Source organism: Agromyces mediolanus (assembly GCF_023715325.1).
GTDB classification, from domain to species: domain Bacteria; phylum Actinomycetota; class Actinomycetes; order Actinomycetales; family Microbacteriaceae; genus Agromyces; species Agromyces mediolanus_A.
Window position 1 is genome coordinate 113,925 of sequence record NZ_JAMBNX010000008.1, and the last position, 53,159, is coordinate 167,083.

Genomic DNA, 53,159 nt, shown 5'->3' on the forward strand with positions numbered 1-53,159 from the left:
GTACACCCTTTCCCCACGCGCGAGCAGAAGATCGAGAACACCACTGAACGTATCGACGTCGAACGAATCGGCCGTGATCTCGTCAAACCGTGACTCCAGCGCCTCCCACGTCGATGGCTTGTTGAAGAAGCGGAAGAGCATGACCCGAAGCACAACGTCAGCTGCGTTCTGAGAGCCTTCGTAAGCTACGCGGATCAAGTCCTGTGAGACACGGTCAGCCGCGCGATACGCGTTCGTAAAGCGAAACCGCGAGATAACCGGATCATCGGTCCAAGGCCCCGGTTCTCCTCGTAACCTCGCGTGATAGACATGTTGCCGCTCAGCAGCAAAATACCAGTAGGAAGAGAGAACCTCGGACACCTGAACGCTGTGGCGACCGACTCGTACGCGGCGCATCCGCACTCCGTCCCGTGGGTCATTACTTTCTTTCAAGGTTGCCATGGACAGCCCTGCCGAGCTCGGAGGCGCGCCAAGCCCAGCAGCGGGGGCACACCCCATCGGATCGCACGCCTCTCGGCCCGCGACATGCCTCATCCTGCCGTCCCGAACGCCCGCTCGAGATGCTCAGCCGTGGCGGGGTTCACGGTCTCGCTGCGCTGGATGTAGTGCTGCATCGTGATCCGCGGGTCGGTGTGCCCGAGGAGCTCGGAGGCGAGGAGCGCGCCTTGCGCGTCGTTGACAACCGTGGCGACGGTGCGGCGGAAGCGGTGCGGGGTGACGTTCTCGATCCCGGCCGCGTCCATCACGTCGCGCAGGAGCCGACGGATGTTGTTCGTCGTGTGCGGGGTCCCGACCCGCGTGGTGAACAACAGCGCGCCTGGTTCGGTGTCGCTGCTACGCAGCAGGCGCGAGCGGATCGCCTGCATCGCGAACGACGGCAGCGCGACGCGGCGAACCGAGCGATCCGTCTTCGGATGATCCTGCCGGTGCGTCGGCTCACCCTTGCGGCTGATGATCGTCCCGGCGATCCGTACCGTCGGGATCGGGTCATCCACGTGAAGATCCTGGAGGCGGATGGCGAGGACTTCGCCGATGCGGGCGGAGGTGCCGAGCATGACCTCGACGATCTGCCCGAGTTGCCGATCCGGCCTCGGACCCGCCACTATCCGCCGGGACTCCCAGGCCTTGATCGCGGCACGGATCTCCTGCACCTCGCCGATCGTGAACGCGTCCGGGATCGTCTTCTTCCGGTGCAGCCGGGAGACGTGGTCCATCGGATTGCGGGGCAGGATCTCGTGTCGGACCGCGAGCGCGAGCGCGAGTCGGAGAACGACGCGGGCGTGCTTGGCGCGGCTGTAGCTGCGTCTGGCGAGTTGCTTGAGGAAGTAGTCGCAACGGGCGACCCCGATCTCCCGGAGCGTGAGGTCTTTGAATGCAGGGAAGACGAGGGCGCGCATGTCCCGCTCGTAGAGATTCCTCGTGGTTCGGGAGAGGCGGTCTTCGATCTCCATGTCTTCCAGCCAGTACGTGACGAGCTCTGGGAACGAGCTGTCGGCGCTCATCCCGTTGAATCCGGGCTGGTAGAGGGAGCGTTCGGCGAGCTTCTGCTTGAGCTTGCGCTCCGCGGCAGCGCGTGAGGGCCCTGTGGCTTGGACGAGTCGGTTGCTCCCGTCCCAGTCCCGGTACCGGGCGCGGGCCACGTGGTTGCCGTTCGGCCGGGCGCGGATGGCGATGACGCCGAAGGTACCGATCGGTGTGCGTGGCCTACCCACGCGCTCCCTCCCCCGCTCCAGGAAAGGTGGCAGCCCCGGAAGGGGCGGCGGGCTCGCGCATGGTGTCCATCCAGGCGCGGATGTCGGTGATACCGAACATGATGCGCTTGCCGAAGCGGTAGGCGCGCGGCCCTTTGCCGTTGGTACGCCAGTCGTAGATAGTGGAGACGGGCACGCCGAGGTAGCCCGCGAGTTCGTCGATGTTCAGGAGCGGTTCGAGACCGTGAGGGTTGGACCGTTGTTCTTCGTTCATCCCTACAGTCTCAAAGCCTATGACACGCAGCGATGCCGTCCGGGTGCTTCTCGAGACGAGGGACGCAACCGCTGTTGCGGTATGGACGGGTCACGCAGATCGGGCGATGCGTCCGACCCCACGCCCCCGGAAGGTCCGCCGTTTGCCATCTTCGCAGACAGCCCACCCGACGATACAGGTCGTCTCATGTCACCCCTGACACTTGAAGCGGGTTCCTGGCACCGACCGACACCTTCTCGGACCCAAAACCCTGTGAACGTAGTCACTTCGACGTCCATTTATGGAGTGGGAGAAGGACTAATGATGTTGACGACTACGGGCGCGGGAGTGTCATCCAGCGGAGCTGCCCACGATACGGCGTGAGCGACTGCGAGCAATACCAAGCCAAGCAACGCGATCAGGAACCCATCACGGAAGACCGTGACCATCGCGCGACGTGTCCTTGACGTCACGTACGTTGCCCAGACGTACTGACGAAGCTCCTCGCGCTGTCCGTCCTTGAGGTGGGCGAATTCTTTGACGTCCACGACGCCTAAAACCTTCTTCGATACCGCGACGCCCCCGCAGGGAGTCTCCGCGGGCACACAGCGGGTGCGCAGCATCCATCGCCTGCGCCATGGATTCGATGACGACTCTCCCGTCTGACATTGAGCTAGTGGCAAGCGCACTGGCCGATTACTGCACCAGATGGCCGATCTCTGCATGCTCTGCGCGCACTTGTACTTATTTAGAGACGGTCGGTCTAAATTCGCTGTCATGACCGACATCGCAACTCGACCTCGCCGAGGGCGCCCCCCGAAGATCCCTCGCGAGCACGGAGACACGCGCGAGGCGCTGTTGCGCTGCGGCATGGAAGTCCTCACAACGCAGGGCATGAGCGCGACCGGCATCGACGCGGTCCTGAAGCGTGTCGGCGTGCCGAAGGGCTCCTTCTACCACTACTTCGACAGCAAGGACGCGTTCGGATTCGAGGTGCTGCAACGGTATGCGGACTACTTCGCTCGCAAGCTCGACCGATGGCTGCTCGAAGAGGGGCCGTCGCCGCTGGAACGCCTGACGCGGTTCGTGGACGATGCCAAGGCCGGCATGGTACGGCATGACTTCGAACGAGGGTGCCTAGTCGGCAATCTCGGCCAAGAGGTCTCCACCCTCCCCGACGGCTACCGGGAAGCGCTCGAAGACGTGCTGCGCGACTGGGAACGTCGCGTCGCGGCGTGCCTGCAACTGGCCGCAGACGCAGACGAGATCCCGCCCGGCTCCGACTGCGACGAACTGGCGTCGTTCTTCTGGGTGGGTTGGGAAGGCGCGATCCTTCGCGCCCGCCTGACCCGCGACGTCCGGCCGATGGAAGTGTTCTTCGCCGGTTACCTCGCATCCGTCCGCATCCATCCCGGGAGAGCATGATGTTCAGCGCAATCTCCATCGACAAGACCGATGCCGGATACCAGGCAGCGCTGCGCGAACTCGATGAGAGTGAGCTACCTGACGGTGACGTCACGGTGCGCGTGTCGTACAGCGGCCTGAACTACAAAGATGCCCTCGCGATCACGGGAAAGGCTCCGGTCGTGCGTCGCTTCCCGATGGTGCCCGGGATCGACCTCGCCGGTGTCGTGGAACACAGCGACAGCCCCTCTTATGCGCCTGGCGACCGGGTGCTGGTGAACGGCTGGGGCATCGGCGAGACGCACTGGGGCGGTCTCAGCCAGCGGGCTCGCGTGAGTGCGGACTGGCTCGTGCCGGTTCCTGATGCGATCTCGGAGCGGCAGGCCATGTCGATCGGCACGGCCGGATACACGGCCATGCTCTCCCTCATGGCCCTCGAGTCGCACGGCCTCACCACTGATTCGGGTGACGTCCTTGTCACGGGCGCGAACGGTGGGGTCGGCGGGTTCGCGATCGCGCTGCTGGCACGCGGCGGCTACTCGGTCGTTGCGTCGACCGGCCGTCCCGTTGAAGCCGATTACCTGCGCCGCCTTGGCGCCACGACGATCGTCGACCGGACAGAGCTGTCGGGGCCGGGCCGGCCGCTCGGCAAGGAACGCTGGGCGGCTGCGATCGACTCCGTCGGTAGCCATACCCTTGCGAATGCCTGTGCCGGGACGAAGGCGGGCGGCGCCGTCGCCGCATGCGGGAACGCACAGGGCATGGATCTGCCCGCCACTGTCGCACCGTTCATCCTGCGCGGGGTGAGCTTGCTCGGCATCAACAGCGTCACCCAGCCCCGCGACAAGCGCGTCGCAGCGTGGAACCGCCTGGCCGACGAGCTCGACCTGGACTTGCTGCCCGCGATGAGCCGCGAGGTCGGCCTGAGCGAGGCCCTCTCCGTTGCCGATGACCTTCTGGACGGCCGCATCCGCGGCCGGATCGTCGTCGACGTGAACCGCTGACCATCCCCCAAGACCACACAAACGAAAGAGGAAGACCATGACGAAGATCACCGTGCTCGGAGCGGGCGGACGTATCGCAAGACACGCCATCGCCGCGCTTCTCGAGGAGCCTGCCAACGAGCTGACCCTCTACCTGCGTCGCCCCCAGAGCCTGCCGGATGCTCCCAGCGACCGCGTCCAGATCGTCGAGGGCGACGTGCTCGACAACGAACTCCTCACACGCACCGCCACGGGACAGGACATCGTCTACGCGAACCTCGGCGGAGGCGACATCGAAGCTCAGGCCCGCGCCGTCGTCGCAGCGCTGACCGCCGCGGGAACACGACGGTTGATCTGGATCTCCACCCTCGGCATCTACGACGAGGTGCCCGGTGAGTACGGCAAGTGGAACCACCGGATGCTCGACGGCGGATACCTGCAGACGTACAGCGCCGCCGCGAAATTGATCGAGGAGTCCAACCTCGACTACACGATCATCCGTCCCGCGTGGCTGTCGGACGCCGACGAGGTCGACTACGAGCTGACCCAGAAGGGCGAGCCCTTCCAGGGCACCGAGGTGTCCCGCAAGAGCGTCGGCGCGCTCGTCGCCGAACTCGTCAAGAACCCGGCCGACAGCATCGGCGCCTCGCTCGGCGTGAACAAGCCCGGCACCGACGGCGACAAGCCATCCTGGTACTGAACGGAGCATGCCATGACCGCTTTGGACACGCTCACCGAGAACGGCTTGTCCCTCGGGATCGAGCTGCCCCTGGACAACGATCTCGCCCGACGAGACGTCTCCGGTCAGGGACTCTTCCCTGACCTGACCCGGCATCAGGAGCGTGCGCAGCTCGCCGACCGGCTCGGGTTCCGGGCGCTCTGGCTGCGGGACGTGCCGATGTGGCGACCGCGTGACTTCGGCGACGCCGGACAGGTCTTCGACCCCATCCCCTACCTCGGCTACCTCGCCGCATCGACCGAGCACATCCTGCTCGGAACAGCGGGGATCGTGCTCCCCTTGCGGCATCCAGTCGCGCTCGCGAAGGAAGCTGCAACCGTGGATGTCCTCTCCGGTGGGCGGCTGCTGCTCGGCCTCGCCTCGGGCGACAGGCCGGGTGAGTACCCGTTCTTCGGAGTCGATTTCGATCGTCGGGGAGAGACCTATCGCGACGGTGTGCGCGTGCTGCGTGAGATCTGGTCGCAGGCGGCGCTGGGCCGGATCGATCAGGACTCGTTCCTGCCCGCCCCTGCGGACGGGACGATTCCACTGATCGGGATCGGTGGCGCGCAGCAGTCTCCTGCGTGGGCGGCAGAGCACCTCGACGCGCACATGACGTACCACCGTGCAGGTCCGCAGATGCGCGCCGTCGCTGCGCAGTGGCGGGCGATATCGCTCAAGCCGTTCATGACGAACCTCTACCTCGACCTCGCGGAGAACCCGGACGCTCCCTTCGAGCCGATCCGCCTCGGTGCACGGGTCGGCACCACCGGTCTCACCGATTACCTCACCGGACTGGCAGCGGCAGGGGTCGTGCACGTCAACCTCGTGCTGCGGCCGGGACGACGAGACGTTGAAGACGTCATGGAGGAGATCGGACAAGACGTCATCCCCGCCCTCCGAGCCCGAACCGCATCAGAGCCAGCCGGCGCAGACATCCGATCGTGACCGAATCCACCGAAACAAGAAACAAACGAGCAGGGAGAACGATTGATATGAGCAGCACAGACACCATCGCCACGACTGCGAGCGACCCGACAGCGGTTGTCGCGACCGCGCAGTTCCTTACCCCCGTCGTACTCGGCCTTCAGGGGCTGACCATCAACGCCAAGCAGGCGCACTGGCACGTGCGTGGCTCGAACTTCGTCGGCGTCCACGAGTTGCTGGACACCATCGCAGGCAACGCCGGCGAGTTCGCCGACGCGGCAGCGGAACGCATCGTCGCCCTCGGCCTCCCGCTCGACGCCCGCGTCAGCGCGGTCGCCGAGAAGAGCTCCGGGACAAGCGTCCCGGCCGGCTTCGCGAACTCAGACGACCTCGTGCACGCGGTGATCGCAGACATCGACAGGCTCCTCGCCGACGTCCGCGCAGCGGTCGATGGCCTCGACGGCATCGACCTGACCAGTCAGGACGTCGCGATCGAGATCCAGCGAGGTCTCGACAAGGACCGCTGGTTCCTCGTGTCTCACATCGCAGCCTGACCGACCTGCCAAAGCGGCGCCTCTCACCGGTCCGGTGAGAGGCGCCGCGCGCACTACGTGGTGCAGTCGGACAACACGGGCTAATCGAGGATCGCGGTGACTTCGAGCTCAACGAGAACGTCCGGCTCGAAGAGGTAGTCGACCCCGATCAGGGACGCGGGCGGCAGGGGCTGAGGCAGCTTCAGCTCCTCAGCGACCCGAGCGATCCCGTCCATGAAAGGTGCGATCTTCTCGGGCTCCCATTCGGTGACGTAGAAGGTCAACCGAAGCGCATCGTCGAAGGATGCACCCGCGCCTGCGAGCGCACGAGCTGTGTTGCGGAGAACCTCCGCGACCTGACCCGCGAGATCGTTGATCGCGATGGGCTTTCCTTCCGCACTACGGGCGACCTGGCCGCTGATATGCACGTGACGCGTGCCGGTGCCAATGGCGACGTGATCATACGGCGTTCCTGGCTGGAGACCGGCAGGACTGAAGCGTGTGACTGGCATAGAAGGTCCTCTTCGTTGGTGGTTTACTATTGATACTTGGTAGTTGAAGGACACTTCAAGGAGACCTGGTTTCATGGCCGATACCGACGCCGTATGCGAAAGCGAGCTGCGTATCGCGACGCCGCATCGCGAGCTGCTCGACCAGGTGCTCGACAAGTGGTCACTCAGCGTGCTCAACGAACTGTGCGAGCGACCCTGTCGGTTCAACGAGTTACGGCGTGCGATTCCGGGAGTGACGCAGAAGTCCCTCACGGCGACGTTGCGTCGGCTGGAGCGAAACGGAGTCGTGCAACGCCGAGTCATCAGCACGCGGCCGGTGGCCGTCGAGTACGGGATCACCGCCTTGGGCAAAACGTTGCGCGGGCCGATTGACGCGCTCGTCGCCTGGGCAGATGAGCAACTGCCGAACATTGAACGCGCACGCATCGCCTTCGACGAAGACGAACAGTAGACGTCGGGACATCTTTCCCCTCGCGACCAAGCAAGAGCGCGGCTCAGCTCTCTGTGTCGGATGTTCAGGCTTTGCGCCTTCTCTGTCTCCCATGACGGCGTCCACCATGCCCATCGTCGCGTCGAACTGCGTCATGACCAGCGCCGCTGTGCTCGCGAAGCCGCACGCGAGAAGGATGAGCAGCGAGGGGACGAACTCAGTCGGATCGGGCACCCAGCCTCCCAATGTCCATGGCAGGACCATGGCGATGACGATGCCGGCGCTCGAGAGCCATTCGTTCACGAATAGAGCGCGTGAGGAGCCGGACCCGCCCCTCGCGAGGATACGACGTCCTGTTTCCACTGTCATCGCTACCAGGAGGATGCCGAGGACGATGAAGCTCAGCGCGCCCCAGAGCGGATCAAGCGACGCGAGCACGAGCGGAACAAGGAGCGGAATGGAGTAGGCGGTGAAGACCCAGCGGACCGACGAACGGAGATACCGGTCCGCAGCCTCCGACGCTGCGAGTCGGCGGTGCATCTCCGAGTCGATGTAGAAGAACACGCCCACGATGAACGTGCCGAGCATCGTTCCCGATACTCCGGCGAGCCCCAAGAGGAAGTCATCATCCGTACCTGACATCGTCTGCGTCCCTTCTTCCCTGGGCACCTGTGAAGCGGGCAATCCATGCGGTCGCAGGATTTCGTGCCAGATCGGCGAGGCTTCCTCGCTGCGTGATGCGCCCTGCCTCAAGGACGATCACCTCGTCAGCGAGCACCTCGACGTCTTCACGGTCATGTGTGACGAGGATCGTCGGACCGGCGAACTGGCGGAGACGCAGACCGAGGTCGGCACGCACTTCATCCCGGAACTCCACGTCCAGCGCCGCGAGCGGCTCGTCGAGGAGCAGTGCCTTCGGCTCGGATGCGAGGGCACGGGCTAGCGCTACACGCTGAGCTTGCCCGCCGGAGAGTGCACTGGGGTATCTCTCTGCCAGGTCCGCCATTCCGAAGCGAGACAGCCAGGGGTCTGCGCTGCGCCGGGCGGCGGACCAACGCCCACCGCGGACTTTGGCTGAGAAGGCGACGTTCTCGCGCACCGTGAGGTGAGGGAAGAGGAGCAGGTCTTGGAACATGACGCCGATCCTTCGCTGGTCAGCAGGAAGACCGGCCAGATCCTTGTCCCCCAGTCGAATCGTGCCGTGGGACTCGGTGAAGCCTGCGATCGCCGCGATGGCGCTGGACTTTCCGGCACCGTTCGGTCCGACGACGGCGAGCACACTTCCGGGATCCGCTTTCAGCTCCACGACTACGTCGAAGGCGGGGCGTGGGATACGTGCGGAGACGGTGAGCTCGAAGGTCATGCGGTGCCTGGCAGCCATCGGTCGCGGAGTGCGAGGAGCACACCCAGTGATACCGCGAGCAGGACGAGTGCGAGGGCGATCGCGGTGTCGGGGTCCGAGTTCATCGCGAGGTACGACGCGATCGGGAGTGTGCGCGTCACGCCGGGGAAGGAGCCGGCGAACGTGATAGTCGCGCCGAACTCGCCGAGCGCGCGGGCGAAGCACAGCACGGCGCCCGCGGCGATTCCAGGCGCGGTCAGCGGAACCGTCACGAGGCGGAAGATCTGCCACGGGCTGGCGCCCAGGGAGGCGGCGGCTAGTTCGCTGCGGCGGTCCGCTGATCGCAGCGCGCCTTCGACGGCGAAGACGAGGAAGGGCATCGCGACGAAGGTTTGCGCGAGCACAACGGCACCGGTGGTGAAAGGAATAGTGATGCCGACCTGCGTGAGCCATTGCCCGAGGATGCCTCGCCGTCCCAGCAGGAGAAGCAACGCAATGCCGCCGACAACGGGAGGCAGTACCAGCGGGATAGTGATCGCCGCCCGCAAGAGGCGGCGCGGCAGGACCTTCCAGTGAACGGAATGGCTCAGCAGGACGGCTAGCGGGATACCGAGGATGAGACTCAGGCCGGTAGATAACGTCGCTGTGAGTAACGAGAGCCCGAGCGCCTGCAGTACCTCTTGCCGAACGAAGAGTTCGCCCAGCTGGCCCCATGGTGCACGCAGGATGAGTCCGAGCAGCGGGAGAACGAGCAGCGCGAGACCGATCACCCCGAGGGCGAGGATGACCGGCTGCCGGCGTTCACGGGGCCGCGAAGCCTGCATGCTCGAAGACCTGACGTGCCTCATCGGAGCGGAGGTAGTCGATGAACGCCTGTCCTGCGTCGGGGTTCGGTGCCTCGGCAAGAAGGGCGACCGGATAGTTGTTGATCACCTGCTGCGCCTCAGGCACATCGATGCCTTCCACCGCGCTCCCTGCTGCGACGACGTCGGTCACGTAGACCAGTGCGGCGTCGGCCTCACCCAGAGAGACTTTCGTCAGTGCGGCACGCACGTCCTCCTCAAGTGTGTCCGGTTGGGCCTGAACACCAGCAAGGTCGAGCAGGGACTGCGCTGCGGCTCCACACGGCACCGCGGTGTCGCACAATGCGATTGTCAGCTCAGGCCGTGCGAAGTCGGCGAGACCGGTGATCCCTGCAGGGTTCCCGGCGGGAACCGCGATCTGCAGCGTGTTCGTGACGAGCACTTCCGGATCGGCGGCCAGGCCTGCGTCGACAACAGACTGCATCGTCGCCTCATTCGCTGAGAAGAACACGTCCACCGGGGCACCGGAGACGATCTGCTCGGCGAGCGCCGACGATCCGCCATAGCTGGCGACCACGTCGACATCTGCGTTCGCGTCCTCGAACCTCTCGGCGAGGACGTCGATCACGTCGGTCAAGGAGGCTGCGGCCAACACTGTCACCGTTCCGGAGGTCATGTCGTCCTTGCTTGCCCCGACATCCGATTCGTCGCTTCCCGTGCCGGGCGATGAGCATCCAGCGAGCAGAAGGAGCGCTGCGGCTGCCGCAAGGAGGGAGGGGGCACGCACGACAGGAACTCCTCTGAAAGACGGTCGGTCAGGCGAACGAAGTTGCCGACCTGTCTCAAGCCTCCCGTAGCCGAGGTCGTGAGAATGGCCTGCGACTGCTGGGCTTTGTCTGCTCTCTGCTGTCTCGCCGCTTCCGACCTCACCCGCTGGGACCGGCTCCCTAGCCTGAAGGCATGCCGGTCAATCCGCTCTCTCCGACCTTTCAGAGGCAGCGCGTCCTCACGGGCTTCGGCGTTCCCGCTCAGGAGCGTCTTTCGAGAGCGCATGTGCTCGTGATCGGCGCGGGTGGGCTGGCCAGCACCCTGTTGCCGGTCCTTGCTGCCGCAGGCGTCGGCAGCCTCACGATCGTCGATGACGACACTGTCGCCGAATCGAACCTGCACCGGCAGACGATGCACACGCCCGGCGACATCGGTCGCAGCAAAGCGGTCTCAGCCACCATAAGGCTCGCGTCGCTCGCTCCTGATGCTGAGCTCCGCGCCGTCGAGGGGCGTTTCGACGCCGTGACAGCCGAGGGTCTGCTGCACGGTGTGGACGTGCTCGTCGATGCCAGCGACAACCCGGCAACAGTGATGCTGGCAGACCGTGTTGCTGCCGAACGCGGCATTCCGCTCGTGTGGGGGTCAGCACTGGGGTACGCCGGCCAAGCAGGCGTGGCATGGGATGCCAGAGGCACCGACTACCGCGACTTGTTCCCGCATGGTCCGGACTCCAGTGCGGACACCTGCGACATGATCGGCGTGCTGCCGAGCGTATGCGCCGTCATCGGGGCGTTCATGGCGACCGAGGCACTCAAGCTCCTCACCGGCATCGGAGAGCCGTTGATCGGCCGGGTCGCCGCGTACGACGCACGCACCGGCCGCACCCGCGAGATCGCCTACCGGCGCGACGAGTCCGCCCGTGCCGCAGCGCAGAACATCGAGACCACTCCGCTGTCATCCGACGATCAGAACGCCGTCTCGCCCGAGGAACTGCGCGACCTGCTCACAGCTTCCTTCCCGCCGCTGCTGATCGACGTACGCGAACCGTGGGAGGCCGACATCGCAGCGATCCCGGGAAACGTGCTGATCCCCTTGACCGAACTCCCTCGCCGGGCACCAGAACTCGACACCGGTCACCCCATCGTGCTGTACTGCCACCGCGGCACACGCTCACGCCAAGCGCTCGATCAGCTCCTCCAACTCGGATTCTCCGATGTGCGGCACCTCACCGGAGGCATCGATGCCTGGGCTGTCCGCATCGACCCCACGGCGAGCAGGTACTGACATGCCCCGCACATCGGTCGCTGAGCACACGGCCCGAGTCCGCACCCTCCTGAACGCCGTGAGCCAGCGCCCCGTCGAGCAGGTCGCCCTGTCTGACGCGCTAGATCGGGTGCTTGCCCACCCCATACGGACTCCGATAGATCTGCCCCCGTTCCGGAACTCACAGATGGACGGCTTCGCCGTCCGTACGGTTGACCTCGCGCGGACGCCAAGCAGTCTGCCGCTGCGCGGTGCGATCCCCGCTGCTCCTGGCACACCTGGGCCGCTTCGCCCTGGCCATACCGTCCGGGTCATGACCGGTGCGCCGATCCCCGACGACGCCGATGCGGTCGTCCCTGTCGAACACGCCACCGTCCAGGGAACGACAGTGACGTTCACGCGGAAGCCGGACGTCGGAGAGTTCGTGCGTGAAGCCGGCTCTGACCTCGCGGTCGGTGAGCCTCTGTTGTCTGATGGATTCCGGCTCGCTCCTCGCCACCTGGCGGCGCTCGCAGCTGCGGGAGTGGCGTCCGTCCCCGTTCGCTCACAGGTACGTGTCGCAGTGATCTCGACCGGAAGCGAGCTGGCCGCTCCCGGTGAGCTTCTGGCTCCCGGCCAGATCTACGACGCCAACGGCCCCGCACTCGCCGCAGCGGTACGAACCGCCGACGCCCTCTTGGTCGATGAGCATCGTGTCGTCGATGACACGGCCGCGTTCGCGCGCGCTCTCGACGCGTCGTGTGCGGCGGGAGCCGAGATCTTGCTCACCAGCGGGGGCATCTCGGCAGGCAACTACGAAGTCGTGAGGGAGCTTCTGGAGCCGCTCGGGGCGCACGTCGATACTCTCGCGATGCAGCCGGGCGGCCCCCAAGCCACTGCCATCTACAAAGGCGTTCCCATGGTGTGCTTCCCAGGCAATCCCGTGTCCGCCCAGCTGTCGTTCATGCTCTTCATCGAGCCGGTCCTCCGTGAGGCAGCAGGACTGCACGCGCGACAGCCCGAGCCGCGGACCCTGGCCGAGCCCCTCACCTCTGTCGCCGGGAAACGGCAGTTCCGCCGTGGTGTGGGGTTGCCTGGAGGCCGGGTGGCACCGGTTGGCGGCCCTTCCTCGCACCTTGTCGCCGCCATGGCGGCATCCGACATGCTCATCGATGTCCCGATCGATGCCGTCACCCTCGACATCGGGACACGCGTGGAGACCTGGAATCTATGAACGAACTGCCGCACCTCGACGATCACGGCCGATCGCGGATGATCGACATCGGCGGGAAGGCGATCACTCGGCGCACGGCGATCGCGACCGGCCGCCTCGACACGACACCGGCGGTGCTGGAACTGCTCGCCGCCAACCAGCTGCGCAAAGCAGACGCGCTCCCGACAGCGCGGGTCGCGGGCATCCAGGGCGCCAAGCGCACCAGCGAACTTGTACCCCTCGCGCACACATTGCCCCTGGAGTCCGTCACCGTGGACTTCGAGCTCAGCACCTCATCGGTGGAGATCCGGGCCACGGTCGCAGCGACGGCGAAGACTGGGGCCGAGATGGAAGCCCTCACCGCCGTCGCCATCGCCGGTCTCGCTCTGCACGACATGATCAAGTCCGTCGATCCGGCCGCCGTGCTCGGAGACATCCACCTCATCGAGAAGACCGGAGGAAAGCGCGGGCACTGGGTTGCAGGCGCATCCGTGCCCGCAGACCACGGACAGGCGGTCGTGATCGTCTCCTCAACGAGCACCGCGGCCGGTACGCGCGAGGATCTCACCGGTCCGGCAATCGCAGGCTGGCTTCGCGACCACGGGTATCAGCCAGACGAGCCCGTCGTTGTCGCTGACGCGGATATCTATCAGGCGCTCACGGATGCTCTCACCAGCGAGCCGGTATTGATCGTCACGACCGGCGGCACCGGGGTGCATCCCGAGGACCGCACCCCCGAGGCGACGAGCGCTGTGATCGAGAGAGCACTTCCCGGCATCGCCGAGGCCATCCGTGCAGCGGGCCGCGCGGCGACGCCGACAGCCTCGCTCAGCAGGGCGCTTGCAGGGATCGCCGGACGCACGATCGTCATCAACCTGCCTGGATCGCCACGCGGCGTGGAAGACGGCCTCATCGCACTGGAGCCGCTCTTGCCACACCTGCACGACCAGCTGGCCGGCGGCGGACATGCCTGACCCGATCGGTTTCGTCACCGCTGCTCCGCTGGACAAGACGCAGCTGGAAACACGGATACGCAGTAGGAAGAACGGGGCGGTGGTCACCTTCGAAGGCATCGTGCGCGACCATGATCACGGAGAGGACGTCGGCTCTCTCGACTACGAGGCGCACCCCGACGCGGAACGAATCCTCATCGACGTGTGCACGAGGATCGCTCAAACCACGGACTGCGATGTCGTCGCCGCTCACCGCATCGGTCACCTCGAGATCGGCGACGTCGCACTGGTCACGGTCGTCGCCGCCCCGCACCGGGCAGAGGCGTTCGCCGTCTGCGGGAACCTCGTCGACGCGATCAAGGCAGAGGTTCCGATCTGGAAGCACCAGCACTTCACCGACGGCAGATCGGAGTGGGTGGGGTTGTAGATACACCGCACGACCTAGCGAACCCGCCGGGTGAACGATGGTGCAATCACCGAGGAAAGAGGCGCCAGATGACTGGCATTGAGACTGAAGCACACAACTTTCATGGCAACCGACTTCCCCCGTCAGAAGCCGCCCGCGTCGCACCCACCGATGCGGCCGCTCGGACCGTTCTTGCGAGCCTCTGATGTCGTTGCTGCGTGGTGGTGATGCGTTCCCCGCCCTCGAGCTGGTCGAGGTGGGAGGCACACGCCGAACGATCCCGGCCGTATTCGCCGGGCAGTACGGCGTGGTTCTCTTCTCTCGCGGGGCAGGCTGCCGGCCTTGCGTGGAGCAGCTGCGTGCGTTCCAGCGCGGCCTACGACGCTTGTCCGCCGCGGGTATCGCTGTCGTCGCGGTGACTGCGGACGAGGAGCCGATAACCGCGGAGCTCGTGGCGCGCTATGGGCTGACTTTTCCGATCGGACACAGCACCGATGTGGGGCAGATCGCGGCCGCGACCGGAGCGTTCGTCACCGTGGACCCGCCGCAGTTGCAGACGACCGGATTCGTGCTGGATCCCGATGGGACGGTCGTGATCAGCGTGTACTCCTGCGGAACGTTGGGACAACTCGTTCCCGACGATGTCCTCGAACTCATCCGGGAGTTGCCTCAGCATGCGGATGCGAATCGGAAGCGGGCAGACCGATGAAAACCATCGATGCCATCTCGAGAGCGCGGATGCAGACCGCTGCGAGAGCAGTCGGCAAGGATGTGCGCAACCAGAACAGGATGCAGACACATCCTCTCTTGATCGTTCCGCCGGAGAAGCGACGTTGACCTCGTCTCCGAACGCCTCAGGTGCCACTGGGACAGCCGTCTGGGAGGAGCTCGCTCAGGAGGTCCTCAGCAGAAACCCACGCGGCCGGATACTCGTCGCCATCGACGGCGTGGACGCTGCAGCCCGCATGCACTTCGCCGACGCCCTGGCGGCAGCGCTGCGTGCAGTGGGACGTCACGCGACTCGTCTCAGCGCGGCCCCGTTCACGGACGATGACGCCGTCCGAACCATACTGCGCATGTTCCGCCACAACGGACCTGAGAGCGAGCTCGCTGCCGCGCCTGAGGACAGGATGCTGATTGTCGACGGTTGGTCACTGCTGCGCTCTAGCCTGCGCTCGGCGTGGCACTTCACCGTCTTCCTCGACGGCGGTGAGCCGGCGCACCCAGACACCCATGAACGGCATCTCCGCTACATGCGCGAGGACATTCCACGCGAATCATCCGATGCCGTGTACGAGGTGAGCGACAGCATGCATCCCCAACGCTTGTACTTCGATTCCTGCTGAGACAAGGATCTGGGCAGCACCGCGGTCGTCTCACGTAAGAGGATGGCAGCGCAGGAGACGAATGCAGTTCACGACACGTGGACCCCCGCGGTGGATCGGACCTCAGCCGCTTGTGGTTTGGCTCAGCCGCCGGAGAACGGGGGCAGCACGTCCACCTGCGCGGAGACCGGTCGCGCGGGATCGCGTGAGGCGATGCCGTCGACGAGGAATGTCCCCTTTGCGATCACCGGCTCGAGTGCCGGGTGAGCTGTGAGGAGCGCGTCCTTCGCCTCTCCGAGGGTCGTCGCCTCGACGTGCTCTTCTTCGCAGCCAGCCGCTTCAGCGGCGGCTGCGAAGTATCGGACGAGTATGCGTGACATCGTCAGCCTCCGATCGCTCCCATGGAACGGGCCGGTCGACGAAAGCTCTTCTCTTCCATCCCGTGCCCAGCCTGTTTGTCCCACATCGTCGCCCGCCAGGCGTCGGCGATAGCGGCATCGTCTGCTCCACTTCGCAGCATCGTGCGCAGGTCTGTCTCGTCGTCTCCGAACAGACAGGAACGTACCGAGCCTTCGGCTGTCAGCCTGGTTCGGTCGCACGCGTCGCAGAAGCTGCGTGTGACGGACCCGATGATGCCGACGGTGGCCGGGCCTCCGTCGACGAGCCACTCCTCTGCGGGAGCGGACGGGTCTTCACGCCCGGCCGGGGTCAGCCGGTATCGGCGTCCGAGCACAGACAGAAGTTCTTCGGCGGAGACGAGGTGGTCTCTGCGCCATGTCTGATCTGCATCCAGCGGCATCTGTTCGATGAACCGCAACCGCACGCCGTTGGCAAGCGCCCACGCCAGCAGGTCGGGCGCATCCGCGAGGGTCTCGCGCAGCGCCACCGCGTTGATCTTGATCGGGCTGAGCCCTGCGTGCTGTGCCGCCTCGATCCCCCTGAGCACGGCAGGCAGGCGATCGCGTCGGGTGACAGCGGCGAAATGCTCGCGGTCGATCGTGTCCAGCGACACGTTGATCCGCGTCAGTCCAGCCTCCACAAGCTGCGGCGCCTTGCGGTCGAGGCCGATCCCATTGGTCGTCATCGACACCGGCAGGCCGGGCACGGCTGTCGTCGTCTGGCGCACGATCTCGACCAGATCAGGTCGCGTAAGCGGCTCGCCGCCGGTAAAGCGCACCTCACGGACTCCGAGATCGTGGACGGCTATGGTGACCAGACGCGCGATCTCTTCCGGAGTCAGCAACTCCCCGCGAGGGACGATGGGCAGGCCTTCCGCCGGCATGCAGTATGTGCAACGCAGTGAGCAGGCGCTTGTGATCGATACGCGCAGGTCTCGCGCGATGCGCCCGAACCTGTCCACGAGAAACGGTGTCTCGGGTCGGCCGACCGTCGAGCGCGCGCGATGGCGAACGGTCGGCATGCCGAGCGCAACAGGGCACATGGTCACAGACTTCTTCTCGATGCTTGCGGGGGGGGCGAGGTCGCCCGGTGGGGCGTCCTGTTCCACAGTGTGGTCGGCACAGTGGCCCGTTTTCACGCCGGGGACTCATCACCTGCAGTCATGGGCAAGTTCCGCGCAGGACCAGGCGATCAGCGAGAGAGCTCCCGCAATATCGTCGGTGGTGTACAGCCAGAGAAGACGGAAGGGGCGATGTATGTCGTTCACTACTCGCGGATTCGCGGGACGCCGGCGTGGACCCGATGATCAGCTCCCTCCGGGACAGACGCTGTTCGACAACTGGCCGGTGCTCACCGCCGGTCCCACCCCCTATGTCGATACCGAGACGTGGGATTTCGCCATCCTCGATGAAACCGGTACCGAGCATCACTGGAACTGGGAGCAGTTCCTGGCGCTCGGTGCCGAGGACATCACGGTCGACATCCACTGCGTCACGCACTGGTCCAAGCTCGACATGGCCTGGCGCGGGGTGAGCCTGGACAAGCTGTTCGAGAACGTCGAGACATCCCATGACTACGTCATGGCGCACTCCTACGGCGGCTACACCACGAATGTGCCGCTTGAGGATCTCCTGGATGGCAAGGCCTGGATCGCGACCGAGGCCGAAGGCGCACCGCTCGACGCAGAACACGGCGGGCCGGCACGTCTCCTGATCCCGCATCTGTACTTCTGGAAGAGCGCGAAGTGGGTCCGGGCATTGACGATGATGCCGACGAACGACCCTGGGTTCTGGGAGCAGAGCGGCTATCACATCTACGGTGATCCGTGGAAGGAAGAACGCTACTGGTGATGGAGCAGACCCGGCTCGCTCCGCTTCGCCCCCGCGTGAGGCCGTCGTGGTTCGTCGCCACGGTTTCGGAGGTGCGTCCAGAGACGCCGACTGCGGTTCGGCTGGTGCTCGATGTCCCGGGGTGGCCGGGGAGCGAGGCGGGCAGCCATCTCGATCTGCGACTGACCGCTCCGGACGGCTACCAGGCGACACGTTCGTATTCGATCGCATCCTCCGAGACGGGCGGAACGATCGTCCTTGCGGTCGATGAGCTGCCCGATGGCGAGGTGTCTCCGTTCCTCGTCCGTGAACTGCGCGTCGGTGACCAGCTCGAGGTCCACGGACCGCTGGGATCGTTCTTCCTCTGGCGCCCGGGACAGAGCCAGCGCCCCGTGCAGCTCATCGCCGGCGGGTCAGGTGTCGTGCCCCTCTACGCGATGGCGGCGTCTCATGCGGCCGCATCCGATCCCGTTCCGTTCCGGCTGCTGTACTCGGTGCGCACCCCGGAGGACGTCTACTTCCACCAGGAGTTCCTCGAGCTGTCGGACGGGTCGTTCGCGATCGACCTCGTGTACACGCGACGAGCGCCAGCTGGGTGGCAAGATCCGGTCGGACGGCTCACAGAGTCGACTATCGCGGCGCGGACGCTCCCTCCGGAAGACCGCCCACGCATTTTCGTGTGCGGTTCGACAGGCTTCGTCGAAGCCGTCGCGCCGTGGCTCGTGAAGCTCGGCCATGCGCCGCAAGACATCCTCACCGAACGATTCGGAGGCCTATGATGACCAGCCACCTCGACGGGAACATCCTCGCCGGGACTCTCGCGGATTTTCTCGTGCCCGATGCAACGATGATCGAAGGACGGTGCGGAGGCTGCGGGCGCGTCGCGCCCCTTGGCGAGGCAATCGTGTATCCGGACGCCCCGGGGCTGGTCGTACGCTGCAAGACGTGCAGCCACGTGCTGGCGACGATCATCGACGCCGGTGAACGCCTCTTCCTCAGCTTCGCGGGGATGACCGCGTTCGCGATGAGGCGGGATCAGGCTGAGGAGTCGGTCTCAGTCGCGTAGGCCCTGAGCTGTGCGATAGCCATGTCGAGAGCGGCACGCATCGGATAAACATCTCGACTCGCCTTCGCCAGAAGATAACCTCCCTGCAGTGCCGATAGCAGCCCAATGGCAAGCGCTCGCGAGTCCGCATCGCTGCGCAACACGCTGCGTGTCTTCAGCCTCTCCACGGCATCGATCAGCATCTCCAGCCAATCATCGAAGTGGGCAGCGATCGCCCGGCGGGCATCCTCATTGTGGTCTGCGATCTCGTTCGCCAGAGACCCGAGCGGGCACCCGTACGCGCCGTCGCGTAGCGCGTTGCGTTCGACGAGTTCATCCCGCCACAGCTCGAACCCGCGTAGGGATTCCACGCGTCGAAGGCGCCGGCGCTGCTGCGTCAGGACGTCCTCCGCCCGGGTCTCGATGACTTCCTTCACGAGTGCGTCCTTGTCGGCGAAGTGCTGATAAACCTGAGACTTCGATGTCGCGCTGGCGGCTCGGACGTCGGCGAGGGTCGTCGCCGCAACGCCTCGCTCATACATCAACTGGTTCGCTGCGTCGACGATACGCGCCCTCGTTGCCGCCCCTTTCGGCGTCAACCGGCGCGCACTCGTTCCGTCGGCAGTCACGCCTCCAGGGTAGTCTCCTCCGTCCGCAGGACTCGAAGTCGTCCGTCACGCGATGCCGGCCCGGCCGGCCCAGTGAAGTCCAGCGGAGCGGGACGCTCGCATCTCACACCTTCACAATAATGGACCTCGGAGTCCTTATCCAAGTCGATCCGAAACACCTATGGCGATCCAAGCGTCCTGCTTTTCAGACCTGCGACACCTCTCGTCAATCGACGTCCCGCTCATACTTTGGTCTGGCGAGTCCTTTTCTGTCGTCGTAGGCTAGTGGTCATGATGTGCGGGAAGCCACGCGGCTCACGGATCTTCCGTGTGCGCGAGAAAGTCCGAGCCGAGGGCTCGGTGCGGCTGCCCACGCGCGCCCGTCGAGAACGTTGCGCGCTCCGCAGGAGAGGGGCGTTCGGTGGACCTGCCGGTCAAGCTCGGTGACGCGCAAGAGTTTCTGATGCTCGTTCCCTCGCCTCTTGCGGAGCGGGTGGCTGAGGACGAGCGCCTGGTCGTGGCGGCCTATCGGTTTCGTAGGGGCCTGGGCATCCGGGCTCGACGGGCGTTGGCCTCGCGTATCGAGCATGAGGTGACCGCCGCGCTGCACATCGTTCGGCCCGGAACGGTGGTGGTGGCGTTCGACGGTGCCGGCACGATGTCTCGGGCCCGAGTACACAGGTTGGCGACGGGCGTAGTCGGTGAGGTGAGCAGGAGCGCCACCAATCTCGTCGGCGCGGACACGACCGTGATTGGAGTCGTGGTGATGTCGCCGACCGAGCGAGATCTCGCCGCCGCGTGCGTGCGGCATGTCGCGGAGCAGCCACCGCACCGGGGCGACGGGCTCGTCTTTCACGCCAGCGACCTCCGCCGGGCGAACATCTATGAGCTGATCGAGGAAGCAGCCCTGTGACGACGGTCAGCTCTCCCCGTGGTCGCAGCGAGGACTACCTGTTAGTCATCTACCAGCGTCGGAACGCCTCGGTCCTGTCGCTGCAGGGGCGGGACACCGAGCTGACCCCCGGGAGCATCGTCGTTGTCCCCCGCTCGACGGTGGAGAGCGCGATGCCCACCGAGGATGCCGATCGCATGATTGTCGAGGTGCCGTTGGGTGTGGTGGGGTTGACGGCGGATCAGGTCGCTGAGGTCTCGGGTGTGGACCTGCAGGAGCGGACCTCGCTGGCGGCGCTGCTGCGGTCCGTGCTCGGGGGCGTGATGGACTCCAAACTCAGCCTTCGCGACGAGGTGGACGTGTTCGCGCCCGTCGCCGACCTGCTGAAAGTCACCCTGCTCAGCGCCCTCACTCCCGACCGCGCCACGACCCGGTATCCGCTGGCCGAGCAGATCGTCACCTACGTGCTCGACAACCTCACCGACCCCGGTCTCGGAGCCGCCCGGATCGCGAAGGACCTGCACGTGTCCGAGCGTCTGCTCTACGCAGAGATGTCCCGCGCGGACATCAGGCTCGCGCAGCTGATCCAGTCCCAGCGCCTGCGTCGCGTCCGCGACGCCCTGACCGCACCGGCCACCATCGACGTCCCCATCGGCATCCTCGCCCAACAGCACGGATTCGTCTCCGCCAGCCACTTCAGCCGCATCTTCCGCGAAGAATTCGGCACCACACCCCGCCAATGGCGCAACAACACCACACCACCGGGACCGTGAGGTCACCGCTCGCGCGTCAAGCCTTCGTTGCGACCTTCCCGCGCGATCAGGTCACGGGACGCGCTGTCGTCGGCACGGACCTGATGGGCGGTCTCAAGCACTTCGTCGATGTCGCTGTCGGGGATGACGACGGCTCCCGATGAGTCGCAGAAGATGTACTGGCCCGGATAGATGCCCACTCCTTCGATGACGACGGGAATATTTGCCTGAAACGGCGTGACCACTGCTCCACCCCAGGCGACGGCCTCTCCCGAGCACCATGCGGCGAACGGTTCCGCGGCCAGTTCGTCGAAGTCGCGAAGGCGTCCGTCAGTTAGGACGCCGGCGAGGCCGACGTTGGTCGCACGGGAGAGCTTCGTTCCACCGGCGAGAGACGTCGAGCTGTGGCCGTTGCTGGCCATCACGAGGACCGTGTTGCCGGGATTGGCTGGTGATCCGTCGACGGCCTGGTGGAACAGCCGTCCGAAGGTGTATTCCTCCGGGTCAAGTATGGCGTGGCAGGTCGGGAAGAAGGAGATCGTCGCGACGCGCCCGAACAGGATGCGTTCGGGTGCCGGGCTGACGAGCCCGGTGATATGGGCGCGGTGACGGTGCTTCCGGCCGAGCGCATCGGTCAGGTCTGCGCATGTGAGGACTGCGGCTGACGCTGCGCGACGTCGCTCCACCGCGTTGTCTTCATCTTCGTTCACGGTCGTTCCGCATCATTCCTCCGTCACTGATGACGCGGGGGCGTGCCACCGGCTCAGCGGTGGCACGCCCCCACGTGGACATGGTCAGACGGAAGCCTCGGTCGCCTGGATGCGGCGGGGCAGGACCCAGCCGGCACGAGGGTAGTGGCAGTTGTAGCCGTTCGGATACCGCTGGAGGTAGTCCTGGTGCTCAGGCTCGGCCTCCCAGAACGGGCCGGCGGGCTCGATCGTGGTGACAGCCGATCCTGGCCACAGACCGGAGGCATCGACGTCGGCGATCGTCTCCTTGGCGACCTGCTCCTGCTCGGGGGTGAGCGGGAAGATCGCCGACCGGTAGCTGGTGCCGATGTCGTTGCCCTGACGGTTCAGGGTCGACGGGTCGTGGATCTGGAAGAAGAACGCCAGGATGTCCCGGTACGTCGTCTTCGATGGGTCGAAGACGATCTCCACGGCCTCGGCGTGGCCGGGGTGGTTGCGGTAGGTGGCGTGATCGTTCTGCCCGCCGGTGTATCCGGCGCGGGTGCTGATCACGCCCGGCTGCTTGCGGATGAGCTCGTCCACGCCCCAGAAGCAGCCGCCGGCCAGGACGGCCGTCTCGGTGCCGGGTGTGCGGGTGACCTCTCCGGTGTCGTGAATTCCACTGGTCATGATGCGTGCTCCTTCGTGGTCGTGGTGGTGGTCTCGAACAGTGAGCGGAACTCTCCATACCCCTCGGCCTCCAGGTCGGAGACGGGGATGAACCGCAGCGCGGCGGAGTTCATGCAGTAGCGCAGGCCGCCGGCGTTCGCGGGGCCGTCGTCGAAGACGTGCCCGAGGTGGCTGTCCGCCCCGGTAGAGCGGACCTCGGTGCGGGGCATCCAGAGGGATCGGTCCGTCTTCGTGTGAACGGCGTCAGCGACGACCGGCTTGGTGAAGCTGGGCCATCCGGTTCCGCTGTCGTACTTGTCGGTGGATGAGAACAGCGGCTGTCCGGAGACGACGTCCACGTACAGGCCGTCCTCGTGGTTGTCCCAGTACTCGTTGCGGAAGGCCGGCTCGGTGCCGTCCTTCTGGGTGACGCGGTACTGCTGGTCGTTGAGGCGGCTCAGGGCCTCAGAAGTCTTGCTGTAGTCGTGCGACACGATGTCCTCCTTGTTCGGCGCCGCTGGCTGCGGCGTCACTGTTGATAACGCCGGGGTGACGCGGTTTGGTCCCGTGAGCCTGGGAGTGGGCTGTGACTTCAAGAATCCTCCTGTTGTTGTTCCGGGCTATGAGGTATGGCCTTCGGTGAAGCCCCATGTCGTACCTGACTGGCTGTCGTTGAGCACGATCCCGGCGGCGTCGAGTTCGTCACGGATACGGTCTGCAGTGCGGAAGTCTCCGGCCGCACGTGCCTGGGCTCGCTGGTCGAGCGCCTGTGCGATCAGGGCCTCCAGTGCGCGCTCGGCGCGCGGGGGTGTGGCCGTTGATTCGTCCCACGGGCTGTCGCGCGGGTTGATGCCGAGGACGTCAGTCATGGCGAGCACCGCATCCAGCGTGTCGGCACCGGTCCGCGCGTCGTGCTGGGCGAGGGCGGTGTTGCCCCGCCTGACTTCGTCATGGAGGACCGCGAGTGCCATGGGGATGTTGAGGTCGTCATCCAAGGCGTTTCGGAATGCGACCGGCAGCATGTCCGCGTCCGCCGCGCGCCTCGAGTGGTTGGCGCTCCGGGTGATGAAGTCTTCGATCCTGCGCATCGCCGCCGCGGCGGATCGCAGGGCGGAGTCGGTCAGTTCCAGGTTCGACCGATAGTGGGCCGATCCGAGGTAGTAGCGCAGGTCGAGAGGACGCATGTGCTGCAGTAGCTCGTCGAGGGGTGTCGCGTTGCCGAGGGATTTGCTGATCTTGTCGCCGCCGGACGTGACCCAGCCGTTGTGCATCCAGTAGCGCGCGAATCCGTATCCGGCGGCACGGGACTGCGCCTGTTCGTTCTCATGATGAGGAAAGCGCAGGTCGAGCCCGCCACCGTGGATGTCGAAGCTCTCTCCCAGGTAGCGGAGAATCATTGTCGAACAGCTCAGATGCCATCCGGGGCGTCCCGGCCCGTAAGGCGAAGCCCATGCCGCAGGAGCAACGATCTCCTCGCTGGCCCCCGCGTCCGGGGGAGCCGACTTCCAGAGCGCGAAGTCGCGAGGGTCACGTTTCTCTGTTGCCTGATCGGTATGTTCGTCTCCGCGGAGAGTGCCGTGCTCCTGTGAGGTCAAAGACCCGTAGCCGGGCCATGATGAGACGTCGAAGTAGACGTCCCCCGCTTCCCCTCCCGCTCGGTACGCGTGGCCCCGGGCGATCAGCCGGTCGATGAAGGTAAGCATCTCGGCGGTGTGCCCTGTCGCGCGCGGCTCGATCGTCGGCGGCAAGATACCGATCTTGCGATAAGCGTCGGCGAACGCCCTCTCATGACGAGCCGCCCACGCCCACCATGGAACGCCCGCCGTCTGGCTCGCGGCAAGAATCTTGTCGTCCAGGTCGGTGATGTTTCGCACCAGGGTCACGTCGAGCTCGTGGCCGATCTGGAGCCATCGTCGCAGCTGGTCGAAGACCACTGCGGATCGGAGATGACCGACGTGCGGCGGAGCCTGAACAGTCGGACCGCACAGATAGATGCCGACGTGGCCCGGTCGCAGGGGCGCGAACGTGCGTAGCGATGACGTTCCACTATCGAAGAGCCGTAACGTCATCGATCAGCCCATCTCACGGGTGCGCTGCTCTCGGAGCGCACGGAGGTGGACGGCGGCCCAGGAGCGGAAGGGGCGCCAGCGTTCCGCGACCTCCTCGAGCACCGAGTCGGGCCCGTACTGGTAGGAGATCTCGGCGTAGAGGCGGCGTTCCGCGCGCGGAAGGATGTCCTGGGCGTTGGCGCCGCGGATAAGGATGAGGTCCGTGGCGAACGGGCCGATGCCTGTCACCGTGAGCAGGTCGCGGCGAGCCGATTCTTCGGGCATCGTTCGGAGCCGAGGACCGTTGAGCAGCCCGGTGAGTGCGGCCTCTGCGACAGCTCGGAGATACTCTGGCTTCCGACCGGGTAGGTCTAGTTCTTCGGCGTCGATGGCGCGGATGAGCGCATCGGGCGCGGGAAACACCCCGTCGTTGCCGTGCGCGACGATAAGGTCGCGGCGGAGTCGGGCAGCGACCGGGACGCGGGTGCGCTGCGACAAGACGCACCAGGCTGCGGCTTCGTACGGGGAATGGAAGCCGCACGGGCGATATCCGGGGAGCGCCCTTTGGGCGGTGGCGACGATCGGGTCGCGATCGCCGACGGCCGGCCATTCCCGCGCGTCCACATCGAGAGAGAGGAAGCGCCGCACCTGCTCGGCGGCTGCGGTCAGATCGCCCGGGCCGGACAGACCGATCTGGGCGCTCTCCCCGCTCTGGGTGACGTGGGCGGATACGGACGTCCAGTCGTGCTCGCTCACAAAGCGTGCGGAGAGGACGTCCGGGTCGCCGCCGGACTCGATCGCGGTAGGGGTGAACTCTTCCCAGAACCGCTTGCTGGTGCGCAACGACCACGGCCCGAGCACTGGGACCGAGAGGGTGTGCTGCGCCATGGTGGTGTTAGGCGCGGGCGTGGATGGTGACGACGTAGCCGTCGGGGTCTCGGAACGAGAACTGCAGGCCGAACGGCCCCTCGACCGGTTCCTGCACGATCGCCACTCCCGCGTCGACGAGTCGTGCGTGCACGCGTTCCGCGTCATCGTTGTGGAACCAGACGCCGATGCCGGCGCCGAGCTGAGGGATCGCGTCGAGATCCACGCCCGGGAACGGGTCGCGGACGGCGAACGCGGTTCCTTCTGCGGAGAAGACGGTCGCTGCCGGGTTCGAGTCTGGGAGCCGTGTGAGTCCGACGAGCTTGTCGTAGAACTCCGCGGAGACGGCGCGGTCCCGCACCTGGAAAGAGATGAAGTCCGGGCCGGTGGTTGTTGCTGCCATGAGCAAGCTCCTGTTCTGTTCAATAACGCCAGTGTCAATATCCTGACACTCAGTGGAGTGTGTGTCAAACTATTGACATGGATGCATTGGACCGGAGCCCGGAGTCGTTGGGGGTGTTGATCAAGGAGACGCAGTCGCTCCTGAACCAGCGAATGGACGATCGGCTTCGCCCGCTCGCGCTGAGTGTGCCGCAGTACGCGTGCTTGACCGCCTTGCAGGACACGCCAGGTATCACGAGCTCCGAGCTCGCCCGACGCGCGTTCGTGTCCCGTCAGTCGATGAACGTGCTGCTCCAGGGACTGGAGAAGCGGGGGCTGGTGACCCGCTCGAGTGATCCTGGACCCCGGCGAGAACGGAGCGTGGTGCTGAACGACGCCGCAGAGCTCCTCCTCGAACGCGCGCATGAGGAAGTGTCCTCGGTTGTTCAACGCATGACGATGGAGGTCGAGCTGGTGGAGCGCGCCCGTCTTTACGAGCTTCTGGCCCGTTGCCGAGACGCCCTGCTCATTCCTTGACAGCATTGTCAGGCCCGGGGAGCTGGTACCGGCCGACGGCTGTGTAGGAGCCGCGGCGGAAGCGCAGACCAGTGATCCGCTCATCTTCGACGAGCCAGCGCAGTTCGTAGCACGCTCGGTAGTCCGGCGGCCAGAAGGAGCAGAACTGCCCCTCTGCATCCACGTACCACTCCCCCAACGTGGGTCTTCCGTTCTCGACATACACGGTCTTGCCGTTCTCGGCGAATGCCTGCGTCGCCCCGTCCTCGTACAGGATCGATGCGGCCGTCAGCGCGCGAGGGATATCCGATGCTCGAACTTCCTCCGCGTCAACGACGGCGAGATCAGACAGCGGCTCGTTCATCCGTACGTCTCCTCTGGTCTGATCTGCTGCGGGAGATCCAGTCGACTCTCGTCCTGGATCTCATCGGGGCGAGGTGTGGTGTTGTTGCGCCATTGGCGGGGTGTGGTGCCGAATTCTTCGCGGAAGATGCGGCTGAAGTGGCTGGCGGAGACGAACCCGTGCTGTTGGGCGAGGATGCCGATGGGGACGTCGATGGTGGCCGGTGCGGTCAGGGCGTCGCGGACGCGACGCAGGCGCTGGGACTGGATCAGCTGCGCGAGCCTGATGTCCGCGCGGGACATCTCTGCGTAGAGCAGACGCTCGGACACGTGCAGGTCCTTCGCGATCCGGGCGGCTCCGAGACCGGGGTCGGTGAGGTTGTCGAGCACGTAGGTGACGATCTGCTCGGCCAGCGGATACCGGGTCGTGGCGCGGTCGGGAGTGAGGGCGCTGAGCAGGGTGACTTTCAGCAGGTCGGCGACGGGCGCGAACACGTCCACCTCGTCGCGAAGGCTGAGTTCGGAGTCCATCACGCCCCCGAGCACGGACCGCAGCAGCGCCGCCAGCGAGGTCCGCTCCTGCAGGTCCACACCCGAGACCTCAGCGACCTGATCCGCCGTCAACCCCACCACACCCAACGGCAGTCGGAAGAAGTCCCCGATGACTCCTTCGTCGAAGGCGTGGACGTAGGGGCTCGTGCTCGGGTAAACGACGATGCTGCCCGGGGTCATCACGGTCTGGTCATCGCCACGGCGCAGCATCGACCGGTTGCCGCGCTGGAAGACCACGAACAATGACTCGTCGTCGTCCGACATGATCATCCGCTGGGGACGCATAGCGAGGGCAGCCAGCGAGGGCACCGTCTTGACGGACAACGCTCTCAGCTGCCCGATGTCTTGGTAGGACACGTTCACATGCGCCTCGCGGCCCTGCGGGTCGAGAGTCAGGTCCGTCTGGACGAGGTTCTCGCAGAGCATCGTGCGGATCGTCTCCACGCGGTCACGTGGATCGATGCTGCGCGAGTCCCATGTCTGCTGCATCATTACAGCCTCCGCCGGTCTTCCGGGCTTCCCCGGTCTGATTCCAGACTATTGCCGGTCATAGTCGCCCTCGTCGATGACGACATGGATAGCCGCTTCTTCGGCGGAGGCGGCACCGTTGTCGATGCCGATGTCGGAGGCCCAGAAGTCGGAGGATGGGTCTGGGTTGCCGGGTTCGGTCCAGATCAGCCGTCCAGCGCGTACCGATCCGACCTGGTCGTCAAGGATCTCGCCGTCCGTGCCGATGATGTCGCCGATCCCGTCGCCCATCGGCTCTTCGGGTTCGTACTCCGGCACCTCACGCGCCAAGCGAGCCGCCAGCGGCTCCCGGGCACGTGCTTCGCGTGCAGTGAATCCCCACGACAGTTCGGATGACCGCCGCTCCGGTGGAGAGTATCCCGGGCCGTCGTCATCGGAGTCTTCGCCGAGAAGATCCGAGTCCAGGCTCTCATCCGGCGGAAGCAGATCGAACTCGATGTCCTGCCCACTGAACGATCCGTCAGTCATGATGGGTTCCCTTTCTTTCCCCTGACGCCTGGTCTCTCGGCGTCGCGAGCAGACTCTTCACCACCGGGCGATACCACCGGCACGGAGCCTTGTGCGAGCTTCAGCCTCGTCCACACGTTCATGTTGATGACGACGGCTGCGATCTCCGCGATCTCACGCTCATCGAAGAACACCGTCAGCCCTTGATGCATCTCATCGAAGTGCTCGTGCTCGTAACGTGTCAGCGCTTCGCAGTACGCCAGTGCGAGTGCTTCGGAACCGGAGAACATCGTGCTCTGCCGCCAACTCGCCAGGTGCGCCACCATCGCCGCGCCGATTCCTACTTCCACGGCGATACGCGTGTGCAGGATCAGGCAGTACGAGCACGGATTGATCTGAGCAACCCGCAATCGGAGAAGGGCAGCGAGGCGATCACCGATCGACAACTTCGCCGTGTACCCGAACCCCGCAGCCATCTGCTTCGCAAGTTCGTGGAAGTCAGAGAGATCCGGGTCAAAGCGCACATTCTCGAAATCGATCTGCTCTGATATCACGATCTCTCCTCACCGTAGGGCACGGTTCGCTGGCTTGCCGGAGTTCCGACGCCTCCTCCGACGGTAGATCCGCTTCTCTGCCCTGTGTGGCCTGCCCCTGCAGAGAGCTGTCTTCTCCCTGCAACCGCCCGCTCCGCTTCCGAACGCCGCAGGTCGCGGACATTACGCTGCACAGCCAGGCCACCTGGACAGCACCCGGCTCCGTATCGTGACCCGAAGGGGCGTGCTGCCCGCCGTGAAGAGAGAGAAGACGATGCCGACCTCGAGAGTGATCCTCGCCAGCGGCTGCTTCTGGGGAGCCCAGGAGCTCTTCCGCTCACTCCCGGGCGTCGTGAGCACCCGCGTCGGATACTCCGGCGACGACGACACCCCCAACGCAACCTACCGGGATCACGGGGATCACGCAGAAGCCCTCGAAGTGATCTATGACCCCTCGATCATCCGATTCCAGATACTGCTGGAGTTCTTCTTTCAGATTCACGATCCCACCACTCGGAACCGTCAGGGAAACGACATCGGGCGCAGTTACCGATCAGCGATCTTCACGACGACCGAGGGACAGAGGAAGGTCGCCTTCCACGTGATCGAAGCGATCAACGCTTCCGGCCGCTGGCCAGGAAAAGTCGTGACAGAGGTGGGCGAAGCCGGCCCGTTCTGGGAGGCCGAACCCGAACACCAGGACTACCTGCAGAAGCACCCCAATGGATACTCGTGCCATTTCATCCGACCCGACTGGGTACTACCGGGCCGCTGACCGAGATCTCGCGATAGGAGACACATGAAACATCCCGACGGAATGATCGGCTTGACCGCGACCGACGCCGACACTGACCTCCCGGCTGCATCCTCGGACGCAGTCGAAGACTTCGTCATCACTGAGAACGTCGAGTCCGAGCTGTACGAAGCGACCGTGAACGGCAAGCTCGCCGCCGGCCTGCTCTACAGCAGAACCGGCGACCGGGTGCTTCTGCTCGCGACGTCCGTGTTCCCCGAGTTCCGCGGAAAGGGAGTCGCGGCGCGACTCCTTGGAGGCGTCCTCAACAGTCTCCGCGAGGACAAGAAGACCGCGACGGTCTCGTGCCCCTTCGCCGCCGCGTACATCCGCGCTCATCCGGAGTATGCGGATGTCGTCGACACGCGGTTCCCTGGCAACCCCCACGGACACCACCACTGATCGTCATACGCACAAGAGGAGAACCCACATGGCAACCGTCGAACTGACCGAGGACAACTTCGAGGTCACGATCAATCAGAACGACATCGTTCTCGTCGACTTCTGGGCGGACTGGTGCGCACCATGCCATCAGTTTGCGCCGGTCTTCGAGAAGTCGTCGCAAGACAATCCCGACATCGTCCACGCGAAGCTCGACACGGAGTCGGAGCAGCGCATCACTGCGGCGGCCCAAATCACCGCGATTCCCACTCTGCTCGCCTTCCGCCAGGGGTTGCTCGTCTTCAGCCAGGCCGGCGCCCTACCGCCCACTGCCCTAGCCGAAGTGGTAGAGAACGTCAGAGGACTCGACATGGACGAGGTCAGGAAGGACCTCGACTCCGATGGCGGCTCGGCCAAGGATGATCGCTGATGTCCACCTTGCATGGAGCACGCCCCTACATGGACAAGGCCGTCCCAGAAGCATGGGAAGCCGCGTCTGCGTTCGCGACCGCTGTGTCTGAAGCCGCATCGCAACGCGGACTCACTCCCGCCGAGAGCGAGTTGATCAAGGTTCGGGCGTCGCAGTTGAACGGATGCGTCTTCTGCCTCGATCTGCATTCGCGGCAGGCAAGGCGCGCAGGCGTCAATCAGCAACTACTCGACATCTTGGCCGCCTGGCGCGAGTCGCCACTGTTCAGCGATCGAGAGCGCGCCTTGCTCGCGATCGCTGAAGCAGCCACCCGGCTCCCCCTCGACGCCGCCGTGAATGTCGAGCTCGCGCAGGCCCGAAGCACCCTCTCCGAGGCGGAGTTCGCGGCCGCGGAGTGGGTCGCCGCGGCCATCAACATGTTCAATCGGATCTCGATCCTCAGCGAACATCGCGTGCGACCACGCGACTCGGAAGGCAAGCTGAGCTGACGGTGTGCCGTGCGCAGCGTGGCCGCTACGCCAGAGGACGCGTTCGAGGCCGCGCACGACTTGCCGGCCACTCAACCGATCAGGTTCACGCCCCCCTACGCAGCGGTTCAAGCGCCAGGAGATATCGCGGCCATAGAGATGGTGCGTACGGTCCCGTCAAGCCGTACCGTGTTCCGGCACGCGAAGATACTCAACGTCGTTGAGGGCTCCTGCGCCCTAGAGACTGCTGAGAGCATGCACGTCCTGCGTCCTGGCATGTCTCTTGCCCTCGGCACCGGCAAATGGTGCCGCGTGCGCCCATCCCCGTCCGTACGCATCTGGGCCATCTACGCCGACGAGCAGTTCTGGCGCACCCAGATGGCATGGTTCCTCCCTGACGCAGAACGAGTGATCGCAGGAGTACACCCCCTCGAGTGGGACGGCCGCGCAATCGTCCTTGCGCCAGGTATCGCTGTGCTGCGGCATGTCGAGCCGATATGGCGACAGATGAGCGTACTGCGCAGCGGGACCCACTCGCCCGAAGTCGTCGCGACTCACACTCTCGAGCTTCTCGCACGATGGATGAGGCTGATACTGCCGACTTTTCTGGACGAAGCGCCGGACACCCTCACGACACCGTGGACACCCATCAATGGACGACTGACCGACACCGGATCTATTGGCTACGTCGGTCAGGCAATCCGGTTGCTTCGCGGGCGCATCGCAGAGCCGTGGACCGTTGGAGCGCTCTCACGCGAACTCTCCCTCTCACGGACCCACCTCACCCGCATGTTCGTACAGTACGCCGGCGCCGCACCAATGCGTCTACTCACTGAACTCCGGCTCACCGAATTCGCGCGGCTCATCGAAGAAACCGACATTTCCGTAATGCGTGCCGCAAGCGAAGTCGGGTGGAGCGATCCGCGCGTAGCATCCCACTGGTTTCTCCGTCGCTACGGCATCACGCCGACACAGTACCGGCGCACACCACATACGGTTCCTGAGGATCGACAAAGCCACGCTATCGCTGTCAACGACACCAGCCGGTAACCTCTGCGGACTCGTCGTATGAACCGCTCCACTCGACGCGTGTCCCACGTTTCGCCGGCGACGTCGACAGGTCTTGGACTGCCGTGTAGAACACGTCAAATACGTCGGGTTCATCGCGGAGCCTGACGGCCACAGGCCCAGTCCGTTGTCCGTCTCTCTTCTTCCTGATCCGCCCGGCGCACCTCATGGTCGCAAGGGTCAACGGCTTGTGCCGTTGGCCTCGCCGGGAGGAGGTCATTGATGGCGACGGACGAGGAGGCGCGAGCAGCGCGGGATGCGCGGCTCCAACAGCTCCATGAGCGGCTAACGGCTGCAGTCGATCAGCTCGTCTCGGGTGAGGACTGGAAGCGTGCGCTGGAGTTCGCGGCCCGGTTCCGGGCGAAGTCGTTCAACAACACGCTGCTGATCTGGGCTCAACATCTCGATCTCTACGAGGCAGGTCGCACAAGCGCGCCAGAGCCGACCTTCGTGGCCGGTTACAAGCAATGGAAGGCGCTGGGTCGCTCTCCGCTGGCAGGCGGGTCGATGCAGATCTTCGCCCCGCTGATGGCGCGGTTCGCGTCCTCGACACCGCAGAACCCCGGATCATGGCGCCGCCTGGACAGGTACGAGAAGCCGAAGCCCGGAGAAACGGTCCGGTCGAAGATGGTCCGCGCGATTCCGGTGCGTGTCTGGGACGTCTCGATGACCGACGGCCCGCCGATCCCTGAACGCCCGGCGCCGACGCTGATGGAAGGCCAGGCACCGGACGGCTTATGGGAAGGGCTATCGGCACTGGTGGCGGCCGAGGGCTTCGCGGTGCTGCGGGTCGAGCACGAGGGGATGATCCACGGCGCGAACGGCCTGACCGACTTCCAGGCGCGCACGGTCGCGGTGCGGACGAACATGGACGACGCCGCGCAGGTGAAGACCCTCGCGCACGAGCTCGCGCATGTGATGCTGCACGGCCCCGACAGCCCGGATGCGACCGGGCATCGAGGCGTCGGCGAGGTCGAGGCCGAGTCCGTGGCGCTGATGATCGGCGCCGCGCATGGCATGGACACCACCGCCTACACGATCCCGTATGTTTCGGGCTGGGCGGGCACGGTCAAGGACAAGGACCCGGCCGAGGTTGTGCAGGCCACCGGCGAGCGTGTCCGCAAGGTCGCCGTGACGATTCTCGACGCGCTACCCACCGTTCAGGTCGGCACGGGCGACCCGCCCGGCCTGTCCCGTGAGTCGACTGGGACTTCGCGTGTGGCTGGCTCTAAGCGGATCGCACCCCAGTCGGTGCCGGGCGAGTCGGCGCGTTCGTCGCGTCCTGCGGACGTCGCGGTGAGGAGCCTGTGATGAGCGTCGCCAGCGTCCTCTCCTCGGTGTCGACCCTTCCATTGCCACAGGCCGCCGCGCTGCTCGCGGCTGCTGGGGTGCCTGTGTTGCCGTGCGTGCCGGGCGCGAAGAACCCGCTGTTGAAGCCCGATGAGGAGAACCCGGAAGCGCAGCCCGGCGGGTTCCACGCGGCAACCATCGATGCCCGTCAGGTGGCGGCGTGGTGGCGGCGGTGGCCGTCCGCGAACATTGGCATCCCGACCGGCGCTGTCTCCGGGGTCGTGGTCGTCGATGTGGATCGCAAGCCCGGCGGTGACGGGTTCGCGGCGTTCGAGCGCTCCCGCCGTGCCGGCCTGGTGCCGGGATGGCTGGCCGCGGTCAGGTCGGCGTCGGGCGGGGCGCACTTCTACTTCCCATCCGACCCGGACCGGCCGCAGCGGTCGTGGCAGGCGGCGAAGGCGCATGTGGACTTCCGCGGCGACGGCGGCTACATCATCGTCCCGCCCTCGGCCGTGACAGGCGCCGGCTCCTACGAGTTCGTCGCCGGTGCCGACCGTGCGCCCGCACCGGTCGATGCGGCTCGGCTGCGGGACTTCCTCGACCCGCGCCCGGAGCCTGCCCCGCACCAGGTACGCGGCCCGATCCGGTCGGAAGATGCCACACGGCTGGCCGCGTGGGTCGGGATGCGCGCCGAGGGCGAGCGCAACCGCGGCCTGTTCTGGGCATCGTGCCGTCTCGCGGAGGCAGGCATGTCGCTGCCGGAGATGGTCGACGCGCTTGCCCCGGCCGGCGAACGAGTCGGCCTTGCGCCGCGAGAGGTCGAGACCACGATCCGTTCTGCGTACCGCGTCGCGCACGCCCGGCCCGCATCCGTCGTCGGGCAGGGCGATGCGCCGCAACGGCCGGTGCGGCTCACGGGGCAGGTGCTCTTATGAGTACCGCGGTACGGACGCGGGGCGGCGGGGTCGCGGTCGTGACGGCCTTGGCCGGGACGGTGTTCATCGCGGCCGGCGCGTTCTGGCTCTCGTTCACCGCCCTCGCGGACCTCGCTCGCCGCTCGGGCGTGGATGCCGGGCAGGCCTGGGCGTGGCCGCTCATCGTCGACGGGATCATCGTCGTCGCGACGGTCGCTGTCGTCGCCCTCGCGAGCCAGCGGTCGGCTTGGTACCCGTGGCTGCTGCTCGCGGCCGGTGCGCTGGTGTCGGTGACGGCGAACGCGATCCACGCCGTCGTCGCGGCCGACGCCGACGTGCCCAGCGTGCTCGCCGCGTGTGTGGCGGCGGTACCGCCGATGGTGCTGCTGGCGATCACGCACCTCACCGTGATCCTCACCCGCCCCCTTCCCGCGAGCATCGAGCCCGCCGAGGAGCCTGCGCCTGATGAGCGCGTGCCTGATGCTGCGCCAGCGCCGCTGGCGGTCGGACCGGTGCGCCAGGCGAGCCGGGAGCTCGCAGCGCGCCTGCGCGAGGAGGAGGGCTGGTCGAACAAGGCCATCGCCCGGCGCCTGGGCGTGCACCCCTCCACCGTGGGTCGCTGGTTCACGGCCCCGCCCGCACTGACGAGGCCTGAGGAGAAGGAGACGCCATGAACGACGACCAGCACACGACCGCCCTGCACGAGCGCGTCGAACGCGCCCCGGACTGGCCGGAGCGCGACGAGACGCCGCGGGAGGGCGAGACCTCGGCGCTCGCCCGGCACCGCGACCCGTCGCTGACCAAAGACACCACGGAGGCGGCGAAGAAGCAACGGCCGGGCGTGGAGTGGGTGCGCCCGACCGACCTGATGGTCTCCCGCTCGGCCAGGGTTGCGGGACGGGGTATCGACTTCCAGGCTGAGCTCGCCCGCCGCTCCCGCCGGGTTCCCGGCCAGGCGTACCGGGCAGCGCGCACCGGGGCGCGCACTGGTGTTCGGTTCGTGAGCGAGCGTGCCCGGAAGCTGCCGCCCGTGACGGCGTTCGGCCGCGGGTCCGGGGAGCACTACTCCTGGGTGTCTCGCTCCGGGATCGGGCTCGGGTAACCATGTTCGCCCCCGGCGCGACGGCGCGAAACCAAGCCGCTGGGGGCCGTGTGCGCACCTGCCTGTCAGGAGGTGCCGTCATGGAGACTGCCACGGCCCGCAAACGGCGGGAACGATTCGACGATTCGGAAGCGCTGCGCGCCCTGCTCACCCGCCTCCACGAGGCGGGGCGCGGAGCGTGGCGCCATGACCCCGAGGCCGCTGCGCTCATGGAGCACGCGGCGAGCAAGTACGCGGCGCTGGCCCGCAAACACGGACTGGACCCGTGGGAGGCGGCGTCCGCGGCATTCGAGGCGATGCGCGGTGCCGCGACCCGCCGGGCGGAGGACCCGTGGGCGGTGATCACGCGGGCGGTGCAGGTGACGTGCACCGCGGAGGAGCGCGGCAACGGGCTGCTGTGCTCCGTTCACCAGGCCCGCCGTCCCCGCTACTCGGTGTTCCACGATGCGGAGCGGTTCAGCGATCGGGAGAACCCGCTGCCCGACTACCACCCCGCGTTCCGGTTCGACCCATTCACCGACGACGAGCCCGACGACGAGGACCCGGCGCCCGAGCGAGCGGTGAACGTGACCGCCGCCATCGAGGACACCATCGCGTTCCTCACCCGGGTCGGGTGGGAGCCAGAGACCGCGCGGGCCGCGGTCGAGTACGTCACTGCCCGGCTCACGGAGGCGTCCTCGCGGGCGTCGGCGTTCGAGGTGCTGCGCCGAGACCGGCAAGCCCGCGCCCTCCTCGACCTCCCCGGCGCATCCTGGACGGCGCTGCTGCGGGCCGTGCTCGGCGTTCCCGACCCGGCACTCGCGCACACGAACGCCGGCCGCGGAATGCTCCGCCGCCTGCTGATCGGCCAGCCGCTGCGCGCACTCCTCACAGACGACGATCTCGTGATCACCGCCGGGCTCGCCGCACCCAGATTCGATGCCGGGAGCGGCGGGCGATGAGCACGCCGCTGGAAGGCCGAATCGAGCTGGAGCGCGCCGTCGATTCGATCGTCGTCGGCGCGCGGCACAGGCACGACCACGGCGACCTGATCCCGCTGGTCGAGTCGATACGCCGCCACGGGCTGCTGCAGCCGATCACGGTCACCCTCGACGGGCACCTGATCTGCGGAGCCCGACGGCTCGCGGCGATCAAGCTGCTCGGCATCAAAACCGTCAACGTGTGGGTACGCTCCGGCGTCTCCGACCGGCTCGGGCAGCTCCTCGCGGAGCAGGACGACAACCAGCTCCACAAGCCCCTCACCCAGCTCGAAGCCGCCGCCCTCTACCGCGAGCTGAAGGCCCTGCTGGCCGAGGACGCCGCGCGCCGACAGGAGGCCACCCGGTTCCAGGCGTCCGCCGACGACGCAGAAGACGGTGGTGCCAATTTGGCACCACCGCAGATCGAGCAGGGCAAGACCCGTGCGCAGGCTGCTCGGATGGTCACTGGCCGCGCCTCCTACACGACGTTGGAGCGCATCGGCCGGCTGGAAGACCTCGCCGCGGACGAGTCCCAGCCCGAGGCGGTGCGGGCGCGCGCCGCGCAGGAGGTCGAGCAGATCAAGACCGGCGGCAGCGTCTATCCCTCGCATCTGCGCGTGAACGCGGAGCTGTCGCTGGCGGAGCTCGACCAGCTCGCCGCCGACCCTGCCCAGCCCGCCGAGCTGCGCGAGCAGGCCCGCACCGAAGCGGATGCGGTGCGGGCGGCGGAGCGGGAGGCGAAGGCTGCGGAGCTGGAGCAGTTGGCGCAGGCCGCGCTCGCCCGCGTCAAGGCCGCCAAGACCGGCAGGAAGGCGAAGCGGCCCGCGCTGACGGCGGTGGAGCCGGGTGTCCCGGTGCCGTTCCCGCTGAGCGTGTTCACCGCGACGTGGGACGACATGGCCTCGTGGTGGGAGCACTACGACCCCGCCGATGTCGGCCCGGCACTCACCACCGAGCAATGGGCCCGGTTCGAGGAGACGATCGCCGGCACCGTCACGTTCGCCGATGCCGCCCGTGCCGCCCGGGAGGACCGGGCCGAGCAGACCGCCTGAACAGGGCGGGGGGCGGTGGTGCGCACCTTCCTGGCAACCACGCATCCCTGTTGCCGTCCGGGAAGGACCCCTGTTCATGGACCCCGCCGCCCCCGATGACCGTCGCCGTCGTCGCCTGCTGATCGCCGCCACCGCCGCAGGCCTCGCCCTGCTGATCCTCGTCGGCGTCGGCATCTACGGACTCGTCCACGGCCCCGCCGCGGCCGACCCGGCGTCGAGCGAACGCCCGTCTACCACGGCTGCGCCTGTGACGCCCGGCCCGATGCCGGGCGGTGAGCTGGAGTCGCTCCGGCAGAACCTCGGCCCGGAAGCGTTCGCCCGCGCGGTCGCGACCGCCCTGTTCACCTGGGACACCACGACCGGGCACACGCCCTCGGACTATGCGCAGGTGCTCGCGGATGCCGCCCACGGTTCCGAGGCGGATGCGTTCGTGGGCGACGTGCGCGCCTACCTGCCTTCTGTGGAGGCGTGGGCGCAGCTGCGACAGTATGCGACGCGCCAGTGGCTCACCATCGACGAGGTGTTCATCCCGGAGGCGTGGGAGACCGCCGTCGACCAGGCCGCGCCCGGCCAGATCCCGGCCGGGGCGATCGCCTACACCTTCGAGGGCACGAGGCACCGCGACGGCACCTGGGGCACGACGCCGGTGGAGGCGTCCCGCCCGGTCGCGTTCACCGTGTTCCTCGTCTGCAACCCGCCCACGCCCGGCCACGGCGCGGCATCAGGTTCGTGCGAGGTGCTGCGGCTGTCCGAGCTCGACAACCCGCTGCACTAGCCGGGAGCGTCGTGATGAAGAAGCTCGCCGTCCTCGCCCTCACCCTGCTGCTCATCGGGCCCTCCACGGCCCTGCTGGGCGTCGCCGCGCTCGGCGGCACCTCCGCGACCGCCGCCGTCTGCACGCCCGGCTCACTCGCGGTCGGCCCGATCCCGGACTCGCTGACCACGACGACCCGAAACGGGGAGACGGTCACGCTGAACCGGCAACAGCTCACGCACGCGGCGACGATCATCACGGTCGGCGGGCAGACCGCCGGCGTCGGCCGCGACGGTGTGCTCATCGCGCTCATGGCCGCCCTCACCGAATCCACCCTGCGGATGCTCGCCAACACCAGCGCCTACCCCGAGTCGGCGAACTATCCGAACGACGGCAACGGTTCTGATCATGACTCGCTCGGCCTGTTCCAGATGCGCCCCGCCAGCGGCTGGGGCACGGTCGCCGAGCTCATGGACTCGGCTTACCAGGCCAGGGCGTTCTACGGCGGCGAGTCCGGCCCGAACTACCCGTCCCCGCGGGGGCTGCTCGACATCCCCGGCTGGCAGCAGCTCGACCCCGGCGAGGCCGCCCAGGCCGTCGAGGTCAGCGCCTACCCGGACAGGTATCAGAACTACCAGCCAGTCGCGCAGGCGATCCTCGACGCCCTCACCCGCCCCGCGCCCTCCGGCAACGGCGGCGGGGATGAGACACCGGTCGTGCCCGAGACGACCAGGATCGTGTTCCCGCTTCCCGAGGGAACCTGGGTGCGGACGAGCCCGTTCGGGTGGCGCAACGACCCGATCACCGGGGAACGACGCTTCCACGCAGGCTCGGACTTCGCCGCCCCCGACGGCACCCCGATCTACGCCGTCGCCGATGGCGTCGTGGTGCGCGCGAACTACACCGACGCAGGCGGCGGGATCATCGTCATCGAGCACACCGTCGGCGGGCAGCGGGTCGCGTCGATGTATGTGCACATGTGGCAGCACGGCATCCACGTCGCCGACGGCGACACCGTGACCGCGGGCCAGCACATCGGAGACGTCGGCTCCTCCGGCCACTCGACCGGCCCGCACCTCCACCTGCAGATCCACCCCGGCGGCGCCGGAGCGGACCCGGTGGACTCCGACGCCTGGCTCACCGAACACGGTGCCGGAGGGATTGCGGGCGGCGATGCCGCCCCCGCCCTGTGCACTGCCGGGGGCGCGTGATGGACGTGTTCCCCGACTTCGGCGGCGTGGGCGGCGCCGCAGACCTGCGCTCCATCGTCGGCGCGCTGCTGATGTTCGTGCTCGTCACCGCGGTGCTCATGCTCATCGTCTGCGCCATCATCTGGGCGATCAGCGGAGCCTCCGGCAACTACCAGGCAGCGACCAAGGCCCGCACCGGCCTGCTTGTCGCGGTCGGCGCCGCCGCGCTATCCGGTGCCGGCGTTGCCTGGCTCAACTTCCTGCTGGACGTCGGCACCCGGCTCTGACCGTCCTTGCCTGTGCGGCTGGGAGCGAGTGCGCACCTGACCGTCGAGAACCCCGTCTCGACCAGTCAAGGGAGCACAACCGTGATCGACATCGACCCCAACAGCTCGGGCCTTCCGGGCATCGAGCAGCTGCGCATCATCGTCGGCGCCGTCATGACGGTGGGCCTGATCCTCTCCGTCCTCGCCCTGATCGTCTCCGCGATCGTCTGGGGTCTCGGATCGAACAGCAGCAACCCCCACCTCGCCAGCCGCGGCAAGGTCGGCGTCCTCGTGAGCTGCGGGGCGGCGATCATCTGCGGCGCGGCGGTGACGCTGGTGAACTTCTTCTGGGGCGTCGGGCAGGCCGTCTAATGACGACCCGACATGACTTCCGACGGCGGGGGTGGGCGCGGTGAGCGTCTGCGACGTCCCGGTCATCTCCTCCGTCTGTGACGCCGTGGGCGAGGGCACCGCCTCCCTGATCGCGGCCCCGTTCGACTGGCTGGCTCAGGCGATGGCGGGGGCGGCGGCGTGGCTGTTCGAGGCCGTGTGGTGGGTGTTCGACACCACGACCCTCGTCGACGTCACGAGCGCCGAGTACGTCGGCGTCTACAACGTCCTCTTCGGCGTCGCCGTGTTCGTGATGCTGATCTTCTTCTGCCTCCAGCTCATCACCGGCCTGGTCCACCGCGACCCGACCGCCTTGTCCCGTGCCGCGCTCGGCCTCGCCAAGTCCGTCCTCGGCTCGTTTCTCGTCATCACGCTGACGGCGCTGCTGTTGGAGGTGACCGATCAGCTCGCGGTCGGGATCGTGCAGGCCACCGGGAACACGATGGAAGGGATGGGGACCCAGATCGGGCTCCTCGCCGTCGCCCTCGGCGCCATCAACATCGGCGGCCCTGGCGTCGGGGCGATCCTCACGATCTTCTTCGCCGGCCTAGCCATATCGGCGGCGGCGATTGTGTGGTTCTCCCTGCTGATCCGCAAGGCGCTGCTGCTGGTGGCGGTCGTGTTCGGCCCGGTCGCCCTGGCCGGGGCGACGTGGGATGCGACGAAGGGCTGGTTCGCCAAGTGGGCGGCGTTCGTGATCGCCCTGATCTTCTCCAAGCTCGTCCTCGTCGTGATCTTCCTCGTCGCGATCGGGCAGGTCTCGGCCCCGATCGAGGCCGACCTGGCCTCCATCTCCGACCCGATCGCGGGCGTCGTGCTGATGTTCATCGCCGCGTTCGCCCCGTACATCACCTACAAGTTCCTGTCGTTCGTGGGCTTCGACATGTACCACGCGATGTCGTCCGAGCAGGAGGCGAAGTCCGCGCTGAACCGGCCCGTGCCGGTGCCGTCCGCCCCGCAGGCCGACACGGCCAAGAAGGTCCTCGACGGCGGCACCGACCCGGGCAGCAAGCCGCCGAGTGGTGGAGGCGGCGCGGGCGGAGGCTCGACACCGCCCCCACCTCCTCCCGGTGCGTCGGCTGCGGCCCCGGCCAGCGCGGGAGCCGGCACGGCGGGCACCGGCGCCGCCGCATCAGCCGGAGCAGGAGCAGGGGCTGGAGCTGGAGCTGGAGCTGGAGCGGGCGCCGGAGCTGCCGGCGCTGGCGCGGCTGGTGCCGGTGCGGCCGCGGGGCCGGTCGGTGCCGCGGTGGTCGTCGGAGCCGCCGTGGTCAAGGCCGCAGCGACCGCCGGTCCGAAGGCAGGCAGAGCGGCGGGCGGCGCGGCGGACAGTCAGGCCGGCGCGGCGGCCGAGCAGGCATCCCCGCCGCCGTCGCAGGGCGCCCCGCCGCGTCCCGCACCGTCGACACCGCCTCCGGCCACGCCGCCCTCTCCCGGGCCTGGAGAGTCTTCGCCCGCGCGCCAGCGCCGGCAGGACCCGCCGCCTCCGCCGTCGTCCGCACCGGCCGGGAAGGAGTAACCGATGGTCACGAACTCGCCTAGCGACTACCCGCTGGCGCCGGTGCAGTTCTCGCGGCTCGCCAGGCGCGGCATCATGCTCGGTCTGTCCCTGCCGCAGCTCATCGTCCTCGGTATCGCGGTGCTCACGGTCGTCTTCTCCCTCTACACCGCCGACGGGATGGGCTTGGCCTGGACCGCACCCGTCTGGGGGACCTGCGCCCTGCTCGCGGTGATCCCTGCCGGGGGCCGGAAGGTGATCGAGTGGGTGCCGATCCTCGCCCGCTGGGCCGCCCGGACCTATCTCGGGCAGCTCATCTACCGGCGCCGCGTCATCAAGCCCCGCCCCGCCGGGACCCTCGCCCTGCCCGGGGATGCGGCACCGCTGCGGGAGTGGGAAGACCCCGAGACCGGCGCGGCGATGGTCCACGACCCGCACGCGCAGACCCTCACCGCGATCCTCGGCGTCTCCCACCCCGCGTTCGTGCTCCTTGATCCGGGTGAGCAGCAGCGTCGCGTCTCCGGCTGGGGCCGCGTACTGGCCGCCGCCTGCAGGTCCGGGCGGATCGCCCGCATCCAGGTGTCCGAGCGCACTCTGCCGGATTCCGGGACGGGGCTGGCGGAGTGGTGGCGCACGCACGGCACCGACGACGGCTCCTGGGCCGCGACCACGTACGCCGAGCTCATCGAGCGTGCCGGCCCCGCCGGAGAGCGCCACGCGACGACCATCTCGCTCGCGCTCGACATGAAGGCCGCCGCCCGGCAGATCAGAACGAGCGGTGGCGGGATACGCGGCGCGGCTGCGGTGCTGCGGCAGGAGATGAGCACGCTGACGACGGCGTTGCGCGCCGCGGAGCTCAGTAGCACCGGGTGGCTGACGCCGGGCGAGGTCGCCGTCGTCCTGCGCTCGGCTTACGACCCCGCCGCCGCCCCGGCGCTGGAGCGCCACGGGGACCTGGGCCGTGACCTGGCGACCGCAGGTCCGGTCGCGGTTACCGAGACCTGGGACCGGCTGCGGTCGGACTCCGCGCACCATGCGGTGCTGTGGATCACCGAGTGGCCTCGCTCGCAGGTGTATCCCGGCTTCCTCGCGCCGCTCGTGCTGTCCAACGGCATCCTGCGCACCCTCGCCCTGCACTACACCCCGGTGCGCGCCGACCAGGCCGCGCGGGACCTGCGGAAGAAGAAGACCGAGCTCATCTCCGATGCCGCCCAGCGGCGCAAGATCGGGCAGATCGACGACGCGGCCAGCAGCGCCGAGCTGGACGACGTGCTCCAGCAGGAGGCGGACCTGACTGCCGGGCACGGCGTCCTGCGCGTCTCCGGCCTCGTCTCCGTCTCTGCGCCGACCGTGGACGAGCTCGACGCGGCGGTGGCCGCGGTCGAGCAGGCGGCGATCCAAGCGTCCTGCGAGACCAGGCGGCTCGTCGGTCAGCAGGCGCAGGCATTCACCGCTGCCGCGCTGCCGTTGTGCCGGCCGGTCTGACCCGGCGCACCTGCTCACCAACCGTCACGCCTTCCTGTGAGGAGCCCCGATCATGCCGACCTTCGATGACCCGCTCGCGGACGCCGCTGAGGCGTCCGCCGCGCTGCGGGGCCTGGCCCACGCGACCCGCACGTTCGAGAGCCCCGCCGACACCCACCCGGTGATCGGAGATCTGCTCGCCGGCGTCAGGTCGCTGCGGCAAGTGCTCGACCAGCTCGCAGCCGCCCACATCAGCGCCCGCGCCAGGGCGCACGACGACGCCGGGAACCAGGCCGCCGGCGCAACCTCGGCCCTCGCAGCTGCCGATGAGCTGCACCAGGCCGGCACCCTGCTGGACACCGTGGAGTGGCGGCTGGACGCCGCCTCCCAGCACTCCGGTCGCATCGCCTGGCACCCCGCACCTGCCGTCGAGGACGGCCCGGCGAGGCGGTGGGTCAGCGTCGTGTTCCTGGAAGGCGCCGAGGCCGATGAGGTGCTGGAGCTGATCGACCGCGACGGGACGGATGCAGCGATCGAGCACCTGGCCGGGCACGACTACGGAGCGGAGACCACCCAGGCCGCGCTCGAGAACGGATACGTCTACGACGAGCCCCCGGCAGGTGTGCTCGACAAGGTGGCCACCCACGACGTCTACACGCTCACCTACAACCCCTTCCTCGGGCACGTCTCGCTGCTGCGCAAGCACGACACCGTGCCCGACCCGGCGCTCCTCGGCATCGACACCCCGGCCTCCGCACCCGCATCGGAGTCGAGGCGGGAAGCGGAACGCGCCGCGCACAAGTCCACGCGTGCAGTCGGCCCCGCGGTCAGCCGGGGGCGAGACGGGGCCGACTGGTTCACCCGCCGCCCCGGCGCCGCCTCCGCACACGGACGGGGGCTGGCGCTGTGACCGGGCAGGACGACAGCCGCCTGCACACCGCCGTGCTCGTCGGTCCCGAAGGCGAGCGGCGCCGGGCACGCAAGGCCCGCCGGCAGGCGGCGGCGAAGGTCGAGACCGATGCCCGCCAGCATCGCAAGGCACAAGCTCGGGCGAAGTGGGAGGCGGAGCAGGCTGAACGCCGCAACACGAGCTACCTGCCCGCCTCCGGCGAGGCGGGGCCCGCGGCGTTGCGGACGCCGGGCCGGTTCCGGCTCCCCAAGCACCAAGACACCTCCGCGACGCTCGCCGGCCAGTACCCCTTCCTGGCCGAGGCCGGCCTCGGCAGCCAGGGCGTCTTCGTCGGCCAGGACCTCTACAGCGGCGGATCGTTCGTCTACGACCCCTGGGTGCTCTATCAGCGCGGCCTCATCACGGCGCCGAACGTCGTGCTCGCCGGGATCGTCGGCTCCGGCAAGTCTTCCCTGGCGAAGTCGCTGTACACGCGCAGCCTGCCGTTCGGACGCAGGGTCTACGTCCCCGGCGACCCTAAGGGCGAACACACGGCTGTCGCGGAGGCGGTCGGCGGACGGGCGATCATCCTCGGCCACGGCCTTCGCAATCGTCTGAACCCGCTCGATGAGGGCCACCGGCCATCTGCCGTGTCGGATACGGAGTGGGCGATGCAGGTCGCCTCCCGCCGCCGCGACCTCATCGGCGCCCTCGCAGAGACCGTGCTGGACCGGGCGCTGTCGCCGTTGGAGCACACCGCCATCGACCTCGCCCTCCGAGACGCCGTCCGCAGCGCCGAGGTGCCGATCCTGCCGATGGTCGTCGACCGCATCCTCACCCCCAACACGGGGGACGATGAGGACGGTCGGCTCGCGGAAGACGGTCGTCTCGTCGGCCACGCGCTCCGTCGGCTTGTCGCCGGAGACCTCCAAGGCCTGTTCGACGGCCCCTCCACGGTCAGGTTCGACCCGTCGCTGCCGATGGTGTCGCTCGACCTATCGCGGGTCGCGGAGAACAGCACGCTGATCTCGGTGCTGATGACCTGCTCGTCCGCATGGATGGAGTCCGCTCTGTCCGACCCGGCGGGCGGGCAGCGATGGGTGGTCTACGACGAGGCGTGGCGGCTCATGCAGTACCCGGCGCTGCTTCGCCGCATGGACGCCCAGTGGAGGCTGGCGCGGCACTTCGGAATCGCGAACATGCTCATCTTCCACAAGCTCTCCGACCTCGACAACGTCGGCGATGCCGGGACCGCGATGCGCGCCCTCGCCTCGTCGCTGCTGGCGAATGCGGAGACCCGGATCGTGTACCGGCAGGAGCCGGACCAGCTCGGCTCCACCGCCCTCGCGCTCGGGCTCACCGGCACCGAGCAGAAGCTGCTCCCCGGCCTGGGGACCGGTCAGGGGCTCTGGCGGATCAAGGACCGCTCCTTCGTCGTGCAGCATCAGCTCCATCCCGCCGAGCTCGCCGCGTTCGACACCACCGGCCGCATGACCAGCGAACCCACGTAAGATCACGAATCCTGAAGGCAGTTGAGGCGGGAACCCACGGGCCGAGGGGCCATTTCAGAGTATCTGAGGTCGTGAGTTCGCGGTGTCGATGTCGTCGGGGAGCAGTCGCGGGATGAGCCGCACGAACACGACCATGACGATGAGCTCGACGAGGGTCTGTGTGACAACGACGAGCGGAGCAAGGTCGAACGCGGCGGGTAGGGCGAGGACGAGCGGGAGGACGACGAGGGAGTTGCGGGTCGCGCCGCTGAACACGATCGCGCGGCGACCGGGGACGTCGATCCGGGCAACCTTCCCGGCGGCGGCACCGATCGGGACCATGACCGCGGCGAACAGGATGTAGACGGGGATGGCGAGCAGGAGCGCGCCGAGCTGTCGTCCGACGCCGGCGATCTGGGAGGCCACCACGACAGCGAGGCTGAGCATCATGAGCGGCACCATCGCCCCCAGCACGGTGCCCTGGATCGCTACGCCCCAGCGGGTGCCGGCGGCGGCAAGCTGGGTGAACCCCGCGGCAACGAGAGGCAGCGCGATAAGCAGCAGGAACGCCTCGATGAACGGGGCGAAGTCGACCGTGGCGACGAACTCGGCTCCGACGAACAGCCAGAGGTAGAGCGGCAGCAGGAGCATCTGCGCGAGCATCAGCAGTGGTGCGGCCGCGAGCAGCCGATCCTTGGCTCCACCGGCGATGCCGGTGAACACGATGACGTAGTCCACGCATGGCGTGAGGAGGACGAACAACACGCCGATCAGGAGCACCTGATCGTGGGCGACGATCCGCGAAAGGACGTAGACGACGATCGGGACGGCGACGAAGTTCACCGTCAAGACGGTGACGAGGAAGCGCCAGTCGCGGAACGCCTGCCCGATCTTCGCGAACGGCACCCCGAGGAAGGTCGCGTAGAGCAACAGCCCGAGCACGGGGTTGATCGCCAACTCCGCCGGGTGCGCAATCGCCGGGATCAGCAGCCCGATGCCCGCGCCGAGGACGAACGCGGCGAGGTAGAGGGGCACCTGCCACCGCTCCATCCACTCGACCGCCGTCCGCATGAGTCTTATCCTTCCAGCCTTCCAATAGGTCACTGATCGCTGTATAGTCAGTGTGTGCTGACTCTTGCTTCTCGGGTGGACGTGATGAACCGGCTCGGCCGGGCGATGGCCGACCCGACCCGCTCGCGCATCCTGCTGTCGCTGCTGGAGCAGCCGGGGTATCCGGCGAAGCTCGCCCGCGACCTGGACCTGACCCGTACAAACGTGTCGAACCACCTGTCGTGTCTGCGTGGTTGCGGGATCGTGGTTGCCGAGCCCGAGGGTCGGCAGACTCGGTACGAGATCGCCGACCCACACCTGACGGCGGCGCTCGTCGCGCTGGTGGATGTGACGCTCGCCGTCGACGAGAGCGCGCCGTGCCTGGACCCGGCCTGCAGCGTGCCCGGCTGCTGCGACACCGAGGCCACCGCATGATGAGCGCGCCGGCCCTGACCGACGAGCGCCGCGCCCAGCTGCACCGGCGGGTGCGGTTCATCGTCTTCTTCACGATCACCTGGAACGTCATCGAGGCTGTCATTGCGCTCTCGGCCGGCGCGGTTGCGTCGTCTGCGGCGCTGATCGGGTTCGGTCTGGACTCGGTGATCGAGGTCGCCTCTGCCGCCGCGATCGCCTGGCAGTTCACTCGCAGAGACCCCGAACGGTGGGAGAAGGCCACCGTCCGGGTGATCGGGGGCGCGTTCTTCGCCCTGGCCGTGTACGTCGCCGTCGATGCGATCCTCGCCCTCACCGGCGTCCGCGACCCGGATCACAGTCCGGTCGGTATCGGGATCGCGATCGCCAGCCTGATCGTGATGCCCGTCCTGGCCTGGTTCGAGTTTCGCACCGGCCGGGAGCTGCGCTCCAAGAGCGTGCAGGCCGATGCGAAGCAGCTTCTGCTGTGCATCTACCTCTCCGGCACCGTCCTCATCGGGCTCGTCCTCAACGGCCTGTTCGGGTGGGCGTGGGCCGACTCCATCGCCGCGCTCGTGGTGGCGGGCCTGGCGATCCGTGAGGGTATCGAGGCTTGGCGCGGCGACATCGAATCCCCCTTCGAGGTGCTCGAAGACCTCGACCACGACGACCACGAGGAGGTCACCCCGTGACCCACATCGGCCCGCTCAACGGCCTGCCCATCGCCTGCACCCTGACCCCCACCGCCGGCAAGGCGCAGATCGAGAAGTGGCGAGCATTCGACGAGGACTACGCACTCGAAACGGAACGCACCGACACGCGGCTGACCATCCACTACGCCAAGGTCGAGGACTCCATCGCCCGCCTTCGCGGGCTGGTCGAGGCCGAAAGCTCCTGCTGCTCCTTCGTCGACTGGCGCATCGAGGAGCAGCACTCGGACCTGCGGCTCGTGGTGACCGGCTCCCCGCAGCAACTCGCCGCCCTCAACGTCGGATAGTCCAGCCCGAGCCGAGCGTTCACCATTCCTGCGATTCCTTCACGAATCGTGAACTCCTCGCACTAATCCTGAACGTTCGTCAGCCGCGGAGCACTGGCCGTACTCGCCCGCGTACCTGATGGATATGAGACTGCGACCGACTTACACCGCGAACGAACTCACGGCGGTTGGGACAGATGCGCACGAGTTCGGGAATCTCGACGTGCCTTCAGGAATCCCGAACGATCGGCAGGATTCCTGATGCTCCGGCCCCGCTACAAGCGATCCTGGGGCGAACCCGCATCCCGAAGCGGGAGTGCCGAGCCCGTGCCGGTCGTGCTCCCGCTCGTCGCCATCACCATCGCCGAGGACGGCCGCATGACCGTCACTGTCGACGGGGCGCCGTTCGAGCCGGAGCCGTTCGCGCCGCCGTGGCGGCGGGAGGACTTCGCCCGCGTCCTCGACCAGCTCACCGACCTGCGCCGCTCCCCGGTGCGGGTCGAGGTGCGCGAAGCGGACGGAACCGTGTTCACCGACATCATCACCCCGAGCAGGCGCCGCCGCACCGAACCCGATCCAGAGCCGGCATCGGAAGAACCGGCCCGCCGACCGGCGGCGGAACTCGTCGCGCTGCACGGGGAAGGGTTCGTTCCCGGCGAGGACGTCGCGATCGCCGTCGTCATCGCCCACGGCGATGCCGCCCCGGACGGCACCATGCGCGGCCTCGTCGAAGCCCACCAGCTCGCCGGGACCCCGACCCGCGAGGTCATCCTGCTCGGCCGCGTCTCCGGCACCCTCACGATCGGCCACCCCGAATGAGCACGCCCCGGCCCACGGGAGCGCTCGGGGACGAGCTGAGCAACCTCGGCATCGGCATCCTCATCGGCACGGCGGTCCTCGCCGCCATCCTCCGCGGCGCCGGGTCCGTCGCCGCCTGGATCACCGGCGTCAACCAGCCCACTGGCGGAGTCGAAGCCGGACTGGGCGTGCTGCTGGGCCCCGGTGACCCAGCGACCGCGCTCGGCGCACCGGGCCTGAGCGCCGTGGCGTACTGGATCACCGCCGGTCTGCTGGTCCTCGGCGCCGGAGTGGCCGGCTGGTGGACGTGGCGGTTCTTCCGCGAGCACGGCCGTCAAGTGAATACCGACCCGTACCGCATCGCCGGGATCGCCACCCGCAACGAGGTCGCTAAGGCCGCCTCGGAGGCGGCGCTGCTGCGCCGGGCCGGTCACCTGCGGCCCTCGCTCCACCAGCCGCAGCCGAAGGATGTCGGCTACCGGATCGGCGCCTCACATGGCACGAGCGTCTGGGCGTCCGTCGAAGACAGCATCCTGCTGATCGGCCCGCCCCGCTCCGGGAAGGGCGCCCACATCGTCATCAACGCCATCTTGGACGCCCCTGGCGCGGTCGTCACCACATCGACGCGGCCGGACAACCTGACCGCGACGCTCCGCGCCCGGCAGAAGATCGGCCCTGTCGCGGTGTTCGACCCCCAGCACCTCGCCGAAGGCCTACCCGCCGGGCTCAGGTGGTCACCCATCCGCGGGTGTGAGGACCCTTTGACGGCGATGATCCGCGCGACCGGCCTTGCCGCCGGCACCGGTCTCTCGGCCGGCGGGGTCGAGGGAGGCGGGTTCTGGGAGGGCAAGACGAGGACCGCGCTCCAGGCGCTCCTCCATGCCGCCGCCCTCGATCACCGGCCGCCCTCGGAGCTGTTCCGTTGGACCCTCGACCCCTCCGCCGCCGCGGACGCAGTGGCGATCCTCACCGCGAACCCGCGAGCGGCGACTGGGTGGGCGGACTCGTTGCAGGCGATGATCGACTCCGACCCCCGCACGCGCGACTCCATCTGGCAAGGCGTCTCCCTCGCCCTCGCCGCGCTGGCAGACCCGCGCGTGCTCGACGCCGTCTCGCCGCGCGAGGACGAGGACTTCGACCCCGAAGCGTTCCTCCGCGACCGAGGAACCCTCTATCTGCTCGCCACCGGAGCCGGCGCCAACAACTCCGCTGCGTTGGTGGCGGCGTTCGTGGAAGACGTCGTGGAAGCCGCCCGCCGCCTCGCCGCCACGAGCCCCGGCGCCCGCCTCGACCCGCCACTGCTGCTCGCACTCGATGAGGTCGGCAACCTCGCACCCTTGCCCTCGCTGCCGACGCTCATGGCAGAGGGCGGCGGAACCGGGATCACGACCATGCCCGTACTCCAAAGCCTCGCGCAGGCGCGGGAGAAGTGGTCGGAGAACGCGGCCGGCGCGATCTGGGACGCCTCTATCGTCAAGATCGTCCTCGGCGGAGCGTCGAACTCCAAGGACCTGCACGACCTGACCACGCTCATCGGCGAGCGCGACGAAGTGACCGACTCCACCACGGTCGGAGACCACGGCTCCCGCTCCGCACAGCGCTCCATCCGCCGCGTGCCGATCATGCCGCCCGACACGATCCGCACCCTCCCGTTCGGGACTGCACTGGTGCTGCTGCGCTCCGCACCACCCATCGTCACCCGATTGCGGACCTGGACCGACCGGCCCGACGCGAAACAGCTGCGCGACGACCGGGCCGACATCGAGGCGACGCTGCAGCACCGCTCGGAGGAGCCGCCGGGCGCACCTGCCTGACAGAGCGGCCCCACCGTGGGGTCGCCGCCGATGTCAGAAAGAGGGGCAGTCCAATGGCTCTCCACACGCAGGAATCCGTCTCGGGGTTCATCGCCTCCGACCCGCAGCTCACCTACACGGAGCGGGGCGATGCCCGGTTCTACGCCAAGATCGGGCAGGAGCACTATCGCAAGGAGCCGGACGGGTCGTTCACGCAGACCGAGACGACCTTCCACGACCTCGTGGCGTTCAAGAAGACCGCCGAGCGCGCCCACGACCGGCTCGCCAAGGGAGACAAGTTCGTCGCCGAGGGCTACACCCGCGAGTACGACCGCGCCACGCCGGAAGGCGAGGTGGTCAAGTCCGAGGAGTTCGTCGCGAAGAAGCTCGGCCACGACCTCGCCCGCACGAGCTACGAGGTCGACCGCACCCGCCGCCAGCCCGCCGTCACGCAGGAGACCGCGGGGCAGACCGTCGATGTCGGCGCCCGCCGCGAATCACGCGGCGCCGCACCGGCGCTCGGGCTCTGAACGGCGGTGACCGTGATGAACCAGAACGACACCGCCCCCGAGACCGACGAACCGGACCTGGACGGGGAGGCCGCGGAGTTCGACGGGCCGCTGATCCCGGAGCCTCCGCACCCGATCAACTGGAACCTCCTGACCAGCGAGGAAGCGGAGGCCGAGTGGCTGGAGCTGAACCGCTGGGTCGACTGGCTCCGCCGCACCTACGGGCTGCCTGCTTCGGTAGTTCCGCCGTTCTGGCACCGCCACCCGGAGCTGTTGTGGGAGCTGAGCGCTCTGCACCTGCATTGGCTGTCCGCCTACGACCCGGAGCAGAACGGCTCCGCGCCGCTGGGCTGGCATCGCGACTTCGCCGACGCCCGCCAGCGGCTCCGCGACTGGGTCGCCGCTTCCGGAACCCGTCTCGACCGAGACCGCCCGACCCGGCAGACCACCTGGCCCGGCGAGGACCCGGCAGGCCCGGTCGAGGACACGATCATCGCTCACCGGGATCAGGACTTCGTGCAGTTCGTCCTCGACGATGTCGCCGCGCGCCGCCAGGCCGAGGACGACTTCTATGCCGGACTCGACCCGAACACCGGAGAAGTCGCATGAGCGATACCGGCGGCACGATCGTGGTCTCGCCTCTAATGGACAGTCGGGAGATCGCCGCCTATCTCAAGGTGTCCGAGTCGACTTTGTCGAGGTGGCGTTCGGCTGGTCAGGGGCCGCCGTTCCTGCGGCTGGGCGGGATCGCCCGGTACCGCATCGACGCGGTCGACGCCTGGCTGGCTGGGCTGGAGGACAGCCATGCCCCGGAAGGGTGAGCCGCTCCCGCACGCGCAGCCAAAGCCGGTGCCTCCGGTCGGCGTGAAGATCTCCACCGACCTGGAACGTCGCTCCTACGGCATCCGCGCCCGTGCCCGCTGGACGGACCCGATCAGCAAACGCCGCATCATCCGCTCCGAGATCGTCGATGACGAGGCTGCGGCGCACGAGTTCTTCGACTCGCTGCGGCAGTCATCGGCCAAGGGCATGGACGTGTCCATGACGCTCACCGAGTTCGTCACCACGATCGGCGACCGATGGGCGCGCGGCCTCGACCCCACCTCCACCGGGGAGACCTACGGGTACGGTCTCAAGCTCCGGGTGCTACCTGCCCTCGGGCACCTGCCGGTCGCGCAGATCACCGCCGGGATCATCGACCGCACCATCGATGCCTGGGAGAAACGGCACGGGGCGTCAACGATCAAGAACTCCATCGCCCCGCTCGTGCGGGTCCTCGATGAAGCGGTGCGCGACGGGCTCATCCCGATCAACCCCGCGAAGAACCGTGCCAAGCGCAGCCTGAACCGCAATGCCTTCCGTCTCCAGCCTGCGGAGGATGCTTCCCCGCGCGCGCATGCGATCCCCGACATGGCAACGCTGACGACGCTCGCTGAAGCCTGCGGGAACATTCACCAGTCCTACTCCGACTTCGTCATGCTCGCCGCCCTCCTCGCAGCGCGCTCATCCGAGGTCTCGGGCCTTCAGGCCGGTGACGTCCGGTTCGACAAGAACATCGTGATGATCGCACGGCAGACCTACCCCGGCAAAGGCGGGCTCATCACGAAACAGACGAAAGGCCGGAGAGAACGCCGCGTCCCGATCCTCGACCCGCTCCGCCCGATCCTCGAGCGGCTCGCGGAAGGCAAGGAGCCCGAGGACCGGCTGCTGATCGGCCCGAAGGGCGGCGCTCTCACGACCGCGACCGTGCGGGACGCCACGAACTGGGACCAGATCGTCAGCGATCTCGGCCTGCCCGACCTCACCCGGCACGGCCTCCGGCACACCGGAGCCACCTGGATGGCAGACGCAGGCATCCCGCTGCACGTCCTCCAGGACATCCTCGGCCACGCCTCCGTCGAGACCACACGCGGATACCTGCACCCCGACGACCGCCACCTCGCATCCGCCGCAGAGCAGGCCAACGCCTTCCTCGCCCGATCCGCCAAGGCCAGCAGACCGAGCCGGCGTGAGGCCTCGAGGCCACTGTGACGGGGAGCCGGAAGCCACGACCGGGGGCTCTGGTCCCCTTTTGGTCCCCTTATCCACAGGCGGCGTTTTCCAGAGAGCCAGATATGCCCTCCGACGTCTGTGATGCGGCATCGATGCCTTGGCGAGGGGACCAGAGGGGGACCAACAAAAACCCGTCGTCAGACATGACGAAGCCCCGATGAAAATGGCTTCTCATCGGGGCTTTTCTGTCGGGATGACAGGATTTGAACCTGCGACCCCCTGACCCCCAGTCAGGTGCGCTACCAAGCTGCGCCACATCCCGTGGCATCGATTTTCAGTTGTTCGGGCCGATCAGAGCGGGGTAAACCCCTTGACCCCCAGTCAAGTGCGCTACCAAGCTGCGCCACAGCCCGATGCTCCGGCGATTCCGCCGAGGCAACTTGACCATCATAGCGGGTTTCGGAGGCCCCTTCGTGCACACTCGGCCGGGGCATCCGGTGCGAGCGTGAACCGGCGCGGCTCAGTCGCGCCGCGCCGCCGGCTCCCCCACGAGGAACGGTCGCGCCGCGTCCAGCACCGCTCGCGGATCGTCGGCCCAGAACCGCACCATCTCGACCTCGTGTGCGCCGCCGCGCGGTGCGCGTCCCGGGAGCCGCA

General features: G+C 67.5%; 68 protein-coding genes and 1 tRNA gene (2 of these 69 cut by a window edge). 46 read left to right on the forward strand and 23 right to left on the reverse strand.

Features of this window, described 5'->3' with window-relative positions; genetic code table 11:
• From M3147_RS14520 to M3147_RS14530, 3 genes are all read right to left on the reverse strand, one after another.
• On the reverse strand, positions 1–441 hold the beginning of the coding sequence (locus M3147_RS14520) for a nucleotide kinase domain-containing protein (RefSeq protein WP_251204184.1). Its footprint begins 606 nt before the window's first position; 441 of the gene's 1,047 nt are visible here — the first part of the coding sequence; the start codon lies at positions 439–441; its stop codon lies beyond the left edge, outside the window.
• 89 nt (positions 442–530) lie between these two features.
• A complete protein-coding gene (locus tag M3147_RS14525) occupies positions 531–1,712 on the reverse strand; it encodes a tyrosine-type recombinase/integrase (protein WP_251204185.1) in 1,182 nt (393 codons plus the stop codon).
• The gene (locus M3147_RS14530; protein WP_170154387.1) at positions 1,705–1,965 is read right to left on the reverse strand and encodes a helix-turn-helix transcriptional regulator; all 261 of its coding nucleotides are present in this window, start codon (positions 1,963–1,965) and stop codon (positions 1,705–1,707) included. Before M3147_RS14530 ends, M3147_RS14525 begins: the two co-directional genes overlap by 8 nt.
• 756 nt (positions 1,966–2,721) lie before the next feature.
• On the opposite strand from M3147_RS14530, the gene acuR reads away from it, so the two are divergent.
• Genes acuR through M3147_RS14555 form a run of 5 tightly spaced genes read left to right on the forward strand, consistent with a single transcriptional unit; the run spans position 2,722 to position 6,530 of the window.
• Positions 2,722–3,369 (forward strand): acrylate utilization transcriptional regulator AcuR, encoded by a 648-nt coding sequence (gene acuR, locus M3147_RS14535; RefSeq protein WP_083325314.1) that lies wholly within the window; start codon positions 2,722–2,724, stop codon positions 3,367–3,369.
• Positions 3,369–4,352, forward strand: coding sequence for an acrylyl-CoA reductase (NADPH) (gene acuI, locus M3147_RS14540; protein ID WP_070709079.1), 984 nt, complete (start codon positions 3,369–3,371; stop codon positions 4,350–4,352). The genes acuR and acuI overlap by 1 nt, the downstream gene beginning before the upstream one ends.
• Before the next feature lie 37 nt (positions 4,353–4,389).
• Complete coding sequence (locus M3147_RS14545; RefSeq protein ID WP_020622159.1) at positions 4,390–5,031, forward strand: SDR family oxidoreductase; 642 nt, start codon at positions 4,390–4,392, stop codon at positions 5,029–5,031.
• Positions 5,032–5,043: 12 nt separating this feature from the next.
• Positions 5,044–5,997: a TIGR03571 family LLM class oxidoreductase gene (locus M3147_RS14550; protein WP_020622158.1), complete on the forward strand. Its 954-nt coding sequence runs from the start codon at positions 5,044–5,046 to the stop codon at positions 5,995–5,997.
• A 47-nt stretch (positions 5,998–6,044) separates the two neighbouring features.
• Positions 6,045–6,530: a Dps family protein gene (locus M3147_RS14555; protein WP_020622157.1), complete on the forward strand. Its 486-nt coding sequence runs from the start codon at positions 6,045–6,047 to the stop codon at positions 6,528–6,530.
• Between the two features lie 80 nt (positions 6,531–6,610).
• Here M3147_RS14555 and M3147_RS14560 read toward each other — a convergent pair whose 3' ends face one another.
• Positions 6,611–7,021: a RidA family protein gene (locus M3147_RS14560; protein WP_043276424.1), complete on the reverse strand. Its 411-nt coding sequence runs from the start codon at positions 7,019–7,021 to the stop codon at positions 6,611–6,613.
• A 73-nt stretch (positions 7,022–7,094) separates the two neighbouring features.
• On the opposite strand from M3147_RS14560, the gene M3147_RS14565 reads away from it, so the two are divergent.
• Positions 7,095–7,472 carry a winged helix-turn-helix transcriptional regulator gene (locus M3147_RS14565; protein ID WP_020622155.1) on the forward strand — a complete coding sequence of 126 codons (378 nt, stop codon included), beginning with the start codon at positions 7,095–7,097 and terminating at the stop codon, positions 7,470–7,472.
• Between the two features lie 604 nt (positions 7,473–8,076).
• On the opposite strand, the gene M3147_RS14570 is transcribed toward M3147_RS14565, so the two are convergent.
• The 3 genes from M3147_RS14570 to modA are packed head-to-tail and all read right to left on the reverse strand — an operon-like array spanning position 8,077 to position 10,272.
• Entirely contained in the window at positions 8,077–8,814 is a 738-nt protein-coding gene (locus M3147_RS14570; protein ID WP_020622153.1) for an ABC transporter ATP-binding protein, read from the reverse strand.
• On the reverse strand, positions 8,811–9,617 hold the full coding sequence (locus tag M3147_RS14575) for an ABC transporter permease (protein WP_020622152.1): 807 nt from the start codon (positions 9,615–9,617) through the stop codon (positions 8,811–8,813). The genes M3147_RS14570 and M3147_RS14575 overlap by 4 nt, the downstream gene beginning before the upstream one ends.
• Complete coding sequence (modA, locus tag M3147_RS14580; protein WP_020622151.1) at positions 9,595–10,272, reverse strand: molybdate ABC transporter substrate-binding protein; 678 nt, start codon at positions 10,270–10,272, stop codon at positions 9,595–9,597. Before modA ends, M3147_RS14575 begins: the two co-directional genes overlap by 23 nt.
• A gap of 284 nt (positions 10,273–10,556) precedes the next feature.
• Between modA and M3147_RS14585 the strand changes: the two genes are divergently transcribed.
• The 6 genes from M3147_RS14585 to M3147_RS14610 all read left to right on the forward strand — a co-directional run bounded on the left by M3147_RS14585 (position 10,557) and on the right by M3147_RS14610 (position 15,524).
• Positions 10,557–11,648 (forward strand): ThiF family adenylyltransferase, encoded by a 1,092-nt coding sequence (locus M3147_RS14585; RefSeq protein ID WP_070709080.1) that lies wholly within the window; start codon positions 10,557–10,559, stop codon positions 11,646–11,648.
• Between the two features lies 1 nt (position 11,649).
• Positions 11,650–12,840, forward strand: coding sequence for a molybdopterin molybdotransferase MoeA (locus tag M3147_RS14590; RefSeq protein WP_043282517.1), 1,191 nt, complete (start codon positions 11,650–11,652; stop codon positions 12,838–12,840).
• Entirely contained in the window at positions 12,837–13,793 is a 957-nt protein-coding gene (moaCB, locus tag M3147_RS14595) for a bifunctional molybdenum cofactor biosynthesis protein MoaC/MoaB (protein ID WP_043282516.1), read from the forward strand. The genes M3147_RS14590 and moaCB overlap by 4 nt, the downstream gene beginning before the upstream one ends.
• Positions 13,786–14,199 carry a molybdenum cofactor biosynthesis protein MoaE gene (locus M3147_RS14600; RefSeq protein WP_020628091.1) on the forward strand — a complete coding sequence of 138 codons (414 nt, stop codon included), beginning with the start codon at positions 13,786–13,788 and terminating at the stop codon, positions 14,197–14,199. The genes moaCB and M3147_RS14600 overlap by 8 nt, the downstream gene beginning before the upstream one ends.
• 184 nt (positions 14,200–14,383) lie before the next feature.
• The gene (locus M3147_RS14605) at positions 14,384–14,887 is read left to right on the forward strand and encodes a redoxin domain-containing protein (RefSeq protein ID WP_020624684.1); all 504 of its coding nucleotides are present in this window, start codon (positions 14,384–14,386) and stop codon (positions 14,885–14,887) included.
• A gap of 256 nt (positions 14,888–15,143) precedes the next feature.
• Positions 15,144–15,524: a hypothetical protein gene (locus M3147_RS14610; protein WP_070709081.1), complete on the forward strand. Its 381-nt coding sequence runs from the start codon at positions 15,144–15,146 to the stop codon at positions 15,522–15,524.
• A 122-nt stretch (positions 15,525–15,646) separates the two neighbouring features.
• Here the strand turns inward: M3147_RS14610 and M3147_RS14615 are convergent, their stop codons facing one another.
• Positions 15,647–15,883, reverse strand: coding sequence for a MoaD/ThiS family protein (locus M3147_RS14615; RefSeq protein ID WP_020625377.1), 237 nt, complete (start codon positions 15,881–15,883; stop codon positions 15,647–15,649).
• A 2-nt stretch (positions 15,884–15,885) separates the two neighbouring features.
• Entirely contained in the window at positions 15,886–16,944 is a 1,059-nt protein-coding gene (moaA, locus tag M3147_RS14620) for a GTP 3',8-cyclase MoaA (protein WP_043279905.1), read from the reverse strand.
• A gap of 214 nt (positions 16,945–17,158) precedes the next feature.
• Between moaA and M3147_RS14625 the strand changes: the two genes are divergently transcribed.
• The 3 genes from M3147_RS14625 to M3147_RS14635 are packed head-to-tail and all read left to right on the forward strand — an operon-like array spanning position 17,159 to position 18,797.
• Positions 17,159–17,752, forward strand: a complete 594-nt coding sequence (locus M3147_RS14625; RefSeq protein WP_067115756.1) for a molybdopterin-dependent oxidoreductase — start codon at positions 17,159–17,161, stop codon at positions 17,750–17,752.
• Positions 17,752–18,510 (forward strand): ferredoxin reductase, encoded by a 759-nt coding sequence (locus tag M3147_RS14630; RefSeq protein WP_043279907.1) that lies wholly within the window; start codon positions 17,752–17,754, stop codon positions 18,508–18,510. Before M3147_RS14625 ends, M3147_RS14630 begins: the two co-directional genes overlap by 1 nt.
• Entirely contained in the window at positions 18,510–18,797 is a 288-nt protein-coding gene (locus tag M3147_RS14635) for a DUF6510 family protein (protein WP_043279909.1), read from the forward strand. Before M3147_RS14630 ends, M3147_RS14635 begins: the two co-directional genes overlap by 1 nt.
• Here the strand turns inward: M3147_RS14635 and M3147_RS14640 are convergent.
• Positions 18,767–19,405 (reverse strand): TetR/AcrR family transcriptional regulator, encoded by a 639-nt coding sequence (locus M3147_RS14640; protein WP_043279902.1) that lies wholly within the window; start codon positions 19,403–19,405, stop codon positions 18,767–18,769. The two genes, M3147_RS14635 and M3147_RS14640, sit on opposite strands and share 31 nt — an antisense overlap.
• 400 nt (positions 19,406–19,805) lie before the next feature.
• On the opposite strand from M3147_RS14640, the gene M3147_RS14645 reads away from it, so the two are divergent.
• On the forward strand, positions 19,806–20,297 hold the full coding sequence (locus M3147_RS14645) for a hypothetical protein (protein ID WP_251204186.1): 492 nt from the start codon (positions 19,806–19,808) through the stop codon (positions 20,295–20,297).
• Positions 20,294–21,049: a helix-turn-helix domain-containing protein gene (locus M3147_RS19565; RefSeq protein WP_175987530.1), complete on the forward strand. Its 756-nt coding sequence runs from the start codon at positions 20,294–20,296 to the stop codon at positions 21,047–21,049. The genes M3147_RS14645 and M3147_RS19565 overlap by 4 nt, the downstream gene beginning before the upstream one ends.
• Before the next feature lie 2 nt (positions 21,050–21,051).
• Here M3147_RS19565 and M3147_RS14655 read toward each other — a convergent pair whose 3' ends face one another.
• From M3147_RS14655 to M3147_RS14680, 6 genes are all read right to left on the reverse strand, one after another.
• Entirely contained in the window at positions 21,052–21,738 is a 687-nt protein-coding gene (locus M3147_RS14655; RefSeq protein ID WP_240739669.1) for an RraA family protein, read from the reverse strand.
• A gap of 84 nt (positions 21,739–21,822) precedes the next feature.
• The gene (msrA, locus tag M3147_RS14660; RefSeq protein ID WP_020625394.1) at positions 21,823–22,386 is read right to left on the reverse strand and encodes a peptide-methionine (S)-S-oxide reductase MsrA; all 564 of its coding nucleotides are present in this window, start codon (positions 22,384–22,386) and stop codon (positions 21,823–21,825) included.
• Positions 22,383–22,859, reverse strand: coding sequence for a peptide-methionine (R)-S-oxide reductase MsrB (gene msrB, locus M3147_RS14665; protein WP_020625393.1), 477 nt, complete (start codon positions 22,857–22,859; stop codon positions 22,383–22,385). Before msrB ends, msrA (M3147_RS14660) begins: the two co-directional genes overlap by 4 nt.
• A gap of 126 nt (positions 22,860–22,985) precedes the next feature.
• The gene (gene cysS / locus M3147_RS14670; protein ID WP_070708717.1) at positions 22,986–24,434 is read right to left on the reverse strand and encodes a cysteine--tRNA ligase; all 1,449 of its coding nucleotides are present in this window, start codon (positions 24,432–24,434) and stop codon (positions 22,986–22,988) included.
• 3 nt (positions 24,435–24,437) lie between these two features.
• Positions 24,438–25,301 carry a DNA-3-methyladenine glycosylase family protein gene (locus M3147_RS14675; RefSeq protein ID WP_070708718.1) on the reverse strand — a complete coding sequence of 288 codons (864 nt, stop codon included), beginning with the start codon at positions 25,299–25,301 and terminating at the stop codon, positions 24,438–24,440.
• Between the two features lie 7 nt (positions 25,302–25,308).
• Complete coding sequence (locus tag M3147_RS14680; protein WP_251204187.1) at positions 25,309–25,683, reverse strand: VOC family protein; 375 nt, start codon at positions 25,681–25,683, stop codon at positions 25,309–25,311.
• A gap of 77 nt (positions 25,684–25,760) precedes the next feature.
• On the opposite strand from M3147_RS14680, the gene M3147_RS14685 reads away from it, so the two are divergent.
• Positions 25,761–26,198: a MarR family winged helix-turn-helix transcriptional regulator gene (locus M3147_RS14685; RefSeq protein WP_020621643.1), complete on the forward strand. Its 438-nt coding sequence runs from the start codon at positions 25,761–25,763 to the stop codon at positions 26,196–26,198.
• On the opposite strand, the gene M3147_RS14690 is transcribed toward M3147_RS14685, so the two are convergent.
• The 4 genes from M3147_RS14690 to M3147_RS14705 are packed head-to-tail and all read right to left on the reverse strand — an operon-like array spanning position 26,188 to position 28,600.
• Positions 26,188–26,541, reverse strand: a complete 354-nt coding sequence (locus M3147_RS14690) for a hypothetical protein (RefSeq protein ID WP_070708719.1) — start codon at positions 26,539–26,541, stop codon at positions 26,188–26,190. The genes M3147_RS14685 and M3147_RS14690 overlap by 11 nt on opposite strands.
• A complete protein-coding gene (locus tag M3147_RS14695; RefSeq protein ID WP_101966225.1) occupies positions 26,538–27,563 on the reverse strand; it encodes a helix-turn-helix domain-containing protein in 1,026 nt (341 codons plus the stop codon). Before M3147_RS14695 ends, M3147_RS14690 begins: the two co-directional genes overlap by 4 nt.
• A gap of 45 nt (positions 27,564–27,608) precedes the next feature.
• A complete protein-coding gene (locus tag M3147_RS14700) occupies positions 27,609–28,067 on the reverse strand; it encodes a DUF5709 domain-containing protein (protein WP_020627589.1) in 459 nt (152 codons plus the stop codon).
• A complete protein-coding gene (locus M3147_RS14705) occupies positions 28,064–28,600 on the reverse strand; it encodes a carboxymuconolactone decarboxylase family protein (RefSeq protein ID WP_020627590.1) in 537 nt (178 codons plus the stop codon). The genes M3147_RS14700 and M3147_RS14705 overlap by 4 nt, the downstream gene beginning before the upstream one ends.
• 253 nt (positions 28,601–28,853) lie before the next feature.
• Between M3147_RS14705 and msrA (M3147_RS14710) the strand changes: the two genes are divergently transcribed.
• From msrA (M3147_RS14710) to M3147_RS14800, 19 genes are all read left to right on the forward strand, one after another.
• Positions 28,854–29,354 (forward strand): peptide-methionine (S)-S-oxide reductase MsrA, encoded by a 501-nt coding sequence (msrA, locus tag M3147_RS14710; protein WP_043281847.1) that lies wholly within the window; start codon positions 28,854–28,856, stop codon positions 29,352–29,354.
• Between the two features lie 24 nt (positions 29,355–29,378).
• Complete coding sequence (locus tag M3147_RS14715) at positions 29,379–29,774, forward strand: GNAT family N-acetyltransferase (protein WP_083325287.1); 396 nt, start codon at positions 29,379–29,381, stop codon at positions 29,772–29,774.
• 28 nt (positions 29,775–29,802) lie between these two features.
• A complete protein-coding gene (gene trxA, locus M3147_RS14720; RefSeq protein ID WP_020627593.1) occupies positions 29,803–30,183 on the forward strand; it encodes a thioredoxin in 381 nt (126 codons plus the stop codon).
• On the forward strand, positions 30,183–30,671 hold the full coding sequence (locus M3147_RS14725) for a carboxymuconolactone decarboxylase family protein (RefSeq protein WP_020627594.1): 489 nt from the start codon (positions 30,183–30,185) through the stop codon (positions 30,669–30,671). Before trxA ends, M3147_RS14725 begins: the two co-directional genes overlap by 1 nt.
• A 234-nt stretch (positions 30,672–30,905) precedes the next feature.
• Entirely contained in the window at positions 30,906–31,700 is a 795-nt protein-coding gene (locus M3147_RS14730) for an AraC family transcriptional regulator (protein WP_100058189.1), read from the forward strand.
• Positions 31,701–31,940: 240 nt separating this feature from the next.
• Complete coding sequence (locus M3147_RS14735; RefSeq protein WP_070708795.1) at positions 31,941–33,029, forward strand: ImmA/IrrE family metallo-endopeptidase; 1,089 nt, start codon at positions 31,941–31,943, stop codon at positions 33,027–33,029.
• Positions 33,029–33,943 carry a bifunctional DNA primase/polymerase gene (locus M3147_RS14740; protein ID WP_020627596.1) on the forward strand — a complete coding sequence of 305 codons (915 nt, stop codon included), beginning with the start codon at positions 33,029–33,031 and terminating at the stop codon, positions 33,941–33,943. The genes M3147_RS14735 and M3147_RS14740 overlap by 1 nt, the downstream gene beginning before the upstream one ends.
• A complete protein-coding gene (locus M3147_RS14745) occupies positions 33,940–34,596 on the forward strand; it encodes a DUF2637 domain-containing protein (protein ID WP_020627597.1) in 657 nt (218 codons plus the stop codon). Before M3147_RS14740 ends, M3147_RS14745 begins: the two co-directional genes overlap by 4 nt.
• Entirely contained in the window at positions 34,593–35,024 is a 432-nt protein-coding gene (locus tag M3147_RS14750) for a hypothetical protein (RefSeq protein ID WP_020627598.1), read from the forward strand. Before M3147_RS14745 ends, M3147_RS14750 begins: the two co-directional genes overlap by 4 nt.
• 80 nt (positions 35,025–35,104) lie before the next feature.
• Entirely contained in the window at positions 35,105–35,965 is an 861-nt protein-coding gene (locus M3147_RS14755) for a hypothetical protein (protein WP_043281843.1), read from the forward strand.
• The gene (locus M3147_RS14760; protein WP_020627600.1) at positions 35,962–37,035 is read left to right on the forward strand and encodes a ParB N-terminal domain-containing protein; all 1,074 of its coding nucleotides are present in this window, start codon (positions 35,962–35,964) and stop codon (positions 37,033–37,035) included. Before M3147_RS14755 ends, M3147_RS14760 begins: the two co-directional genes overlap by 4 nt.
• A 76-nt stretch (positions 37,036–37,111) precedes the next feature.
• Positions 37,112–37,810: a hypothetical protein gene (locus tag M3147_RS14765; RefSeq protein ID WP_020627601.1), complete on the forward strand. Its 699-nt coding sequence runs from the start codon at positions 37,112–37,114 to the stop codon at positions 37,808–37,810.
• 14 nt (positions 37,811–37,824) lie between these two features.
• Positions 37,825–39,000 (forward strand): M23 family metallopeptidase, encoded by a 1,176-nt coding sequence (locus M3147_RS14770; RefSeq protein ID WP_020627602.1) that lies wholly within the window; start codon positions 37,825–37,827, stop codon positions 38,998–39,000.
• Complete coding sequence (locus M3147_RS14775) at positions 39,000–39,266, forward strand: DUF6112 family protein (RefSeq protein ID WP_043281856.1); 267 nt, start codon at positions 39,000–39,002, stop codon at positions 39,264–39,266. Before M3147_RS14770 ends, M3147_RS14775 begins: the two co-directional genes overlap by 1 nt.
• A gap of 81 nt (positions 39,267–39,347) precedes the next feature.
• Positions 39,348–39,617, forward strand: a complete 270-nt coding sequence (locus M3147_RS14780; RefSeq protein ID WP_020627604.1) for a DUF6112 family protein — start codon at positions 39,348–39,350, stop codon at positions 39,615–39,617.
• Between the two features lie 40 nt (positions 39,618–39,657).
• A complete protein-coding gene (locus M3147_RS14785) occupies positions 39,658–41,151 on the forward strand; it encodes a conjugal transfer protein TrbL (RefSeq protein WP_043281858.1) in 1,494 nt (497 codons plus the stop codon).
• Between the two features lie 3 nt (positions 41,152–41,154).
• Positions 41,155–42,615 carry an SCO6880 family protein gene (locus M3147_RS14790; protein ID WP_020627606.1) on the forward strand — a complete coding sequence of 487 codons (1,461 nt, stop codon included), beginning with the start codon at positions 41,155–41,157 and terminating at the stop codon, positions 42,613–42,615.
• Positions 42,616–42,667: 52 nt separating this feature from the next.
• Positions 42,668–43,504: a hypothetical protein gene (locus M3147_RS14795; protein ID WP_070708980.1), complete on the forward strand. Its 837-nt coding sequence runs from the start codon at positions 42,668–42,670 to the stop codon at positions 43,502–43,504.
• Positions 43,501–44,994, forward strand: a complete 1,494-nt coding sequence (locus tag M3147_RS14800; protein WP_070708981.1) for an ATP-binding protein — start codon at positions 43,501–43,503, stop codon at positions 44,992–44,994. Before M3147_RS14795 ends, M3147_RS14800 begins: the two co-directional genes overlap by 4 nt.
• 54 nt (positions 44,995–45,048) lie before the next feature.
• On the opposite strand, the gene M3147_RS14805 is transcribed toward M3147_RS14800, so the two are convergent.
• Complete coding sequence (locus M3147_RS14805) at positions 45,049–46,044, reverse strand: arsenic resistance protein (RefSeq protein WP_101966154.1); 996 nt, start codon at positions 46,042–46,044, stop codon at positions 45,049–45,051.
• 54 nt (positions 46,045–46,098) lie between these two features.
• On the opposite strand from M3147_RS14805, the gene cmtR reads away from it, so the two are divergent.
• The 9 genes from cmtR (at position 46,099) to M3147_RS14850 (ending at position 52,541) form a co-directional block, all read left to right on the forward strand.
• Positions 46,099–46,458, forward strand: coding sequence for a Cd(II)/Pb(II)-sensing metalloregulatory transcriptional regulator CmtR (gene cmtR, locus M3147_RS14810; RefSeq protein ID WP_043278786.1), 360 nt, complete (start codon positions 46,099–46,101; stop codon positions 46,456–46,458).
• The gene (locus tag M3147_RS14815) at positions 46,455–47,126 is read left to right on the forward strand and encodes a cation diffusion facilitator family transporter (protein ID WP_371204940.1); all 672 of its coding nucleotides are present in this window, start codon (positions 46,455–46,457) and stop codon (positions 47,124–47,126) included. Before cmtR ends, M3147_RS14815 begins: the two co-directional genes overlap by 4 nt.
• Complete coding sequence (locus tag M3147_RS14820) at positions 47,123–47,431, forward strand: hypothetical protein (RefSeq protein ID WP_020624338.1); 309 nt, start codon at positions 47,123–47,125, stop codon at positions 47,429–47,431. The genes M3147_RS14815 and M3147_RS14820 overlap by 4 nt, the downstream gene beginning before the upstream one ends.
• A 240-nt stretch (positions 47,432–47,671) precedes the next feature.
• Entirely contained in the window at positions 47,672–48,229 is a 558-nt protein-coding gene (locus M3147_RS14825) for a hypothetical protein (protein WP_051050192.1), read from the forward strand.
• Positions 48,226–50,022 (forward strand): type IV secretory system conjugative DNA transfer family protein, encoded by a 1,797-nt coding sequence (locus M3147_RS14830; protein WP_251204188.1) that lies wholly within the window; start codon positions 48,226–48,228, stop codon positions 50,020–50,022. The genes M3147_RS14825 and M3147_RS14830 overlap by 4 nt, the downstream gene beginning before the upstream one ends.
• A 53-nt stretch (positions 50,023–50,075) precedes the next feature.
• Complete coding sequence (locus M3147_RS14835; RefSeq protein WP_020624341.1) at positions 50,076–50,531, forward strand: single-stranded DNA-binding protein; 456 nt, start codon at positions 50,076–50,078, stop codon at positions 50,529–50,531.
• Between the two features lie 15 nt (positions 50,532–50,546).
• Positions 50,547–51,119, forward strand: a complete 573-nt coding sequence (locus M3147_RS14840) for a hypothetical protein (RefSeq protein ID WP_070708793.1) — start codon at positions 50,547–50,549, stop codon at positions 51,117–51,119.
• The gene (locus M3147_RS14845) at positions 51,116–51,331 is read left to right on the forward strand and encodes a helix-turn-helix transcriptional regulator (RefSeq protein WP_020628096.1); all 216 of its coding nucleotides are present in this window, start codon (positions 51,116–51,118) and stop codon (positions 51,329–51,331) included. Before M3147_RS14840 ends, M3147_RS14845 begins: the two co-directional genes overlap by 4 nt.
• The gene (locus M3147_RS14850; RefSeq protein ID WP_020628097.1) at positions 51,315–52,541 is read left to right on the forward strand and encodes a tyrosine-type recombinase/integrase; all 1,227 of its coding nucleotides are present in this window, start codon (positions 51,315–51,317) and stop codon (positions 52,539–52,541) included. The genes M3147_RS14845 and M3147_RS14850 overlap by 17 nt, the downstream gene beginning before the upstream one ends.
• A 209-nt stretch (positions 52,542–52,750) precedes the next feature.
• Here the strand turns inward: M3147_RS14850 and M3147_RS14855 are convergent.
• A tRNA-Pro gene (locus M3147_RS14855) sits at positions 52,751–52,824 on the reverse strand.
• Between the two features lie 198 nt (positions 52,825–53,022).
• On the reverse strand, positions 53,023–53,159 hold the 3' portion of the coding sequence (locus M3147_RS14860) for a hypothetical protein (RefSeq protein WP_251204189.1). The gene runs 553 nt beyond the window's last position; only the last 137 of its 690 coding nucleotides appear in the window; the start codon falls outside the window, past its right edge; it ends in the stop codon at positions 53,023–53,025.

Coding starts and splice junctions, on each gene's coding strand:
- M3147_RS14550 (WP_020622158.1), top strand. CDS start 5,044: ATGACCGCTTTGGACACGCTCACCGAGAACGGCTTGTCCCTCGGGATC.
- M3147_RS14555 (WP_020622157.1), top strand. CDS start 6,045: ATGAGCAGCACAGACACCATCGCCACGACTGCGAGCGACCCGACAGCG.
- M3147_RS14825 (WP_051050192.1), top strand. CDS start 47,672: ATGCTCCGGCCCCGCTACAAGCGATCCTGGGGCGAACCCGCATCCCGA.
- M3147_RS14600 (WP_020628091.1), top strand. CDS start 13,786: ATGCCTGACCCGATCGGTTTCGTCACCGCTGCTCCGCTGGACAAGACG.
- M3147_RS14760 (WP_020627600.1), top strand. CDS start 35,962: ATGAGCACGCCGCTGGAAGGCCGAATCGAGCTGGAGCGCGCCGTCGAT.
- M3147_RS14790 (WP_020627606.1), top strand. CDS start 41,155: ATGGTCACGAACTCGCCTAGCGACTACCCGCTGGCGCCGGTGCAGTTC.
- M3147_RS14630 (WP_043279907.1), top strand. CDS start 17,752: ATGGAGCAGACCCGGCTCGCTCCGCTTCGCCCCCGCGTGAGGCCGTCG.
- acuR (WP_083325314.1), top strand. CDS start 2,722: ATGACCGACATCGCAACTCGACCTCGCCGAGGGCGCCCCCCGAAGATC.
- M3147_RS14685 (WP_020621643.1), top strand. CDS start 25,761: ATGGATGCATTGGACCGGAGCCCGGAGTCGTTGGGGGTGTTGATCAAG.
- M3147_RS14545 (WP_020622159.1), top strand. CDS start 4,390: ATGACGAAGATCACCGTGCTCGGAGCGGGCGGACGTATCGCAAGACAC.
- M3147_RS14625 (WP_067115756.1), top strand. CDS start 17,159: ATGTCGTTCACTACTCGCGGATTCGCGGGACGCCGGCGTGGACCCGAT.
- msrA (WP_043281847.1), top strand. CDS start 28,854: ATGCCGACCTCGAGAGTGATCCTCGCCAGCGGCTGCTTCTGGGGAGCC.
- M3147_RS14725 (WP_020627594.1), top strand. CDS start 30,183: ATGTCCACCTTGCATGGAGCACGCCCCTACATGGACAAGGCCGTCCCA.
- M3147_RS14775 (WP_043281856.1), top strand. CDS start 39,000: ATGGACGTGTTCCCCGACTTCGGCGGCGTGGGCGGCGCCGCAGACCTG.
- M3147_RS14680 (WP_251204187.1), bottom strand. CDS start 25,683: ATGGCAGCAACAACCACCGGCCCGGACTTCATCTCTTTCCAGGTGCGG.
- M3147_RS14850 (WP_020628097.1), top strand. CDS start 51,315: ATGCCCCGGAAGGGTGAGCCGCTCCCGCACGCGCAGCCAAAGCCGGTG.
- M3147_RS14840 (WP_070708793.1), top strand. CDS start 50,547: ATGAACCAGAACGACACCGCCCCCGAGACCGACGAACCGGACCTGGAC.
- M3147_RS14605 (WP_020624684.1), top strand. CDS start 14,384: ATGTCGTTGCTGCGTGGTGGTGATGCGTTCCCCGCCCTCGAGCTGGTC.
- M3147_RS14565 (WP_020622155.1), top strand. CDS start 7,095: ATGGCCGATACCGACGCCGTATGCGAAAGCGAGCTGCGTATCGCGACG.
- M3147_RS14765 (WP_020627601.1), top strand. CDS start 37,112: ATGGACCCCGCCGCCCCCGATGACCGTCGCCGTCGTCGCCTGCTGATC.
- M3147_RS14845 (WP_020628096.1), top strand. CDS start 51,116: ATGAGCGATACCGGCGGCACGATCGTGGTCTCGCCTCTAATGGACAGT.
- M3147_RS14815 (WP_371204940.1), top strand. CDS start 46,455: ATGATGAGCGCGCCGGCCCTGACCGACGAGCGCCGCGCCCAGCTGCAC.
- M3147_RS14715 (WP_083325287.1), top strand. CDS start 29,379: ATGAAACATCCCGACGGAATGATCGGCTTGACCGCGACCGACGCCGAC.
- M3147_RS14735 (WP_070708795.1), top strand. CDS start 31,941: ATGGCGACGGACGAGGAGGCGCGAGCAGCGCGGGATGCGCGGCTCCAA.
- M3147_RS14695 (WP_101966225.1), bottom strand. CDS start 27,563: ATGATGCAGCAGACATGGGACTCGCGCAGCATCGATCCACGTGACCGC.
- M3147_RS14740 (WP_020627596.1), top strand. CDS start 33,029: ATGAGCGTCGCCAGCGTCCTCTCCTCGGTGTCGACCCTTCCATTGCCA.
- msrA (WP_020625394.1), bottom strand. CDS start 22,386: ATGACCAGTGGAATTCACGACACCGGAGAGGTCACCCGCACACCCGGC.
- M3147_RS14615 (WP_020625377.1), bottom strand. CDS start 15,883: ATGTCACGCATACTCGTCCGATACTTCGCAGCCGCCGCTGAAGCGGCT.
- M3147_RS14635 (WP_043279909.1), top strand. CDS start 18,510: ATGACCAGCCACCTCGACGGGAACATCCTCGCCGGGACTCTCGCGGAT.
- M3147_RS14530 (WP_170154387.1), bottom strand. CDS start 1,965: ATGAACGAAGAACAACGGTCCAACCCTCACGGTCTCGAACCGCTCCTG.
- M3147_RS14610 (WP_070709081.1), top strand. CDS start 15,144: ATGCACTTCGCCGACGCCCTGGCGGCAGCGCTGCGTGCAGTGGGACGT.
- moaA (WP_043279905.1), bottom strand. CDS start 16,944: ATGTGCCCTGTTGCGCTCGGCATGCCGACCGTTCGCCATCGCGCGCGC.
- M3147_RS14795 (WP_070708980.1), top strand. CDS start 42,668: ATGCCGACCTTCGATGACCCGCTCGCGGACGCCGCTGAGGCGTCCGCC.
- moaCB (WP_043282516.1), top strand. CDS start 12,837: ATGAACGAACTGCCGCACCTCGACGATCACGGCCGATCGCGGATGATC.
- M3147_RS14770 (WP_020627602.1), top strand. CDS start 37,825: ATGAAGAAGCTCGCCGTCCTCGCCCTCACCCTGCTGCTCATCGGGCCC.
- M3147_RS14585 (WP_070709080.1), top strand. CDS start 10,557: ATGCCGGTCAATCCGCTCTCTCCGACCTTTCAGAGGCAGCGCGTCCTC.
- modA (WP_020622151.1), bottom strand. CDS start 10,272: ATGACCTCCGGAACGGTGACAGTGTTGGCCGCAGCCTCCTTGACCGAC.
- M3147_RS14570 (WP_020622153.1), bottom strand. CDS start 8,814: ATGACCTTCGAGCTCACCGTCTCCGCACGTATCCCACGCCCCGCCTTC.
- acuI (WP_070709079.1), top strand. CDS start 3,369: ATGTTCAGCGCAATCTCCATCGACAAGACCGATGCCGGATACCAGGCA.
- M3147_RS14805 (WP_101966154.1), bottom strand. CDS start 46,044: ATGCGGACGGCGGTCGAGTGGATGGAGCGGTGGCAGGTGCCCCTCTAC.
- trxA (WP_020627593.1), top strand. CDS start 29,803: ATGGCAACCGTCGAACTGACCGAGGACAACTTCGAGGTCACGATCAAT.
- M3147_RS14690 (WP_070708719.1), bottom strand. CDS start 26,541: ATGAACGAGCCGCTGTCTGATCTCGCCGTCGTTGACGCGGAGGAAGTT.
- M3147_RS14745 (WP_020627597.1), top strand. CDS start 33,940: ATGAGTACCGCGGTACGGACGCGGGGCGGCGGGGTCGCGGTCGTGACG.
- M3147_RS14835 (WP_020624341.1), top strand. CDS start 50,076: ATGGCTCTCCACACGCAGGAATCCGTCTCGGGGTTCATCGCCTCCGAC.
- M3147_RS14750 (WP_020627598.1), top strand. CDS start 34,593: ATGAACGACGACCAGCACACGACCGCCCTGCACGAGCGCGTCGAACGC.
- M3147_RS14730 (WP_100058189.1), top strand. CDS start 30,906: ATGCACGTCCTGCGTCCTGGCATGTCTCTTGCCCTCGGCACCGGCAAA.
- M3147_RS14700 (WP_020627589.1), bottom strand. CDS start 28,067: ATGACTGACGGATCGTTCAGTGGGCAGGACATCGAGTTCGATCTGCTT.
- M3147_RS14590 (WP_043282517.1), top strand. CDS start 11,650: ATGCCCCGCACATCGGTCGCTGAGCACACGGCCCGAGTCCGCACCCTC.
- M3147_RS14755 (WP_043281843.1), top strand. CDS start 35,105: ATGGAGACTGCCACGGCCCGCAAACGGCGGGAACGATTCGACGATTCG.
- cysS (WP_070708717.1), bottom strand. CDS start 24,434: ATGACGTTACGGCTCTTCGATAGTGGAACGTCATCGCTACGCACGTTC.
- M3147_RS14675 (WP_070708718.1), bottom strand. CDS start 25,301: ATGGCGCAGCACACCCTCTCGGTCCCAGTGCTCGGGCCGTGGTCGTTG.
- M3147_RS14575 (WP_020622152.1), bottom strand. CDS start 9,617: ATGCAGGCTTCGCGGCCCCGTGAACGCCGGCAGCCGGTCATCCTCGCC.
- M3147_RS14830 (WP_251204188.1), top strand. CDS start 48,226: ATGAGCACGCCCCGGCCCACGGGAGCGCTCGGGGACGAGCTGAGCAAC.
- M3147_RS14560 (WP_043276424.1), bottom strand. CDS start 7,021: ATGCCAGTCACACGCTTCAGTCCTGCCGGTCTCCAGCCAGGAACGCCG.